The sequence below is a fragment of the Pseudofrankia saprophytica genome (assembly GCF_000235425.2).
In the GTDB taxonomy this organism is placed as follows: domain Bacteria; phylum Actinomycetota; class Actinomycetes; order Frankiales; family Frankiaceae; genus Pseudofrankia; species Pseudofrankia saprophytica.
In genome coordinates, this window is record NZ_KI912266.1 from 6,022,907 (window position 1) to 6,080,577 (window position 57,671).

The following is a 57,671-nucleotide window of genomic DNA, read 5'->3' on the forward strand; positions in this document are numbered from 1 at the left end:
CGGGCCGCCGGCACGGGTCGCCGCCGGCGACGGCGTGGCGAGCTGGGCACGCCGGGCCGCGACCCGCTGCTCGTCGACACCCAGCGCCTTGATCTTCGCGCTGAGCGCCCGCAGGGTGGGGCCGACGTCGCCCTCCAGGTACTGGTCGGCGCCGAGCACCTGGTAGGCCATCACCGGCCGCTGCGGCACGTCGTCGATCACCAGCACCTCGGCGTCCGCGGGCCGGTTGCTCGGCGGGTACCAGGGCGCCCGGCAGCAGGCGAGCACGATCAGGTCCGCGTCGCGGGTGAGCGCCCCGGCCTCGCCGCCGCGGTGCAGCGGGCTGGTGCGCGGGAAGTTCGCGCACACCGCCGACTGCGGCTCCACCACCGGGACCGCGAGCAGCTCGGCGAGCTCGACCAGCGCCCCGAACCCGTCCGGCGCCCGCCCCACCGACTCGGTGATCAGCACCGGCCGTTCGGCGGCCAGCAGCCGGCGGGCGGCCCGCTCCAGCTCATCGTCGGTGCTGACCCGCCGCCCCGCCGGCGCCACCGGCCGCACGTCCGCCCGGGCCGCGTCCCAGGGCGCGAGCAGCACCTCGACGGGCACGTTCAGGTACACCGGCCCGGCGGGCCCGCGCACCGCCAGCTCCGCGGCGCGCACCACCGACCCGTACAGCGTGCCGACGTCGCCGACCTGCGACGACCACTTCACCCACGGTGCCGCGAACGCCTGCGGCCCGCCGACCATCGACAGGTTGCGGTACCACTGCGACCCCGGGTCCACGGCGCCCGCGCCGGCCGACAGACCTTCGCCGTAGGTCAGCGACTCGGCCGAGCAGACGACCATCCCGGCCCCGGCGAGCAGCGCGCCGTGGATGCCGCAGGCACCCTGCAACAGGCCGGGGCCGGCGTGCAGCAGCACCAGCTGCGGGCGGCCGGTGACCAGGCCGTAGCCGGTCGCCATCGCCACGGCGAGCGTCTCGTGCATGAGGTCCAGGTAGCGGGGGCCCTCGGCGCCGTCGCGTGCCTGGCGGGCGAGCGCCTCCCACACCGGGGCCCACTCGGACCCCGGCGAGGAGAAGATCACGTCGACGCCGAGGCTTCGGCAGGCGGCGAGGATCGCCTCGCCGCCGTCGGCCCGGTCGACCCCCGCCCGGCCGCCAGCCGCGCCGCCGGTGCCCGGACCGGTCACGGGGCCGGCTCCGCGACCGAGGCGGCCTCGGCGGCGACCGGCACCGGCCAGTCGAGGCACTCGCAGATCCCTCGGCCCATGACCCATTCGAGCTCCTCGGCGGTGAGGCCGAAGTGCTCGGTGAACTGGGCGATCGTGTCGGCGTAGGTCAGGCCGTGGCCCATGAGTCGGGTGAGGTCGGTACCCCAGAAGCAGCGCTTCGGGCCCATCGCGTCGACCATCTCTCGGACGTACTTGGCGAGGTTCAGATTCGGGAACGGGTGGGTCGAGTAGCCGGGGATCGCCGAGACCTTGACGTAGATGTTCGGGTGGACGTGCAGGTCGGCGGTCTCCTTGACCCAGTAGCCGATCGCGTCGTCGACGCAGCGGGCCATAATCCCCATGTGGTCGATGATGATCCGCAGCTCGGGGTGGCGGGTGGCGATGGCGCCGAGCTCGGCCTTCCAGATCGGGGCGTGCACCATCGTCCGGATGCCGAGCTCCTCGGCCAGCGGCCAGTACCAGTCGTTCGTGCCGTCGATCATCCAGTTCCGGTCGATCGGCCGGTGAAACGTGAGGCGCGTGCCCTTCACATACGGGTTCTGCGCGAAGTCCCGCATCATCGCCGCGCCCTCGGCGGGCTTGTTCTGCGGAATCCGCGCCATCACGCCGAACCGGTCCGGGTACGCCGCGCAGGCCTCGAGCGCGTAGTCGGTCCGGTCGCCCTCCCAGCTTGGCGGCAGGATCAGCGCCCGGTCCACCCCGGCGGCGTCCATCAGGCTCAGCGCCTCCTCGTAGGAGAACGCCTCCTCACGGTGCCCGTTGAGCCGGATCCGTTCCCGGGCGCCCGGGACCCAGGGACGGTCGGGCGTCTCTTCCTTCCAGATGTGGATCTGGGAGTCGACGATGAACATCGGTGCGGTTCCTCGCTTCGCTCGGTGGAGGCGGACTGGACCTTGGAAACCAGCCCGGCGGCGGACGGCCGGGACGGCGCGACGGCGGCGGTTCGGGGACCGGCGGCTCGGCGATGGCGGTTCGTAGCGACGGCGGTTCGGGGCGATGGCGCGCGGATCGCGGCTCAGGCGACGGCGGCCAAGCGGTCGACGACGTGCTCGGCGATCGCGAGCGACGACGTCGCCGCCGGCGACGGGGCGTTGCGGACCGCGGTCACCGGGCCGAGGCGGCTGATCCGGAAGTCGTCGACGAGCGCGCCGTCGGCGTCCACCGCCTGCGCCCGCACGCCGGCGGGAGCGCGCACGACGTCAGGGGCCCGCAGCTCGGGCACATAGGCGCGGGCGGCGGCGACGAACGCCCGTTTGGACAGCGACCCGCGCAGCTCCCGCGCCCCGGCCCGCCAGTGCTGGCGGAACAGCCGGCGGGCCCCCGGCCAGCGCAGCACCGCCGCGAACTCCCGCGGGCTGACGTCACGGCGTCGATATCCCTCGCGGGCCGCGGCGAGGACGGCGTTGGGGCCGATGTCCACGCTGCCGTCCACCCGCGGAGTCAGGTGCACGCCGAGGAACGGATAGGCCGGGTCCGGCACCGGATAGACGAGGCCGCACACCAGGCCCGCCCGCTCGGGGACAAGCCGGTAGTACTCGCCGCGGAACGGTACGATCGCCGGCCCCGCGTCATCACCCGCGAGCCGCGCGACGACGTCGGACTGCAGCCCGGCGCACAGCACCACCCGGTCGAACCGGTACCGCTCCTCGCCGGCCCGCACCGACACACCGTCGACACCGTCCGGGGTCACGGCGGCGACCGGGGAGGCGAACAGCACCCGTCCGCCGGCGGCGCGCACGTCGTCCGCCATCGCGCGCGCCACGGCCCGGTAGTCGACGATCGCGGTCGTCGGCGAGTGCAGCGCCGCGACGCCGGTGACGTTCGGTTCCAGCTCCCGCAGCGCCGCCGGGTCGAGCCAGCGCACGCCCGGCACACCGTTGGCCTTCGCCCGCGCCTCGATACCGGCGAGCCGGCCGCGCTCGACCCCGTCGCGGGCCACGACGACCTTGCCGATCTCCTTGAACACCAGCCCGTGCTCGGCGCAGAACTCGCGCAGCAGCCCCGCGCCGCGCCGGCACAGCGTCGCCTTCAGTGAGCCGGGCTGGTAGTAGAGCCCGGCGTGGACGACCCCCGAGTTGTGCCCGGACTGGTGGGTGGCGACGTCGTCCTCCTTCTCCAGGACCGTCACCTCGGCGCCGAGCTGGGCGAGCCGGCGGGCGACCGCGAGTCCGACCAGCCCCGCCCCGACCACCCCGACCCGCCATCCCGACCCCGCCGGCAAGACCTCCGTCACCGGGCGCTCGGACTGGCCGTTCCGCTCGGCGTCCACGCTCACAGCGCGCCGCCGTGGCGGATCGCGACGGTCTTCACCCGGGTGTAGAAACGCGGACCTTCCAGGCCCTGTTCCTTGAATGGTGACCCGGAGTCGCCGAAGCCGCCGAAGGGCATGTGGACGTCCCATCCCGAGGTCGGCAGGTTCACCGAGACCTGCCCCGTGTTCGCCCGGTCGGCGAACGCGTGCGCCCGCGCCAGGCTGGTGGTGAAGACGGCGGCGGCGAGGCCGAAGGCCGAGTCGTTGGTCGCGGCCACCGCGGCGTCGAACCCGTCGACGACCTGGACGACGACGACCGGGCCGAAAACCTCCTCGCGCCAGATGTCCATGGTCGTCTCGACGTCGGTGAGGACGGTCGGGGTGACGTAGCAGCCGTGCGCGAGCGGCTCGTCGCTCGGCGCCTCGCCCCCGGTGACGACGTGGGCTCCCTGCGCCCGTGCCCGGCCGATGTGCTCCAGCACGTCGGCGCGGTGGCGGGCGGAGACGAGCGGGCCCATGGTGGTCGCCGGCTCCGCGCCCGGGCCGAGGCGCACCTCGGCGGCGGCGCGCGCCAGACCGTCGACGACCTGGCCGGCGACCGCACGATCGACGATGACCCGGCTGGTGGCGGTGCAGCGCTGGCCCGCCTGGCCGAACGCGGCGGCGGCGACCGTCGCCACGGCGAGGTCGACGTCCGCGTCCTCGAGCACCACCGAGGCGTTCTTGCCACCCATCTCGGTCTGCAGGCGCACGTTGCGGTCGGCGAGCCGCCGCTTGATCCGCTGGCCGACCGCGTTGCTGCCGGTGAACGACACGGCGGCCAGCCGCGGGTCGTCCAGCAGCGCGGCCTCGATCTCGCTCACCCGACCGGTCACCGTCGCGAAAACGCCGGACGGCAGGCCCGCCTCCCGCAATGCCTGTTCCAGGCGCAGGGCGACAAGTGGTGTCTCCGTCGCCGGCTTCAGAATCACCGCGTTTCCGGTCGCCAGCGCCGGCGCGATCTTTCTCGCCGGGGTGAGCAGCGGGTCGTTCCACGGGGTGATGAGGCAGACGACGCCGAGCGGCTCTGTGCGCACACTCGTCTGCGTTCCGGGCCGGGAATCGACAAGCAGATAGCCGTAGGGCGCACGTGCCAGGCCCGCGTAGTAGTCAAGAAAGTCCGCGGACTTCTCGACCTCGATGGTCGCCTCGGCACGGGTCTTGCCCATCTCGGCGACCAGGTCCGCGGCGACGTCCTCCCGGCGGCTGCGCAGGTTGGCCGCGCCCGCCGCCAGCACCCGCGCCCGCTCGAGCGGCGACGTGTCCCGCCAGCGCGCCGCTCCCTCGGCCGCCGCGTCGTAGAGGGTGGTGACCTCCGCCGGCGACATGGCCGGTACCCGCCCCACCACCCGCCGCAGGTCGGCTGGGTCCAGCACGTCGATGAAGACGCCCTCGGGCGGTGACATGAGGGCCAAGCCCGGGCCTGTCGGCGCCGTTGGTGCCATGGGCTCCCGACCGTCCTCTCGCTCGCTACCGCGCCAGGGGCTGGTGCCCCGGCCGCTGATCGAGCACGATGGTAGGAGCGGTCCGCCGTCAGCGGACACACACAGAACCGCAAGCTAAGGTGTACGCCGCGGGCCACGACGGACGGCACGGACGGCGGGCGAGACGGTCCATGATGGGTTTCGTACGCCTGTCTATCCGCCGCCGGAGGATTTATGAGCCACGTCGTCATCGTGCATTACCGGGCGCGCCCGGGCGCCGAGCAGAAGGTGGCGGACTCGCTGCGCGAAATGGTCAGGCACACCCGGGCAGAGCCCGGCAACACCGCCTATCACGTCGCTCGGTCGCCGACGGATCCAGTGGTTTTCGCTATCTACGAGGAATACGTCGACGAGGCGGCGATGCGTGCGCACACCGAATCCGCGCATTTCGCCCGCTGGCTGCGCGAGGGCACCCTGCCGTACCTCGCCGAACGGATCCGCCACGACCTGGCCGGCCTCGACCCGGCCGACCACGCCAGCCCAGCGGGCCAGCCCGGCGCGGGCCGGGCGGTGTCACGAGACTGAGGCGGCAACAAAGCCGTCAGGCAGTCAGGCAGCCGGACCCTCAAGGAGGTCAACGATGGTCGACATGCTCGAAGCGGACGCCCGGGTGGCGACCGACGCCGCGCCGCGCTACCTCAAGCAGCTCGCCTCCCACCTCGGCCGGCACTCCGAACCGGTCGAGACTCCCCACGGCACCATGCTGACGATCGCCGGCGGCACCTGCCTGCTCACCGCCACTGGCGACGCACTCGTGCTGCACGCGACCGCGCCCGCGGCCGAGGACCTCGACCGCGTCAAGGACGTCGTCGGCCGCCACCTGGAACGCTTCGGCGCCCGCAACGAACTCACCGTCACCTGGACCTGACCATCCGGGCCTTCCCGCGCCCCGCGCTTCCCGCGGGCTGTGCATGCCGATAATGCCATCCGCCCTGGTCAGGGTGGCCGCAGCCGTTGGGGCCGGTGGCTGCGCGAGGATGCCACCTCATGGTGCTTCGGCTGACCTACCTCGGTGTCACGAACGCGTTCGCGCTGCTGCGCCTGCTGCCCCGCAGCGATCACGACAAGGACATCGAGATCCTCACCCTGCGACACCAGATCGCCGTGCTGCACCGCCAACTCGACGGCCACCGGCTCCAATTCCAACCCGCCGACCGCGCCCTGCTCGCCGCACTCCTGCACACGCTGCCGCGGCCAACCCTGCGCGACCTGCGGCTACTCGTGCGCCCGGAGACGGTGCTGCGCTGGCACCACACAACCTGATCGCCCGCTACCACGCCAGAGCTTCCCGCCCCAGACGGCGTGGCCGGCCCCGCACCGTGGCCTCGATCCGCACCCTGGTGCTGCGGCTGGCCCGGGAGAACAGCAGCTGGGGCTACCGGCGGATCCACGGCGAACTGCTGACCCTCGGCATCAAAGTCGCCCCGTCCACCGTCTGGGAGATCCTGTACCAGGCAGGCATCGACCCCGTGCCCGAGCGGACCGCTACCACCTGGGCCGGCTTCCTGCGGTCCCAGGCCCACGCGATCCTCGCCGCCGACTTCTTCGAAACGGTGACCCTGGCTGGGACCCGCCTGTACATCCTCGCGGTGATCGAACATTCCAGCCGCCGTATCCGGATCCTCGGCGCCACTGCTCATCCCACCACCGCGTGGGTGACCCAGGCCGCCCGTAACCTCGCCATGGACCTCCAGGACGCCGGCTCGACCGCCCGCTACCTCATCCGCGACCGCGACGGCAAGTACCCCGCCCTGTTCGACGCGATCCTGGCTGACGTCGGGATCGCAGTCGTGCGCAGCGGCGTCCGAGTCCCACGGATGAACGCGATCATGGAGCGGTGGGTGCGCAGCTGCCGCCGGGAACTCCTCGACCGAACCCTCATCTACAACCAGCGCCATCTCCTGCACACCCTGCGCACCTATGAGGCGTTCTATAACGCGCACCGTCCCCACCAGGGCATTGCCAACTCCAGACCGCTCCGGCCGCCGCCCGAACCGATCACCGCCCCGGACCGGCTCACCCACCTCGACATCCGCCGGCGCGACCGGCTCGGCGGCATCCTGCACGAGTACGAACATGCGGCCTGACCTGCCCGGACGTACTTTTCGGCAGGTACAAGGTCTGGAACCGCCAACGCAAGGACGAGGTCCTCCTCGACGTCGAGGACGTCGGCCTCGGGCACACCACCAAACTGCGCTGGAACCCCGCCGACGAATGGGTCTGGTCGGAGGAGACCGCCCACCCGGAGATCATCGACACCGAGACGTTCACCCAGGCACAACAACTCCTCGCCGGCCGGGGACGCGGCCCCGGCGACCAGAAGCGACCGCGCACCCGCCAGCCCTACGCGCTCCGGGGAGCGCTCTACTGCGGCGTTTGCGACCGCAAGATGCAAGGCCACACCGCCCGAGGCGTCGCCTACTACCGCTGCCGCTACCCACAGGAATACGCCCTCGCGAACACCGTCAGCCACCCCACCAACGTCTACCTCCGCGAGGACGCCATCCTGCCCGCCCTCGACAGCTGGCTCGCCCGCGCCCTCGCTCCCCCGCAGCTCTCCACGACTCTCGACGCCATGGTCGCGGCCCAGACCAGCACGACAGCCGATGATCTCGCCTGCGAACAGGCCCGACGGGCCATCGAGGACAGCAACGCCAAACTGGCCCGCTACCGAGCCGCGCTGGACGCCGGAGCCGACCCCGCAGTCGTCACCGGCTGGATCGCACAGGCCCAAGCGGAGAAGACCACCGCCGAGCGGGATCTCCGCGAGGCACGGCAAGGACAGGAGCGGCAGCTCACGCGCGAGGAGATCAGCAGCCTGGTCGCGTCCCTGGGCGAGGCAGCCAAGGCGTTCGCCGAGGTGGAACCAGTGGAGAAGACGGACTTGTACCGCCATCTAGGCCTACGCCTGACCTATCAGGTCGAGACCAACACGGTGAAGGCCTACCTGAAGATCGACGATGCCTACCGTGGGGTAATGGATCGTGTCCGAGGGGGGACTTGAACCCCCACGCCCGTTAAAGGGCACTAGCACCTCAAGCTAGCGCGTCTGCCATTCCGCCACCCGGACCGGTGACTCCCGGGCTCACCGCCCGAGTGCAAAGCAGATGCTACACGGTCTCGCAGGGTGCCTGTCGCAACCCCAGACCACGGCTGGATCAAGGCCCGACAGCGGCCAGCACAGGCATCCGACGAGGTGGTGGAGGCGTCCGGCGTGCCATCGGCGACACGTTGCGCGGCTGGGCGATGGGCGATGGGCCTAGCTCTGGCGATGCAGATCGGCGTCGGTAGCGCGCTGGTGATCGACAGCGTCGGACTGCTACGCGAGCTCACTGGCGCACTACGCCCCGTCAGCCCCTGGCTGCGTGGACGTGACGACAAGCGTGTTGTTCTGGTGGCGCTTCGCCAAGGACATGGCCTCATCGGCATGGTGAGCGTGCCCTTGGCGGTGACGGCCTTGGCGACCTTAGCGACGACCACCATGCCGGCTGGCCCCGATCGGGTGCACCCGTCCATCGCCGTGACAGGGCACGGGTACCGGCTCGCCCGCGGCTCGCGTCGCGTTGACGCCGAGAGCGGCCGAGGTCGCGCTGCTCTGGGTTGTCAGTGCTCTTTGCGGCCCCAGGCGGAGATGACCGGGAAGGCCGCGAGGTCAAGCCGGCCGCGTCGAGGTCCGCCAGGTGCTGGTCGATGTCTTCTTCCGTGGCCAACCCCGCGGCGGTCAGGTGGCTACGCGCCCGTTCGATCAAGGTGCGCTGGAGCCGGGCCGGGGCGGGGCCGGCGAGAGAGAAGCAGGCTTGGGCTTGGGCTTCGACGTCGGTGAGGCCGACGCCGCGGAGCCGGTGAGGAAGCGTGCGCGCATAGCCGAGGTCGGTGCGGCGGGCCTGGAGTGTCCAGCAGGCGTTGCGGAGCCGGTTCGCGCGGGCTTGGGCGGGGCTATCGCGTCGGGGCAGGCGAGAGGCTGGAGTGGGGGTCGGCGGACTCGATCAGTGGCCAGCCTCCTGGCCGCAGGGTCTGAGCCATTGTGCGCAGGGCCGGGTCGCGGCTGGGGGCGTGTTCCAGCACCAGGCGGGCATGCGCGAGGTCGAAGGCGCCCGGCGGGGCGGGGTCGGCTCCGATGTCGTGTAGGGCGACCTCGAAGGACAGGTCGCCGGCCTCCCGCAGAAAGGTCACGTCGACGACGGTGGCCAGCACACAGCCGGCTAGCCCGACGCGTCGGGCTAGCCATGCCGGCACGGTCGCCGCTCCCGCGCCGATCTCCCAGCAGCGACGCCCGGCAGCGACGCCCGGCAGCGACGCCGAGCCTGTCCAGGTGGCGGAAGGTGTTCGCGTCGAGCAGGGCGGCGAGCGTCTCGTAGTGCTCGCGCAGAAGCCTGTTGGCCGCCGGTCGCGGGGCGGCGCCGGCCACGTGATCGGTCACGGCGTGGCCTTTCCATCGCCGAAGTTTCTGCGCAGCGTCTCGCCGTTCGGGCTTCCCCCGAGGGCGGCTGAGATCTTGTCCCAGGACCAGCCCTGGGCGCGGGCCTCACGGACCGCCAGCGCCATCGCCGTCTGGGCGACACGGCGCGCGTCGACGGCGTTCTTCATCAGCTCCCCAGTCGTTACCACGCCAACAAGTGTGGCACATAATGTGGCACCAAACGAGGGATCGCGGATTCGTTGACCGCATACCTCCCATTCCGGAGAAGCACACGCCTCCGCAGCCCGCGCCTCATCGCCACCGGCAGGTCGCCGAGTCGTTCGGCCAGGGCGCCGCACGCTACGACCGCGTCCGGCCGCCCTATCCCGCCGATCTGGTGAACGCGATCCTTGCCGCCAGCCCCGGCCGCGATGTCCTCGATGTCGACTGCGGAACCGGCATCGAAGCCCGACAGTTCCAGGCGGCTGGATGCCGGGTACTCGGCGTCGAGCCCGACGCACGAATGGCCGCGTTCGCGCGGCGCGCTGGGATCGAGGTCGAGGAGGCGACGTTCGAGGTGTGGGATCCGGCCGGCCGGAACTTCGACGCGGTCATCGCCGGCACGGCCTGGCACTGGGTCGACCCGGTCGCCGGAGCGGCCAAGGCCGCACAGGTGCTACGGCCCCGCGGCCTACTCGCGCCCTTCATCACGTGTTCCAGTACCAACCCGCGGTGCTGGACGCCCTTGCCACCGCCTACCAGCAGGCCGCACCGGACACGCCGGTCAACCTCGAGTCCCTGAGGCATGCCCTCGACGCCTACCAGACGCTGTTCACCACGATCGCCGACGGGATCCGCCAGGCAGACAGGCTCAGCGAACCGAAACAGCGACAGTTCGCGCGGGAACGCACCTACACCCGCGACGAATGGTTCGACCAACTGCCCACACACGGCCGCCTCAACCTGCTTCCACCCTGCGACTGGGACGCGATCCGCCGCACCGGGCGTGGTGACGGCCGGACTCAGCCTGCTAGAGGGTCGCGATGACGCTGGTGACGCGATAACGCGATGACGCTGGTGAAACGAACGACGGCCCACCGGCGGTCAGGCCTTGGCGTCCGACCAGCGGTCAACGACCGCGATGTCGACGACGAAGCGGACCGGGCTGCCGGCGGCCCAGTAGGCGGCGGTGGCGGCGAGCGCGTGCCGGGTCGCGGCGACGGCCTGGTCCGCGTGCTGCGCGGGGACGTGCAGGAGCAGCTCGTCGTGCAGGCAGAGCACGATCTCGCCGCCGAGCGGCCCGAGGGCCTGACGGACCGTCACCGCCCAGGCCTTGAACAGCTCGGCGGCGGCGCCCTGGACGACGGCGTTGCGCGCGAACCGGCCCCACGCCGCGCTCGCCCGGCCCAGGTCCAGGTCCGTGTCCAGGTCCGCGTTCGTGGCCCCCGCTCCAGCTCGGGCTCCCGCCCCGGCCCCGGCCCCGGCCCCGGCCCCGGCTCCGGCTCCGGCTCCGGCCATGTTCGTCGCCCCGGTCGTGGCGGCCGCGAGGGCGCGCAGCGGAATCCGACGGCCGCCGAACGTCCGCAGCGCAGCCTCGGCCTCCCCATCCGGTCGGGTCGGGGCCGGCCGGTTCTGGCCCACAACGGCGACGGACGACGGGCGCTGGAGCGCGGCGCCGGGCGGCGGCGATGTCGGCTCGAGCGGGCGGCCGAGGGCGGCGGCGCGGCCGGCGGCGTCAGCCGCGTCCAGATAGGCCAGCGCCACCGGGTAGGTCTCGCGCATCTGGCGTAGTGCCTGGCCGGCGGCGCCCGTCGTCTGGCCGTACATCGCGGCGAGGACCGCGACCTTCGCCGTCGGGCGGTCGACCCCGAGCCGGGCCGCGACCGGGGCGTACAGATCGTCCTGCGCGGTCGCTTTCGCGAGCTCCGGGTCGCCGGAGACGACGGCCAGCACCCGCGGCTCGATCTGGCCGAGGTCGGCGCGCACGAACCTGTACCCAGGCTCCGCGACCACCAGGACCCGCAGGTCGGCGGGCAGGTTGTGCAGCCCGGCCGCGGCGGTCATCCGCCCGGCGGCGCCGTCGCTGCCATGCCACTCGCCGCGCAGCCGGCCGTCGGCGCCGACGTGGGTGTCCAGCCAGCGGAAACCGTAGGTCGTCGCGATCCGCTCGGCCTTGCGCCAGGTCAGCAGCTCGTCGACCACCGGGTGTGTCCCGCGCAGCGGCGTCAGCCGCCCCGCCCTGGTATCGGGCACATCGATCCCCAGCGCGGCCAGGCCCGCCCGGATCGACGCCGGGTTGCGCAGGTCGACCGACGAGCCGAGATGCCGCAGCACCGGGGCGTCCCGCTCCCGCCGCGCCGCCGCCTCCCCGACGGCGTCGCGGGACCGCGGCCCGACGATCTCGCCGATCGTCACCTCGGCCGTCGCCCGGTCGACGGGCAGCCCGACGCGCCACAGCTCGTGGGCGAGCAGCTCGGCGGCCGACTCGGCCCGCGCCGTCAGCACCGCGAGCGGGAGCCGGCCCGGCCGCGTCCGTGGGTCGGGCAATGCCCGCAACGCCTCCTCCTGCGCGGCCATCACGACCAGCGCGAGCCGAGCGAACCGCCCCGCCCTGGCCAGCCGCTCACCCAACCCGCCCGCGGCGGTGCCGCGCAGCGTCTCCTCGACCCAGCCCGTCCGCAGCTGCCCGTCCGGCCCGACCGGGTCGTCCGCCTCCGGGTCGTCGGCGTCCTCGTCGTCGACGATCGCGAGCAGGTCGAGCTGCCCGTCCCGCCGCGGCCGGTGCGGCGCGGGCGGGACCGGCAGGCCGCGCACAGCCGCCCACACCGCCCCCGGATCGTCCCGGTGCCCGCCGCGCAGCACCCGGTGCACCGCCGCCAGGTCCCAGCACAGCGCCGGCCCGCCACCGCCGACCCGCACCGCGCCACCGACGCCGGCCGTCAAGGTCAGCGGCGACCCCGAGCCTCGCGTCGACCACCACACCCAGCGGGGCCCGACCGCGGCCTCCACCTCCGCCAGCAGCCCACCGGCCTCGGCCGCCTCGGCCCATCCCCCGCCGTCCCACGCCAGCGCCGTCCCGACCCCGGCGACCGTGACCACGGCCACCGCGTCCCCACGCCCTACCCCGGCCGCGCGCAGCACCTCGACCGCGCGGACGGCGTCACCACCCGATGCCGCCGCACCGGGGAGACGCGCTACCGAGGCCACACCCGCATGCTGCCGCACGCCACCGACAAACCGGCGCCGCACCTGCGCCGTCGGCGTCCGCCCGACGGCACGTGACCGATTGATCACCATCTCCGTGTCGCCGCGGTCGCGAACTCGGCCGAATCACGCCCGCGACGACACACCCGCGACGATCATGAGTGGAGGCGGGTGACCGCGGGTGCGGCGAGAGGTGTCAGCCGAGGTCGGCGAGGCGGCGAGCGGCGCCGGCGCCCTCGTGCTCGATCCAGGCGGCTGGCTCGGGGCCTGGCGGGGTGACGATCACGGTGTCGATGCCGAGCTTCGCGTAGTCGACCATGCCGTGAGCGAAGGCGTCGAGGTCACCCTCGCGCGGCGGCCCCCCGACGTGGATGATCGTCTTGCGGATCTCGGCATGGTCGCGACCGGCCTCGTCGCAGTGCCGGCGCAGCACGTCCAGCTTGTGCGCGATCTCCTCGACGGACGCAGCCGCCAGGTTGCAGGCGTCGGCGTACCGCGCCACGAGCCGCAGCGTCTTGCGCTCGCCACCCCCGCCGATCATGATCTCCGGATGGGGCGTGCGGACCGGACCGGGTACGCACCATGTCTCGGCGAGCTGGTAGTGCCTGCCCTCGAACGGCCCGTTGTCATCCGGGTCCCACATCTGCAGGCAGATCCGTAGCGCCTCCTCCAGGCGTTCGAACCGCTCGGCCGTCGGCGGGAACGGAACCCCGAGCCCCAGATGCTCGCGCTCGTACCAGGCCGCGCCGATCCCGAGCGTCGCCCGGCCGCCGGACAGGTTGTCGAGCGTCGTGGCGATCTTGGCCATCAGCCCCGGGTGACGGTAGGTGACCCCGCCGACGAGGGCCCCGATCTGGACCGTGGACGTGTGCGCGGCGAGGAAGCCCAGCGTCGTGTAGCACTCGAGCATCGCGTGCTCGGGCCCACCAAGCGGCTCCATCTGGAAGTAGTGATCCATCACCGACAGCCAGCCCACCCCGGCCGCCTCGGCGGCCGCGCCGACGTCGGCGAGCCGCGGTCCCAGCCCCGCCGGCCCGTCCGGATGATCGAACCCGACGATATGGATCCCCAACCGCATGTCAGCCTCCCGCCCGGAGCATAGGCACGCCCTCCCCCACCCACACCAGGGCCGAGAGCCGAGCAGCCAGGGCTCCGACGTGGGTCCGACCGAGCTGGGACTCGGCCGCCGGCGTCCCCTGGAGGGACCTCGGACATCGACTACAGAAGGTGCTCGGACGCACACGGCTGAACCGGCCGCAGGCAGCCGATCGCGGCCAGGGCGGGGTCATTCCACCCGAGGCCGGCACGCCCAGGCGGGGTGGCCGTCCACCACGACCCCTGGGCGAACGCGGATCGTGGCAGACCGCCGCGCCCATAGCCCCACCCAACCAACACACATCGATAGCACTGCCGCGAAGCGTGTCAGCTCAGGCTGTCCATGTGCTTGACCATCTGCCACGATCCGTCAGCGGTGGTGGGCCTGTCATCGACCGCGGTGTTCACGGGTGCCCATATGCCGTGCCTCACGGTCAGCTCCCGGGGCATGACGGTGAAGGGGCGATGGAAAAGGTCACACCACCGACAAACCGGCGCCCCGAGCCCCACCCGGCGAAACTCAGGCAAGCGGCGAGTCGTCCGGCAGGCGGCGGACGGCGGGCAGGTATCCATCCAGGTCGCCGGGCTCGAACCGGCGTTCCCGCACCGACCACCAGAGCCGGCCGCCGGGGTCCCCCCGCAGCTTGTAGGACCCGTCCGGGCGTAGGACGGCCCAGCCGTCCGGCGGCAGGTGGACCAGCGTCGCGGCGGGGGTGAACGGCAGCTGCCAGAGCCGGATCGTGCCGTCGCTGCCGCCGCTGTACAGGCCGGTGCCGTCTGGTGTGAACGCGACCGACCAGACCCACTCGGCGTGGCCGGACAGGACCGCGGGCTCCCGGTCACCGTCGAGATCCCAGACCCGGACCGTCCCGTCCTGCCCACCGCTGGCCAGCCGGGTGCCGTCCGGCGAGAAGGCGAGGCAGGCGACCGCCGGTGGATGGACGAGCAGGCGGGCGCGTTCCTGGCCGGTTGTCACGTCCCACAGGCGGACCCTGCCGCCGTCGCCGCCGCTGGCGAACTGCGTTCCGTCCGGTGAGAAGGCGACGGCTCGCACCCAGTAGGCATAGCTGCGCAGCCGGGTCAGCTGACGTCCGGAGGCGACGTCCCACATCCGGACCCAGCCGTCGCTGCCGCCGGTCGCCAGCCGCCGGCCGTCCGGCGCGTAGGCGACCGCCAGCGCCCAGGGAGTGGTGAGGGCCGGGCCCACCTCCTCGCCGGTGGCGGTGTCCCAGCGGCGGACGGTCCCGTCGCGGCCCGCGGTCGCGAGGTGGGCACCGTCGGGCGAGAAGGCGACGGCGTGGATCGGCGCGCCGTGGCCCTCCAGGCGGACCTCGGGGGCGGCGGGCAGGCCCTCCTCGCCGGGCTGTCCGCCGGGCTGTCCGCCGAGCGGGCGCGGAACCTGGCGGATGGCGGCCACACCGTCGTCGCCGCCGTGAGCGAGGAACCGGCCATCGGGTGAGTAGGCGACCGAGCGCACCCACGGAGTGCCGTCCGCCATCCGCTCCAGCTGGCCTTCGACCCCGGTCGACCAGACCTGGACCGACACGCCGCCCGCGACAACCTGCGAGCCGTCGGGGTGACAGGCCAGCGAGAGGACGGCCCCGCCGCCAGCCGCGACCATCTTCCGCCGTTCACGCGAACGGACGGTCCACACCCGGACGGTGCCGTCGTCACCAGCCGAGGCCAGCAGCTCGGTGTCGGGCGAGAACGTCACCGCCGACACCCGGCCGGCATGGCCGACGAGGCGGGCCCGCGGCGATCCGTCGGCGAGGTCCCAGACCAGCAGGCCCTGCGCGCCACCGGCGGCGAGGAGGGTGCCGTCGGGGCTGACACACAGGCCGCCCGCCGGACCCACCGAGCCGATCAGCGACGCCTCCGCCCGGCCGTCGAGAACGTTCACCAGGCCGACCCGGCCGTCCTCGTGTAGATACGCGAGCCGACCGTCGGGCGCGAAGGCCAGCGCCACCACAGCCGCTTCCGGTGTGGTGAGGCGGGCTCGCTCCAGGCCTGTGACCGCCTCCCAGACCACCAGCTCTCCCGCCGCGCCCGCCGCCGCGAGCAGCGCCCCGCCGGGCTGGAAGCCGACGGCCGTCGCGCCGCCGCGGGGCGCGGCGAGGCGAACGATGACATCGCCGGTGCCGGCCGCCCACACCGTGACCACGTCCTGCCCACCGCCGGCCAGCAGGCTCGTGTCCGAGCTGAACGAGAAGATCCGCGCGGTCTGGTCGGCGCCGCTCATCGCCCGGCAGGCCCCGGTGGTCAGGTCGACGACCTGCGGCCTGCCGTCGACGTGTCCCGCCGCCCGCTGGCCGTCCGGCGCCAGCACCGCTCGCGGCGCCGGCGCGAGGCCGACCGTCGGCGGTCCCGCGGGTGTCGACGGCGCCACGGCCGCCGCCAGTGGCACGGCCGCCGCCAGTGGCACGGCAGCGATTGTCGGCACGGCGCTCGGCGTCGACGCGGCCCCGGTGCCGCGGTCCCAGGTCACGGTCGTGCCGTCGGCGGTGAGGGCGCGCAGCCGGCCACCGTCCGCGGTGAACGCGAGATCCAGCGCACCCGGCTGGGGGGCGACACCCACCGTGGCCGCGTCGCGGCCGACGACGGCGGCGGCGGCGAGCTCCGGGCTGCCGGCGACCCGCTCGTCGAGGTCGGTTCCGACGAGGGCCGCGCCGTCCCAGCGAGAACCCGTCACCACCGCGCCGACCAACGAACAGCCGACGAACGTGGCGCCGGTCAGGTCGGCGCCGCTGAGGTCGGCGCCGACGAGCCGTGAGTACTCGAACCGGGCACCGGCGAGCCGCGCACCGGCGAGACAGGCCCCCGTGAAATCGGAGCCGAGCGCCGTGAGGCCGGCCATGTCCGACCCGGTGAGGTCGGCGTTGCTGACGACGCAGTCGGCGAGCGTCGACCCGGTCAGCTCGACGCCGCGCAGCTCGCGGCGGGACAGGTCCAGGCCCTCGTGCCGGCCCCGGGCCAGCCCGGTGGCCGCCGGGACCGGCGCGCCGAGGTGGCGCGCCACCGCCAACGCGTTCGTCCGCTCGGGTCCCGACGTCCCGGGCGCGTCCAGCACGGACCGCGCCCAGGCCAGCGCCGCGTCGCCACCGGCCTCGGCGGCGAGGAACTCGACCATCAGGGGGGACATCTCGCGCAGGGCCAGCAGGCGGGGCCGGCCGCCGCCGGCCAGCTCGGTCGCCAGCTCGGCGGCGACCAGGTAGTCGGCCACCGAGTCGTGCACGAACCCGAAACGTCCGTCCTCTCCGCGGGTCAGCAGCGTCCCCGAGCCGACGAGGTGGGCGGCATGGTCGGGTTCCAGCACCGCGTCGGACAGCGCGGCCAGGGTCTCGGCGGCGGTGCCGGTGAGCTCGGAGAGGCTGACGGTGCCAACGCCGTCCCGCCACATCCGCACGGCGAGCACCGTCACCATCCGCCGACGTTGGACGGCGCCGAGCGTCTCGGCCGCGCCGGGTGGCCGAGCGCGGGCCACCTCGACGTCGATCCAGGCCGACACCAGCTCCCGGTAGAGCCCGGCCGCGTCGGATCCGTCCCCGGGCGTGGCGACCCGCAGCAGCCGGTCGGGGTCGAGGGTGGCGACGAAACCAAGCATCCGGGGGTTGCGGGCGAGGGCCACCAGATCGTGCGCGGACCGGATCGCCGCGAGGCATTCCCGCGCGCGCCGCTCGGCCAGGCGACCGGGGCCGGGGGAAGGGCCGAGGGAAGGGTCGGGGGCGGTGCCGGGGGCCGCGTCGGAACCGGCGTCGCCGGATTCGAGGTCATCGGCGGTGTCGGGATCGCTGAACAGGTTGGTGAGGAAGGCCAGGATCTGTTCCTCGGTGAACTCCTCCAGCCGGGCCAGGCGGCTTCCCGGCTCCAGTTCGACCCGGCGCGCGAGCGCGGTCCGCACCTGGTCGGTCGAGCGGAAGTGCTCGAGCCGACTGGTGATGACGATCTTCGCTTCCCCCGTCGCGCCGGCCAGCAGGCGGTCGAGGTGCTCCGCGGCCTTCTCGTACGTGACGCGGAAGGAAAGCTCGTCGAATCCGTCGAACAGCAGCACGAGCCGTCCGGTCCGCAGCAGGTACTGGAACCGCCGACGGTCGAATTGCTCCTCCCCCGCGGCGATGAAGTGCGCGGCGACCAGCTCGTCGAGCGAGTGGGCCTTCTCATGGCCACGCAGGTCGATGAGCACGGGCGTCAGGTGCGGGTAGCGATGAGGAAGCGCTCGGGCGACCTGGCGAAGCAGGAACGTCTTTCCCTGGCCCGCTCCACCGAGCAGGACGACCACTCTGGCGCCGTCGCCGACCAGCCAGCCGATGACCTGGTCGACCGCGTCGTTCGCGATCCGATCGCCGCCGGGCTCGAGGCGACGCAGCCGCTGGGCGACGTACAACGACGGCGGGTATCGCGCGTCGGCGGCCAGGCGGGCGGCCTGCCGCGCCTGATAGGGCCTCAGGTCGTACAGCCCCTGATATTCCGGAAAGCTGGTCAGTCGGACACCCCGCCGGCTGGCCGCGGCGACCAGGTCGTCGGCCGCGCGCGGGCCGCCGTAGACCAGCTCGGAGACGACGTTCGGATCGGCGGCGGAGTACGCGCGGTGAACGCCGTCCACGAAGTCCCACAGCCCGGCCTCGTCGATGCCGTGCTCGTAGACGCCGACCGCGATCTGCGCGATGACCCCGTCCCGTTCCCGCGCGACGCGAAGGTACGGTGCGTCTCCGGGCGAGGTGCGCAGGATCGTCACCTTCGCGGCGGAGTGCCGTAGTCGGGTGGCCTCGACGACGCGGGCGAGAAATCCATCGGCCTCTGCCGTCTCGACGGCCAGAGCCGGCAGGTCGGCCGGGGCGGATGGGGCGTCCGGACCGGGGAGGGATGCCGGGGTCGGCCGGGTGGAGGTCGTGCCGGCACGCCGGGGCAGTGCCGTCCCGACGTCGCGCCATGCCCGCCGCACGCTCGCCGGCCCGGCCCGTTCGTCCTCGCCCGTCGGGGCCCACCCCGCCGGCCCCGGCTGGTACGTCCGGCCGATCCGCCGCAGGCCGTCCGCGTCGACGCGGACGAGTTGGTAATGGCCGGCGCCCGCGGGCAGCGGCCGGTCCGGGACAGCGCCCAGCGCGAGCGGGCCGGCCGGTGTCGTCGGCGACGGCGGCGACGTGAACGCCCGGGTGTCGGCACTCTCCGGCTCGCCGTGTAGCAGCAGGTTGAGCCGCCCGCCCTCGGGCGTCGAGTCCGCCCCGGCCGCGGGCCCGGGACGACCGTCACCGCCGCGCGGCGGTTCGGGCGCGTGATGGCGGATGCCGATCCGCAGCCATCCGCGCTGCTCGTACGGGGCCAGCGCGGCGTCGAACCAGCGCTCCTGCCGGGGTCCCAGCGTCGCCGGTGGCGACGTCAGATGGGTGGTCGCGAAGGTCGTGTTGAGCCCGGCGACGGCCACCCAGAGCCGCGGCATCTCGAACAGGGACCACTGCTGGTCGACCAGGAATCCGCAGTCGGTCGTGTCCGGGTAGAACGCGGTCAGCAGGGCTCGGTAGTGCTTCCACTTCGGCCAGAACGGAGGCTCGGGTTCCTCGTCGTCGCCGGCGCAGCTCGCGAAGTAGCCACGGCACAGGTCGTGGTTCACGTCCCGGGGGCCCGGCACGATCGCGACGTGCTCGCGCGGGATGTCCAGCGCCTCCGCGAGGTCGGCGAGCACCGTCGCGGCCTGGGTGAACTCCGGCCTGCGCGCACTCGCCGTCAGGTCGCCGGTGACCACGACGAGGTCCGGCCCGTGCCCCGCCTCGTCGGCCATCCGGCGGACGTCGTCGACGAGGTCGCGGCCGAGGGCCCGCAGCGGCGCGCCGGTCTGCCCCGGGCCGGCGACGAAGGCCTCGCCGTCGCCGATCCGTAGGTTCGGCAGGTGCAGCACGGTCACGGCCGACCGGACGGCGGACTCGGCCGGATCGACGGGCTCGGCCGGGCCTTCCGGTCCAGTCAGGGCCCGTCCAGCGGCATCGGCGGCCGCGGCGGGATCCGCCCCATCGGAGCCCGAGGGAGGCACGGCCACGGCGACGGGACCCGCCAGGGCGCGAGGCGTGCCATCCAGGCCGGGCCTGGGACCGGCTCCCCCACCGCGCGCGCCGCCCCCGGCGGGCGGCCGGTCGCCGTCCTCCGCGACGGCGGCGAGGATCCGCCGGGCCAGCGCGGCGACATGCTCGCGTTGCCGCGCCACGTCGAAGCGGCGATCCCGCCAGTCCTCGTACTGCCGGCCGGCGAGTACCGCGACCACGTCGTGGACGGCCCCATGGTCCGCGGGCTCCAACGAGCCGATGTCGATCCAGTAGATCGGCAGAACCAGACCGGCGCGATGAAGCCGCCGTTCCCGGCTCAGGAACCGCCGAAGCTCCGCGACACACTGCGCACTCGCCAGGTAGCTCGGCGAGATGATGGGCACCAGCACGCTGGCGGTGTCGAGAGCACCGCTGATCCGTTCCTCCCAGGCCTGACCCCACACGAGATGGTCACGGTCCCGGAACACGGGCATGTCGCGTCCGGCGTGGACGCGCAGCTCCTGGGAGAGCATCCTGTGCAGCAGCCCAAGCTGGGCTCCGCCCTGATCCTCGTCAGCGTGCGCGTAGCTGAAGAAACAGGCTGGCTCGGCCAACAGCACCCCCGTGGCGTGGCGAGTCCGTCAGGCGTGTGGACGGTCCGCACACCATCATTGTGCCTACGGTAATGGGGCTGATGGCCTTAGTGACACGGCCGTCGCCATCGTGACTACGCCGGCGCCGATGCCGCCCTACCTCAACCCCGCGACGGGGCCGCCGTCAGCTGGCTCTCGGCTCACCGATGCTGGCCGGACGTCTCCCGCGCATGGCCCAGCCCGGCGAGCGCGGCCTCGCGCGCGGTGCGCACGGTCGGCCGGGTTCCGATGCCCGGACGCAACCGCAGCGCATTGTCCAGGTCGTCGAGCGCGTCGGCGTAGTCCCGCAGCGCGGCGTGTATCTCGCCACGGCCGGCGAGCGCCTCGACCGCGTCCGGCGCGATGGTGAGTACCGAGCCGAAGCAGGCCACCGCCGCCCGCAGGTTGCCCGCCAACCGCAGCGCCCGGGCCAGCTCGATCTTCACCACGAGCTCGGAGGGCAGCCGCCCCACCGCGGCGCCGAGCTGCGCGGTCGCGCCCGCGTACTGCCCCGTCTCGAGCAGCAGGCGCCCCTGCGCCACGAGCAGCCAGCCGACCGCCGCGTGGTCCTGCGCCATCTCGTAGTAGTTCGCGGCGAGCCGGTACTTGTCACCGGCCTCGTCGAGGCGCCCGCCGCGGAAGTACACGTCCCCGAGCAGTGACGCGGCGCGGCCCAGGTCCCGGGTCGTGACCGCCTGCGGATCGGCGACCACGCGTAGAGCCTGGCGTTCGGCCAGCATCAGGTCGTCGTCGGCGAGCGCCGCCTCGGCTGTCTCCAGGAGGGCCGAGACCGTCGCGGTCGCCGGGCGGCCCGCTCCAGACCCGCCGGGGACGACGAGGTCACGCGACGGCCCGCGGAACCGCCCGCTCAACAGCGTCGGGTCACGCCGCCCGCCGGGGGGCTCCGGAGCGTCCGACGTCGGCGGCGCGACACGAATCACATGCCGGTCCACCAGTGCGCGGATCACCGACGCGGAGGGACGTTCCTCCTCCGGACGCCACCCCGGCGATTCACCCGGTTGTCCCGGGGCCACCACGCGCAGCCAGTCACCCAGTCGGGGCGCCGACACGCCGCACAGGTCGGCGACCTCGGTCACCGCCGCGGCCAGGAACGCGCCGATGGCCCCGTCGACGTCGACGTGCCGGCGCACGTCGTCGGCATCGATCATGGTCAGGTCGACGGGCAGCGCCGCCCAGAGCGCCTGGCAGGCGATCTGTACCAACACCGGCTCGACCGCCTCGGCGAGCACCGGGCGCCGGGTGGCGAAGGCCCCCGTCGCCGTCTCGCTGCGTATCGCGCGCAGCAGCTCCTCGGCCGCGTCGACGGACATGGAGCGCCCCGTCCCGGCGGTCGGCGCGAGAATCGCCTGGAAGGCTTCGTGCGGAGCCAGGCGGGACACGCCGAACGTCATCGCCGCGTGCCCACCCAGGGTCGCGACGAATGGCTCCAGGGCGGGCAGCGACTCATCCCTAACACAGAGGACGAGGCGGAAGTCCGAAAAAACGTCGATCAATTCGGCGAGTTGGTCGAAAAACGTCAGCCGATTGACGCCCACACGACCGTTGCCACTGACGACGCTGTCCAGGCGGTCGATGACCGCCACCATCGGCCGGGAACCATCCACATACCGTGATACCCGCAGGCGTCGGACGAACTCGGCGATCGAAAACTCGACCAGCTGTCCCGGCGACTCGGCCGGCGACCAGGATGACAGCAGGGCAAAGATGTAGGGGTTGTGTTCGGGCATGGCCGCCAACGGCACCGACAGCCGGCCCGTCACCTGCCCTACGGGAAGTACGTCGACGCCACGCGCCTGCAACAACGGCATGGCACCGGCCTGTACCAGCGACGTCTTGCCGACACCCGACGGGCCATGTACCACGACGACCCTGTTGTCCGCGCACAGGTCGACCAGTTCCTGCGACGCGGCCGCCCGACCGTGAAAAATCCGGTGCTCATGCGTCTGATATGGGCGGGCGCCGACATAGGGACCAACCACGGACGCCGGGAGGGTCGTCACGTTCCGCTCCGCCGCCACGAACCCTTCGCGTCAGGTTCCCGGCCGGTCGGCGCCGCGCGGCGGTCGGCGCGCCGACCGGCCGTCGCGGGGGGCGCGGATGCGGCGCGAAGTGGGCCGCCCGCAACAGGTCCGCGCATCCCCCTCACCGCTATACCCGCCCTACCATGTCTCGACGTGCCAACCGGCACCTGATCGGACACAAGCTCATCATCGACCGCGACCCCGCCTCGCGGCTGTTGACTCTGGGTGTCCGCAGCAGTCTTATCAGGTCTGCTGCATGCCGTGTCAACTGGGCTCGGACGCGCTTCGAGCCACCGCTCGCACGAGGTACGCGGTCGTGCGCCTTGCGCCCTTGACGACAGCTCTCCCGCCCATTTCTCGGGCCGCGACATTACCGACATGTTGCCCAGGCCGTCGCTCGTCCGGCCGTTCCAGGATCGTGCGGCGGAATCACCCGTCGACGGTGCCTCCCGCGCCGCGGCGGTACCTGGATCGCGGGCTTGGGGCACGTCCGTTTGACAGGTCATGCAGCGGGCCTGATAAGACTGCTGCGGACCCCCCTGGTCAACAGTCGCCGCGCGGAGAGGCACCTGCGGCCATGCACGAGGAGCCGTTTCTCATCCACATGGCAACCTTCGCCCCTAGCCGCGGTGACTGGCTATCCTCCGTCAGGACCGGTCCATGTCAGGCACGGCGGCTCTCCTCGGCCGGTACTGAAAAGCAGGTGGCGAAACTCGCGCGGCCGCGCCTGCCTAGCCGTTGCTAGGGGGACGCGCCAGCGTATCATCATGCATCATCTGGATCTGAACGAGCAGCCGGGGGCCCCCGTGACGGAGATGGTGGATACGACCGCGCCGGTGACCCGCGGCGTGCCGTCCGTCTGGGGAAGCGTCCCCCAACGAAACAAGAACTTCACCGGCCGGGAGACGCTTCTCGCCGATCTTCGGGAGCGGCTCACCGGGAAGGTCACCGCTGTTCTCCCGCATGCCCTCCACGGGCTCGGGGGTGTCGGAAAGACGCAGCTCGCCATTGAATACGCCTACCGGTACGCCGAGGACTACGACCTGGTGTGGTGGGTGTCGGCCGACCAGCAGCCGCTGGCCCGCTCCGCGCTCGCCGGCTTGGCGCCCCGGCTGGGTCTCACCGGTGTCGCGGCCGGCCGGCTCGAGGACGTGGTGCCCGCGGTGCTGGACGCGCTGCGCACCGGCCGGCCCTACGCGCGCTGGCTGCTCATCTTCGACAACGCCGACCAGCCGGAGACGATTCGGGAGCTGATCCCGCAGCTCATCGAGGGCACGACCCACTCGCCGGGGCACGTGCTGGTGACCTCCCGTAACCATCGTTGGGAGAGCCAGGCGGACGTCGTCGAGGTGGACGTGTTCGACCGTGACGAGAGCCTGGCCTTCCTGAAGCGCCGCGTACCAGGCATCGGCACGGACGACGCGGACCGCCTGGCCGTGGAGCTCGGCGACCTCCCGCTGGCGCTGGAGCAGGCCGGCGCTCTGCAGGCCGAGACCGGCATGCGAGTGGAGGACTACCTGCGGCTGCTCGCGAAGGAGGCGAGCAAGCTGCTGGCGGAGAACCCGCCCTCCGACTACCCGGTTCCGGTCGCCGCCGCCTGGGCGCTGTCGGTGAGCCGTCTCAGCGAGCAGCTGCCGTTCGCCATGGACCTTCTGCGCCGATGTGCCTTCTTCGGTCCGGAGCCGATCCCGCGTGACGTGTTCGACCGCGGCCGGTCCGTGATCGACTCACCGCTACGGGCGTCCCTCGAGGATCCGATCCTGGTCAGTCGCGCCATGCGCGAGCTGGGACGTTACGCCCTCGCCCGCATCGACAACCGGAACAAGTCGGTGCAGGTCCATCGCCTCATCCAAAGACTCATCCGCGAAGAACTCGACGAGGAGCAGTCCGCCGGCATGCAGCGTGAGGTTCACGAACTGTTGGCCGCCGCGGACCCACTGGACGCCAGCGACCCGGCCAACTGGCCGAGGTACGAGGAACTGCTGGCGCACGTGATCCCAGCCGAGGTCGTGTCCAGCGCCCACCCCAGGGTCCGGCGGCTGTTCTCCAACATGGTGCAGTACCTCTACGAGACCGGTGACTACACCACCTGCCGGCAACTGGTGGAGCTGGCGATCGACCAGTGGACCGCCGACCCCGGTCAGGACGAGCGGGACGTACTGCGGATGCGTGCCCTCAAAACGGACGTCCTCTGGCAGCTTGGCCACTATTCGGAGGCCTACAACCTGCGTCGGCCCACCCTCGACCGAATGCGGGACACCCTCGGGTACGAGGACGAGGACACTCTCATCGTCACCAGCGGACATGGTGCCGACCTGCGGGTCCGCGGCGAGTTCGCGGCGGCGCGCGACCTCGATGAGGACTCGCTCGCGCGCCATCTGCGGATCTTCACCGCCGAACATCCCAGAACGTTCAACATCGCCAACAACCTGGCCGTCGACTGTGGCCTCAACAGCGAGTACCGACGCGCACGCGAGCTGGACGAGAAGACCTACCAGGATCGGCTCGACTTCTACGGCGCCGACGATCACCCGTCCGTCATCTTCTCGCTCAGCGCCTGGGCGCGGGACATGCGGCAGGCCGGCGACTACGTCGCCGGTCGGAAGACCGCCGAGCAGGCCTACCAGCGATACCAGGTCCTGCTGAAATCCGGTGGGCGGCGGTTCACCGAGACCCACCCGTGGGTGCTGCTGGCGGCCAAGGACCTCTCGGTCGCGCGGCGCAAGGCCGGTGAGTTCGAGTCCGCGCTCGACCTGGGCAAGGAGGTGCACGAGAAGTACGAGCGCACCTACGACAAGCGGCACCTCGACCGCCTCGCGGCGGGCATGAACCTCGGCAACGCCCTGCGGGCCAGGGACGAGCTCGAGGAGGCGGCCAACGTGATCATGGAGACGGTGGCGCGCTACAAGGAGTCACTCGCCCCCAGCCATCCGTACGTGCACGGGTGCGCGCTGAACCTCGCCCTGGTGCAGCGCCAGCTCGGTGAGGTGGCCGCGGCCCGAGAGCTGTTGGAGACCTCACGCGCGGGCCTGGAGACGAGCCTGGGCCAGACGCACCACTACTCCCTGACCTGCGTGTTCAACCTCGCCAACGTCCACGCGGAGCTGGGCGACTGGGAGCGGGCACGGCAGCTCGACGAGGAGGCCCTCGCGGGGCTGGAGAAGCGGCTCGGTCAGCAGCATCCGCACACGATCGCCTGCGCGGCCAACCTGTCGCTCGACCTGAGTGCGCTGGGCAAGACCGAGGAGGCCGAGCAGCGCCAGGCGGAGGCGCTCCAGCAGTACACGGCGGTACTCGGCCCGGATCATCCGGACGTTCAGGCGGCCGCGGCGGGCCGCCGGGTCGACTTCGACTTCGAGCCGCCGCCGCTCTAGGCACGAGGGGCCGATCGCCCGGTTGAGGTTATCGGGCCGCTGCCGCCGGTCTGGCGTATACGCGCGCGGCGGGCGTCAGCGCCTGTTTCGGCGTGGAGGTCCCGGAGGCCGCAGGTCCCGAATCGGTCACCACGCGATCCAATGCGCCAGCGTGACCGGGTTCGGTGCAGCTGGGTTCGGCGCGTCTGGGTTCGGCGCGACCAGGTTCGGGCGGCTCGGCGTCCGCCGGATCTCCGCGTGCAGCGCGGCGAGCTGCGCTGGGCAGCGATGCAACGGCGCGGCCTCGTCCAGTCGCCCGCTCACCACCGCCAGTCCCTCCCAGGCGCCCGCCGAACCGTCTTCGCGGATCTCCGCGGCATAGCGGACGGCCGCCTCGGCATGGCGCCCGGCGATGAGAAGCACGTCGCCGGAACTGGCCACCGCCGCCGCGGCCGCGGCCAGCCGAGCGGGCTCCGATGCCTGCTTCTCGAACCCGTCGGGATCGCGGATGCGCTGATACGCGAGTTCGAGGCGGACGTCGTCGACCTCCCGTTCGGCGGTGGGGGTCACCCGCCCGCGCGGCATGTCCCGAGGACACGGCGCGCCGGCCCGCCACGCCCGGGCGGCCAGTTCGATCGCCGCCTCGTCCGGTCGGACGTTGCGTAGCTGCCACCCCGCCCGATGGCTCGCGGCGACGTCGTCGGCGAGGCACTCGACCCACGGCCGGACCGGTTCGTCGAGCATCGGCCTGAGACGGGCCCGCATGCCCGCGACGAACCGTTCGCCGAGCGCGGTAAGCCGTCCGGACCCGGCCACCGTGTCCATCGCCGTCCACACGGCCCGTCGCCAGCGGGCGAACTCGAAGTCGGCATGTCGGCACAGCGCGCGATCAGCATCGATGTCACGCAGAGTTATTCGTCGCATCCTCCAGTAATCGACAATGCCTAGGTAGGCATAGCAGCCCTGTAGGAGGTTCCCCACTGGCCGTGGGTCGGGCCGCCACGGCGCATAGCAGGTGGCGGGCGACGGCCCATCCACCAGGTTGACCAGATGGGACAGTGCCGCCAACTTGCCGTGCTGCGCCTCGTGTACCAGCGCCAGCGCCAGCGCCGGCCCGCTCACCGGGGTGGTGGACGCCATGGCACCGAACGCGTGCCCCGACGTCCCGCTCGTCTCCTGCCCCGTCGGGCCGAAACGCAGGGGGACCACGGAGGTGACCAACTCGCGGATCACCTCGGCGCGCGGCCGATGGTGACAGACCAGCTGCCGCCACGCCTGCGCCAGGAAGTGCTCCCACCGTGCCGCCGTGGCCTCGTCGAGACGGGGATGCGACGGCAGGCCGCCGAAGCCGCGATAGGGGTCGAGGTCGTCCAGAGCGAGGTCGATCTCCAGGCCATCCGCCGCTGTCCGCAGTCGCCGGACGGGCAACCAGCGGGCGTCAGCCGAACCCGCCTGGATCGGCCGCTCGCCGTCGAGACCAGGCCCATCCACCGTGGCCCCGGCCGGTCCGCCGCGGATGACGTACCAGCCGTCGCGGCCCACGGCCGCGGCTCCCAGGCCCGGAAGGTGCACCAGCCCGGCGCGGGCCGGCACCCGCACCTCGAAGCACGCGCCGACCCGCACCGCGGCCGAGGCGGCCATGCCGCCGAGGTAGCCGAGGTCGACCGCGAGCGATGGCGCGCCTCGGCCGGTGCCGGTGCCGGTGCCAGCGGCGTCGTCCCCGTCGCCGGCGCCGGCAGCGCCCAGGCGGCGGAGGCAGAGCATGCCCCACGTACCAAGCGGAGGATGCAGCAGCAGAGTCGTGATCGTCGCCAGATGCGCCCGATGTAGCTCGGCGATCAGATCGAAGGCGGTCTCGGCACCGCTCTCGGTGAGGTCCAGCGGACGGAGCCGGCGGGCGGTGTCCACGACTGTGCGCAACAGCACCAGGCGCAGGCTGCCCTCGGCCGCCCGCAGCGCGCCCGTCGCACCGCCGTCCCCCGAGGCCAGAGCGTCGAACTCGGCGATGGAGATGCGGTGTGTGCCGCCGGTCACCGGCCCACCGCCGGAGGTGCCGCTCTGAGATCCTGAGCGACCCGCCCGCGAACATGCTCGATCAGCGCCAGGAGATCGGCGCAGTACACCGAAGGGTTACGGAATCCGCTGCCCGCCCGGTAACGGTGTGGGTAATAGCCACCACCGCAGACATCACGCACCCGGCAGTCCTGGCAGACCGGCGCGAGCGCCGCCACACCGAGCTGACGTGCCGCGATCCCAGGATGGGCGAGGACGTCGTCGAAGGAGTGCCCAGTGACCGTCAGACCGGTCGCGGCGGCACCCGGATATGACGACTTCAGAGTGTCAACCTGTTCAAGAGCGCCGTTGGTCTCCACGACGACGAGATCGACCGGCGTCAGTCCTAGCGATTCGGACCGGCTCTGACCGCCGAGCAGCAGGTTGATGATTTCGGAGAACAGACGGACGTCGGTCGGGCACGGCCGGGCGTCATACCAGCGGTCGAAGGCGCGAGCCAGCCATGAGCCATAGGGCACCACCCGGCCGTCGCCGCCATGACCGGGTGGTGGCGTGGTCCAGTTCCCATGCGGAAGCAGGAAGTCGATCCGCGGTGCGCCGAACGCCGCGAGCTCGTCGAATGTGGCCGCCGGATCGGTGTCGAGGCTGATGGTGCTAAGAATTCCACGGAATATCCGTCGGAAGCGGAATTCGCCGAGCAACCGCAGGGCACGGACGACCGCGGGTCCGCTGGGGGCGCCGCCGGCGAAGCGCCGGTGGTCGCTGCCGGCCGTGCCGTCGAAGCTCACGCTGACGCCGATGTCGTGCGACACGAGAGCGCGCAGGAAGGACTCGTCCAGCTGGACGGCATTGGTCTGGATGGTCACGACGACCTGCGTCGGAGGCGCGACGGCCCGACGCAGCGCCGCCGCGAAGGAGCACAGCGTCTCCTTGCCCGCGAGCAGCGGCTCACCGCCGTGCAGCACGACGTGGACGCGCGCCAGCCGGTGCGTGGCGGCGTGCTCGGCGATCCGCCGCACCACCGCGTCGATGACCGCCGGTGGCATCACCCGCGGCTGGTCCCGCCAGGTCTGGTCGCCCATCTCATAGACGTAGCAGTAGTCGCAGGCCAGGTTGCACCGACTGTGTATCTTGACGACGAACTGCCGGATCGGGACCGGCCGCCAGCCGCCGGCCTGTAGCTCGGCGACATCGAGAAGATCACGCGGCCATTCGACAGATGCGGCCCGCCGACCAGGCATGGGCGCTGACCCGGCGAGAGGCAGCACGGTGACGCTGATCTCAGAGCGAGCTTTGAAATCCGGACGTGTCCTCGTCCAGATTCGCGGCAATGGCGAGAACCCGTGCCACCGAGCGGCCGAGCGCCGAATCCGGCGAACATTGCTCGTCAAGCAGCTGAACGAGGTCGACGGCGCGCAGGTCGATGAGACCTGAGTCGACATAGCCGATGCCGGTGGGATCGGGGTCGACGACGCCCGGGACCACCGCACAGGGATCGGATCGCATCGCAGGTCCCTCCTCGGGCATTCCTAGCGCCATAAATTTACCGCGCTGGCACACGAAACGCGCCATGATCGGAGGACGTGGGATCCGCGCGGACCTTCCGCATGCCCGGCGGACACTCACCGCGGGCGACCCGAGGCGCGGCCGTGGCCCGCGCGGTGGGAGGGTCGCGGTATGGCGACGGTGCCGACGCGGGTGATGAACGACGGCCATGAGCTGCCGGTGGTGGGACTCGGGACGTACAAGATGGCGGATCCGGCGGCCGAGGTCCGGGCCGCGCTGCAGGCGGGCTACCGGCTCGTCGACACCGCCGCCGCGTATGGAAACGAGGACGCCGTCGGCGAGGGCATCGCGACCAGCGGTGTCGGGCGGCAGCAGATCGTGGTGACGACCAAGCTGCGCGGCGCCGACCAGGGCTACGAACCGGCCCTGCGCGCGTTCGAGGAGTCGCGCGGGCGGCTCGGGCTCGAGTACGTGGACCTTTTCCTCATCCACTGGCCACTACCTCGACTGGACCGCTACGTCGACTCCTGGCGCGCCATGATCAGGCTTCGCGACGACGGGTTGGTGCGCTCTGTCGGCGTCTCGAACTTCACCCCCGCGCACCTCGGCCGGCTCGTCGCCGAGACCGGTGTCGTTCCCGCCGTCAACCAGGTCGAGCTGCACCCGTACTTCACCCAGGACGCCCAGCTCGCCCACGACACCGGGCTCGGCATCGTCACCCAGGCCTGGCAGCCGCTGGCCCGCAAGACGGCCCTGCTGTCCGACCCGGCCCTCGCCGTGATCGCCGAACGTCACCGGGTCACGCCCGCCCAGGTCGTCCTGCGCTGGCACCTTCAGCGCGGAGTCGTCCCCATCCCGAAGTCGTCCTCGCCCACCCGCCAGCGGGCCAACCTCGACGTCTTCGGCTTCGAGTTGACCGCCGACGAGATGGTGACGGTCGCCGATCGCCCTCAGTCCCGCGGCGGCGGCGACCCCGACATCGACGAGATCCGCTGACCCGCGCCAGACCCGACCCGCGCCAGACCCGACCCGCGCCAGACCCGACCCGCGCCAGACCCGACCCGCGCCAGACCCGACCCGCGCCAGACCCGACCCGCGCCGGACCCGACCCGCGCCAGCGCCACGGCGGGCGCGGCCTGTGCGCCGGTCAGTCCTGGATGCCGCCCGCGGCCGTGGCGCGAGCCCGCAACTCGGCAAGGCGGTCACGGCTGACGTCGTCGATCGGCGTGTAGACCACCATGCGGACGCCGGGCAGCGTGCCGACGTCGAGATGGGTCGCCCGCGTCGTGACCTCGCCGACCTCCGGGAAGCGGAAGCGCTTGTTGCAGGGACGCGGCGGGGCGACGTTGTGCGTCGCCCAGAGGCGGGCGAACAGGGGGCTCGCGGCGCAGAGCCGGTGGACGAAGTCCTGCCACTCCGGGTCACCCAGGTGCTGGCTGTAGCGGTAACGGAACACGGCCACGCCCTCGGGGGCCTGCTCGTCGAGGTTCAGGACCGGGTTGATCTCCGCCGGCGCGGTGAACATGAACCACATCGAGTTCCGCTCGGCGGCCGGGGCGTTCACGATGTGCGGGAACATCGCCGCGTAGGCGTCGTTCCAGGCGAGCACGTCGGAGCGGGCGTTCACGAGCGAGGCCGGCAGCGGGTCGAGGCCGTCCAGGATGACGCGCAGGTCCCGCGTCGCCTCCTGCGGCTCGTCCGGGGCGGCCGCCGTCTGTGGCACGTCGGCCAGCCGGAACAGGTGCTCGCGCTCGGCGACGTCGAGCCGCAGCGTCCGCGCCACCGCGCCGAGCACCTGGACGCTGGCGTTGATCGGCCGCCCCTGCTCGAGCCAGGTGTACCAGGTGACGCCGACGCCGGAGAGCTGGGCGACCTCCTCGCGGCGAAGCCCGGGAGTGCGCCGGCGGGGGCCGGGCGGCATGCCGACGTCCTCGGGGGTGACGCGCTCACGCCGGCTGCGCAGGAACGACCCCAGCTCCGCGCGGCGCTCGTTCGCCAGCGTCCCGGGCCGCCGTGCCTCGCCAAGGGGCCGCTCCCCCGGCCGCCGCTGCCGGGGCGCCGTGGGCGGGTGCTCGATCTCCATCGGCTGCGCCATGCTCACGCCCTCCAGGTTGCCTGACGACGGTCCGCCGTGCCTGGTGCTGTCAGTACCAGTATGAGCAGGCTCTCGTTACTGGTATCCATCGGGGCGCAGGCTGACAACCATGACAGAGACGACCGAGATGGCCGGGCATCAGGTGCCCAACCCGGCCCCGGGCGGGCCAGTCGAGGCCCGCACCCCCGCGGACCTGCAGCTCGTCCCCCCCCGCGCACCTCAGCAACCCACGGCCCAGCCTCGTTCCCAACCGCCGGAACTCCGCCTCGCCCCGAACCTCCAGCTCCCGGCCCAGAGCACCCGGACCGGCGAGGCCGCGGCCCCGGTCTCAGCCCCGGCCCCGACACCGGCCCGACGCGGCGGCGGGCTCGCGCTCGCGGTACTTCTCCTGGGCCAGTTCATGGCGATCCTGGACGTCAGCATCGTCAACGTCGCCCTGCCGACGCTGCGCACCGACCTGAGCACCTCCGACGCCGGTCTGCAGCTCATCGTCGCCGGTTACGTGCTCTCCTACGCGGTGCTGCTGATCACCGGCGCGCGCCTCGGCGCGATGCTCGGGCATCGGTCGACGTTCCTCGTCGGGCTCGCCGTGTTCACCGTCACCTCCGGCGCCTGCGGCCTCGCGCCCGGCTCCGGTGCGCTGATCGGATTCCGGTTCGTCCAGGGCGCCGGTGCCGCGCTGATGACCCCGCAGGTCATGAGCATGATCCAGCGGACGTTCACCGGCCCGGCCCGAGCCAGGGCGCTGGGCCTCTTCACCGCCGTCGTCGCCGGTGGCGTCGTGGTCGGTCAGGCGGCCGGCGGCCTGCTGGTCAGCGCCGACCTGTTCGGCTCCGGCTGGCGTCCGGTGTTCCTGCTCAACGTCCCGATCGGCGCGGTGCTGCTCGCGATCGGCCCCCGCGTCCTGCCCAGGGACGGCGGGCGGCACGGCGTCAGCCTCGACCTGCCAGGCCTGCTCGTGATCAGCCCCGCCGTACTGCTCGTCGTGCTGCCCCTGATCCTCGGCCACGACGAGGGCTGGCCGGCGTGGTGCATCGCGTCGATGGCCGCCGGTGTGGTGCTGTTCGGCCTGTTCGCCGTGGTGGAACGCCGCGTCGCCGCCCGCGGCGGCCAGCCGCTGATCTCCGGCCCGGTAGTGCGCGCGCCCGGACTGCTGCCAGCCATGGGCGTGCTGACGCTCGCGCCGGCAACCTGGGGCGCGTTCCTGTTCACCACGACGCTGCACCTGCAGGGCGACCTGGGCATGGGCCCGCTCGGCTCGGGGCTTGCCTTCATACCGTGCGTCGCCGCGTTCGCCCTGGTCAGCCTCAACTGGCAGCGGCTCCCGGGCCACTGGCACAGCCGCCTGGTTCCGGCCGGGTTCGCCCTGGCCGCGGTCTCCTACCTGTGGGTTGGCCCGCTCGCCGGCGGCGGCGTCGGCTACGAGGTGCTCACCGCCGTGATCGGCCTGGGCCTCGGCGTGATGCCGATCGTCATGACCGTCGCCCTGCAGCACGTCCCGTTCGAGAACGCGCCCGACGCCAGCGGCCTGCTGCTGACCGTCATGCAGCTCGGCCAGGTCATCGGGATCGCCACCGTCGGCACCATCTTCCTGACGGCTGCCGAGAACAGCCACTCCACCCGCCACGCCGAGTACGCCACCGGCTGGGCCCTCGCCGTCACCGCCGTCGCCGCGGCCGCGACCGCCCTCATCCTCGCCCGCAAGCGAGCCTCCCTCGCGGGTTAGAGCATGGAGCGCAGGCCCCGGGTGGCCGGCCATCGAGGCCGGCCACCCGGGGCTTTCCCGTCACCGGGCCTTACCCCGCTCTTGGGGCTTCGCGGCCTCGCGGCCTCAGGGCTTCGCGGCTCTGGGGCCTCGCGGCTTCAGGGGCTCGGGCGTTGCCGCCCCCGAGCTTCCAGCGCCCGCTTCTGGTGCTCGCGCTTCTGGCGCTCGATGTCGCGTTCAGCCGGCTCGGTCCGGGTCGGGGAGGGGCGGAGAGCGGATGGTAAGGACGGCCTCGACGGCAGCGGGGCCGAGCGCCTGGTAGCCATGCTCGGCGCTGCTCTCCCACACGGCGGTCTCGCCGGGGCCGACCTCGGTCTCCTGGCCGGGCAGGCCGGCGCGGGCACGGCCGTGGGTGACGAGGAAGTGCTCGACGACGCCGGGGCCGTGCGCGGTCGAGACATGCCGGGCGCCCGGGTCGAGGTGCAGCAGGTAGACCTCGACGGTGGTGCCGTCGGGATGGCGGGTCGCGTCGAGCAGGCGCGCGCCGATGCCCGGGGAGGCGATCTCGGCACCGCCACGCTCGGCGAGCAGCGTCGAGAGCGGAACGCCGAGCGCCCCGGCGAGCGCGTAGAGCGTCGACAGGGTCGGGTTGCGGGCGCCGTTCTCGATCTCCGACAGCGACCCCTTGCCGACCCGGGCCCGCGCCGCGAGCGCGCCCAGCGACAGGCCACTGGCCTGGCGGGTCGCGCGCAGCCGGGCGCCGACGGCGGCCGCGGCGTCGGGTTCCATGGCCGGCAGCCTATCGATCGTTCTGTTTTCAGAACGATCGATAGGTACTGTTCTGTATATGGAACAGCACTACCTCGACGCGCCCAGCGGCCCAACCGACACGGTCGATGCCGTCGACACAGCGAGCCCGGGCAGAACGACCGGCGTGTCGGGCGAGCTGCCCGACCGGGCCGGGCTGGGCGACCACGCAGCTCCGGGAGTGCCGGTCGTCGACGGAGTACCGGTCGTCCACCTGGTCAGCGCGGGCGTCGTCGTGGCTCTGGTCGGGTTCGCGAGCGCGTCCGTCGTCGTGCTGGCCGGGCTGCGCGCGGTCGGGGCCAGCCCGACGCAGGCAGCCTCGGGCCTGCTCGCCGTCACCGTCACCCAGGCGCTTGGGACCCTGTGGCTAAGCCGCCGGCACCGGATGCCGGTGCTGCTCGCCTGGTCGACCCCGGGCGCGGCGCTGCTCGCCTCGACCGGCGCGGTCGACGGCGGCTGGCCGGCCGCCGTCGGGGCCTTCCTCGTCGTCGGCGGACTGATCCTGCTCACGGCGCTGTGGCCACGTCTCGGCGGGCTCATCGCGTCGATCCCGGCGCCGATCGCGCAGGCCATGCTCGCTGGCATCCTGCTCACGCTGTGCCTGGCGCCGGTCCACGGGCTGGTCGACCATCCGGCGCTCGTCGCGCCGGCGGTCGTGGCGTGGCTGGTGCTGCTGCGGCTCGCGCCGCGTTGGGCGGTGCCGGTGGCATTCGCCGCCGCCGTGGTGGCCATGGGGATCTGGCTCGGCCGCCACGGGGGTCTCGACGGGCCGCTCCTGCCACGCGTCGAGCTGACCGCGCCGACGCTGACCTGGGCCTCGGTGCTGTCGCTCGCCATCCCGCTCTACGTCGTCACGATGGCCTCGCAGAACGTCCCCGGCGTCGCGGTGCTGTCCTCCTACGGCTACGCCGTTCCTTGGCGCGAGTCGATGACGGTGACCGGGGTCGCCACCGTCGTCGGCGCGTTCGCCGGCGGCCACGCGATCAACCTGGCCGCGATCACCGCGGCGCTCGCCGCGAGCCCCGACGCGCACCCGGACCCAAAGCGGCGCTGGCTCGTCGCGCACCTCGCCGGCTGGACCTTCCTCGTCCTCGCCCTGGGCTCGACGGTCCTGGTGACCGTCGTGACCGCCGCCCCCGCCGGTGTCACCACCGCCGTCGCCGGCCTCGCCCTCGTCGGCACGCTCGCCTCGTCCCTGACCTCGGCCCTCGCCGACCCGGACGACCGCCAGGCCGCGATCGTCACCTTCGTCGTCGCGGCCAGCGGCATCACCCTCGCCAGCGTCGGCGCCGCCTTCTGGGCACTCGCCGCCGGCCTCCTGGTCCGCTCAACCCTGCGCCGCCGCAGGCCCGCCGTCCCGACGGCCGCCGCCACCGGGGCGGGCGCGGCCGCTCCGCCGGGCGCGGCCGCTCCGCCGCGAGACTGACCGACCGGTACTACAACCGGCAGTCCACGGCCGGCAGTCGACCGACCCCGCACCCCCGCTACGGTGCGCCACGAATCGGACACGGCTGTACGGGCTCCTGAGGCCTTTTCGCGGAGCGGCCGGGCTGCCGGGGGGCCTGCCCACCAGCCAAGCGACAGCAATGCCCCCGCGCCGAGACCCAACCGTGTCATCTCAACAAGCCCATGGGCTTGCCCATCTCACACAGTCCGACCGCATGCCTCGCCACTGTGTCGGATGAACGAGCGTAGAGACACGCTCATCCGCCACGATCGGGTCTCGCGCGCCGCCCGCGGCGGGGCTTGGGGGGTCAGGGGAGGGTGTAGGCGGCGCGCTGGCGGGCCAGGACATGGTCGCGGGCGCCTACGCCCGGGCCTTCAGTGGCGGAGCGGCCTTCGACAGCGCAGTCGGAGTCCTCGGTGGGTGAGCCGGCCGCGGTCCGCTCGGGGGACGCGGGAAGCGCGGGGGCGACCCAGGTATCGAGGTCGGGGTGGTGGAAGAACACGACCGAGTAGCGGTCGGTCTGCGCGGCGCCGGGAGTGCGCGGCGGGTTGACGACCCGGTGCAGGTTTTTCGGGATCTGGCCGCGGGTCCACAGGTGCAGCAGGTCGCCGGCCTGCAGCAGGATCGCGCCGGGCGGGAAGTCGACCGGCACCCAGGCGCCGTCCGCGCCGAGCGCAGCCTCCAGCCCGGACCGGCCGTCGGCCCAGAGCAGGGTCAGCCCGCCGATGTCGGCGTGCGGGCGCTGCCGCGTCTGGCCGGGAGCCGGGGCCTCCGGCTGGGCGAGGTAGTGGTTGACGCACAGGTTCGAGTGCTGCCGCGTCGTCCAGGCGGGCAGGTCCGCGACGGGCAGTCCAAGCGCCTCGCCGATCATCTCGACGAGCCGGTTCGTCAGCGCCCGCGCCGTCCGGTAGTACGCCGTCCAGCTCGCCGTCAGCCGCGCCGGCCGCTTCGGCCACAGGGGGAACGACGCCGCCCACCCGGCATCGTCGGCATAGGCCGCCGGATCGGGAAGCGCCAGCTCGTAGCGCTCCAGCAGCAGCGCGTCCGGGCCGCCCTCGTAGAGCGGCTGCCAGCCGGCCCACTCCCCCGTGCCCGGCCAGCGCACCGGCGTCTTCTGCTCCGGTTCGAGGGCGAAGAACTCCTGGGACGCCTCGAGCATCGCGGTCAGGTCAGCGCCGAACGAGCCGCCGGTGGAGAACTCGTCGAGGCCGGTGAGGAACACGCACGAGTTCCGTCGCAGCGCGTCCACCAGGGTGTCGGCGGTGGTCGCCGGAAGGTCGAGCACGGGTACCCGCGCGGCAGGAATGGCGGGAACGGCGGTGGAGTCCATCGCGTCTCCAGGTCGGTGCTGGGTGACCAGGGCTGGGAGGCCAGGGCTGGCGACCGGGGCTGGGTAACCGGGCCGCCGTTCCGACGCTGGAGGTAGATACCCGAGGACGCCTCCGACGCTAGCCGCGCCCGCGGGCCCAGGTCAACGACGGGCACGATCATGCGGGCGCGCCGAGCGAACAGCCGGCGTGGCCACGGGCGCCACCGGCGCTCTCGCGGCCTGGTCCCTCGGTCCACGGCCCAAAACCGCTGGCGAGCCGCCCCGTAGGTAACCGTCAGACAGTCGCTGACCACCGGACGCCACGGAGAGCCGCCGGATCGAACGTCATCGAGCGGGACTTGGCGGCACCGGGCTGGCGAGCGTCACCGGCCTCGCCTCGCCTTGTTTCGTCCGGCCGCGCCGTCGCCGGGCGTTTACGGCGCCGTCAGGGTACGGCCCGCTGGGAGGGCTAGCCTGATACGCATGGTCCCGGGTGTGCACGACGGTGCGGCGGCGGTGCTGGAGCAGTGCTGGCGCGATGGCTACTGCGTGCCGAACCCGGACGTGTACCCGCACCTGTGGCTGTGGGACTCGTGCTTCCACTCGATCTCGTGGGCCGCGCTCGGTGACCCGCGCGGGGCGATGGAGCTCGCCTCGTGCCTGGACGCGCAGCTGCCCGGCGGCTTCGTCCCGCACATGCGCTACGCCGAGCCGTCGGAGGGCAGCGGCCCGCTGGCCGACCGCTCCTCCTACACCCAGCCGCCGATCTACGCCCATGCCGCCCGAGTGCTCACCGCGCGCGGGCTGACGCTCGTGCCCGGCACGCTCGAGCGGATCGAGCGCGCTTTGGACTATCTGTGGAACCAGCGGATGACGGCGGACGGGCTGCTGTTCATCGTTCATCCGTGGGAGTCCGGGTCGGACGACTCGCCACGGTTCGACGACTGGATCGGACGGTCGTCCTGGTCGCGGCTGCCGTACACGATCTTCGACCACCAGCTGGCGGAGGCGACGAAGTTCGACGAGGAGGGCGCGGCCGTCTGGTCACGGGAGTTCGTCGTCGCCCCGGCCGCCATCAACGCGTTCGCCGCGCACGCGGCCGGCGAGCTCGCCGCGCTCACCGGCAAGCAGGAATGGCGCCGCCGTGCCGATGGGCTGGCTGCGGCCATCGACGGCATCCTGTGGGACGCCGAGCAGCACCACTGGGTGGACAAGCCGATCGTCGGCGGTGGCCCGAGCGCCGCCCTGCCGACGCTCGACGGGCTCATGCCGGCCCTCGTCACCGCCGACCCGGAGCGGGCCCGGCTCGCGCTTGCCCAGGCGGAGGACACCGGTCGCTACGCGGCCCCCTTCGGCTCGCGATTCGTGCCCGCCGACCATCCCCGCTACCAGCCCGAGCAGTACTGGCGCGGCCCCGCCTGGCCACAGCTGAACTACATGCTCCACCAGGCCGCCCGCCGCTGGGAGGCGAACACGCTCGCCGACGCGATCGCCGACGCCAGCCACCGCGCCGCGCTCGTCTCCGGCTTCGCCGAGTACTGGAACCCGGAGACGGGCGCCGGCCTGGGCGCCGTCCCGCAGGGCTGGGCCGCGCTCGCCGCGACCTACCCCGTCACCCCGGCGCAGGCCAACCCCCCAACCGCGGGCTGACCTGCGCGGACGATCGCCGCGACTGGCTCGTGACCACGAAAGGATCACCACTCCGGTCCGGTACCGCCGTGGCCGTGGCCATGGCGACGGTGATCGGGCCAGGCCGCGCCGTCGGGCGCGTCGGCGGCGCCGTCGGGCCCGCGGGAGCCGGCGGCGGGCTCGCGGGAGTTGCCAGCGAACCGACCGCACCGACCGGCGCTACCGGCCCGACTGGAGTGACCGGAGTGACCGGCGCGACGGGAGCGGGGCGGGGGGCGGGCCTGGAGCGCGGGCCGGGCTGGGGAACGAGCAGGTAACGCTGAACGATCGTGGCGACGTCCCACAGGTACGGGTTGGCGAACATCGTGATGTGGTCGCCCGGGATGACGGCGGTCGTCAGGTCGGCGATGTCCGCGTTCTCCCAACCGAGACCTGGTGACGCGGACAGGCGCAGCTGGGACGGCAGGCCCCACGGGTTCGCCGTGTTGGCCGGGCGGACGAGGACCACGGGCAGGTCCGACGGCGGCGGCCGGTAGGCCGCGTAGGCGCGCACGGCGGCCGAGTAGGTGTCGACGGCGGCGAGCAGATGGTCCTCGTAGCCGTCGGGGTCGGTGCCGCCGAGCGCGCGGGCGATCGCGGCGCCCTGCAGGCTGAGCGGCACCGCGTGGTCGACGCCGCAGCGGCAGGCACCCTGCCAGACGCAGGCCACGTGGCGCATCCGGGCGAGCTCGCGGACCGCCAACGTCGGGTTGTCGGCCGGCGGGTCCTGGCCGGGCAGCGGCAGCGCGGCGTCGAACAGGAAGACCCGGGCCACCTGCTGGCCGAGGCCGCGCAGCAGCCGGCCCAGCTCGTAGGCCACGACTCCGCCGAACCCGTACCCGCCCAGCTGGTAGGGGCCGCCTCCCGGCTGGTCGAGCAGCACCGCCGGCAGCAGGTGCACCGCCATCGCGCGCACGTCGTCGAGCGGCGGGCGGGCGCCGTCCCGGCCGGGCAGGTCGAGCCCGCGGCACACGGTGCTGATGCTGAGCGCTCCGGCGAGCGGGAGGCCCGGATGCGGTGGGCCCTCCAGACCGCCGACGAGGAACAGCGGAGCGCGGCGGGTGCGTCGCGGCGCCAGCGGTGGCGGGCCGGCGGGCGCGAGCGGTGGCCGCCCGGCGGCCGGACGCGGTGGTGCGCTGGCCGGCGCGCGCGGCGTCGAGGCCCGTTTGGCCATGGGCACGTCGGTGGGTTTCAATCCGGGCCTGCCCAGGCGACGGTGACCCGGCCGGCGGCGACCCGGCCGGCGCTGACGGCCGACAGGACCGCGAACGTGGCCGCCGGCGACGTCGCCGAGGCGACGCGCGGCCTGGCGGGCCGCCGGGCCGGGACGGTCGAGGGACCGCCCGGCGAGGATGGGGACGGCGGGGTTGGTGACGGCGGGCGGGGCGCGGGCAGGTACGGGGCGCGCACGGCGGTGGACAGGCCCATTCGGCCGACGAGCAGGGTCACCTGGTTCCCGGCGGCCCGCACTGCGGCACGCCATTCCGCCGGGATCGTGTGGCGCAGGCGCTCGATCCCCTGCCGCCCGTCGGCCCTCGGGTGGATCAGGTCGAGCAGGGTCGGGCCGATCCGGACGGTCCAGCCGGCCACGAACGGCGGGTCGACCCGCAGCGACGTGTGCAGCGCGAGCCCGGTCGCGAGCGCGTGGGACACCGCCGGGTCGATGAGCTCCCCTGGCCGCAGCCGGCCCGGATCGCCGGAGGCGCGTGGGTCGGTCGTCATCAGGTCGTCGTCATCGTCGACGGACAGGAGCGGCTGCGGTCGGCAGCCGGTGAGCGCCGCGGTGCCGATGCCCAGCAGGTCCGCGTAGACGATGCTCGACCCGCTGGCGGCGAGCTCCGCGTCCGCGAGGACCGGCGGCGCGACGGTGACCGTGGACTGCGCGCAGTCGGCGTGGACGAGCTGGATGCGCCGCACGAAACGGTGCGGGTAGCGGCGCAGCACTACCGACGTCGCGTCACCCATCGCGAGATCGCCCTCGCCCTCACAGACCGGGCACCGATAGGTGCTGGGATGCGGCCCGCGGCGCAGGGCCGCGAGCAGATCGGTTGGCAGCAGCGCGGCGACCGTGGGGTCGACACGCAGGTCACGCGCACTCGTCACCGGAACGACGCCCGTCTACGAGCGTGCCGGCGACGGGGCTTCTCGCGGCGTCGCCGCCGCCGTGCGGGCCGGTGAGCCCACTGACGCGGCGACCGTCGACGGCGCTGGCGGCCGGGCGCGGCTCGTTGACCGTGGCCGTCCCGCGCCCGCCCTCGGGGACCCTGGCGACTTCGGCGGCCGTCGCCGCGCCGGCCGGCGGCCGGCGGCTCGACAGCCGCAGGGGCGCGCTGACCGAGGGGCCGGCCGGTGACGCGGTGGTCGTCCGCGCGGCCGACCGAGGCCGCCGGCTCGGCGGGCATCCCGGCGGCCGACGGCGGCGACGGGATGGCCGGGACGGGCGGAACCGGCGGGACCGGCAGAACCGGCGGAAGCAGCGGGGCGACGGGAGCGGCGACGGCGCCGTCGGCGGGGTACCCGGCGAGGGTGTCCGGGATGGCATGGCGCAGGTCGGACAGCTCGGGGTACGGGATGCCGTCGGCGGCCTCTCGGCCGGCGAGCAGGAGGGCGTGGGCGGCGCTCACCCATTCGGTCGTGTCGTCGGAGCCGGCCGCCTGGCACACGATCGCCCAGGTGTCGAGCACCTTGGCGAGCGCGCCCGCGACGTAGGCCGGCATCCGCACGACGACGGCGGGCAGCGCGTCGCCGCCCGGCTCGTCGGCGTCGATCAACCGGGCCCGGTCGACGTCGACCTCCATCTCGATGACGGTCAGCGTCAGCGGTAGCGCGGGGTACTCGGGCATCACCGGCGGTGCCATGGGCATCGACCGTGTCGGCGGCTTCATCGTTACTCGCCCTCCCTCGAGGGTTAGAGCCAGACGGTGCGCGGCGACGACGAGGCCTCGCGCGCCCGGGGGCCCACTCCTGGTGTCACGTTCTCTGCGGGGTTGGCTGGGACTGGGCGGCGCGGGCCTCTTCGGCGAGGGTCGCCTCCAGCGCGTGGCGGACGAGGGCGATGAGCGCCGACCGGGTGGACGGTTGGTGGCGGGCATCGCAGATGAGCACCGGGTGGTCGATGTCGAGTGCCTTCCGCACGTCGGTGACGGGGTGGACGAGGGCGCCGTCGAACTGGTTGACGGCGACGACGAAGGGCAGCTTCCGGTCCTCGAAGAAGTCGATCGCGGCGAAGCAGTCGGTCAGGCGGCGGGTGTCGGCGAGCACGACCGCGCCGACGGCGCCGAGCGTCAACTCGTCCCACATGAACCAGAAGCGGTCCTGGCCGGGGGTGCCGAACAGGTAGAGGACGACGTCCTGCTCGGGCAGCGTGATCCGACCGAAGTCCATCGCGACGGTCGTCGTGGTCTTCCCCGCGATCCTGCTGGTGTCGTCGACGCCGACGCTCGCCGCGGTCATGTGCGCCTCGGTCGTCAGCGGCGGGATCTCGCTGACGGAGCCGACGAACGTTGTCTTACCGACCCCGAAGCCACCAGCGATGATGATCTTCAACGGGGTGGTGGTGACGTCCGGGTCGGCCTCCCCTCCGGCCGGGCCGATCGGGGGGCCACCCGGGCGGGTCGGGCCGTTAGAGCCGCTGAAGGCCATCGAGCACCTTTCGGAGCAGTTCGGAATCGGGCCGCCAGTCGGGGCGCTCGGGCCGGTGCACGACCACGAGACCGTCGCGGGCCATGTCGGCGACGAGCACCTGGGCGACACCCAGCGGCAGGTCAAGGCGCGCCGAGATCTCGGCGACGGACTGGAGCTGACGGCACAGGAAGGCGATCTCACGCTGCTCGGGGGGCATGCCGGCAGGTGGGCGCCGCGCGACGGCCACCCCACGGGTGGTGGTCGCCACCAGCGCGACCAGTTCCAACGCGCTATGAGGCCGGGTACGCCCGCCGGTCACGGCGTACGGGCGGACGACCGGTCCGGCTGCCTCGTCGGGCAGCTCCTCGTCGTCCCGTGGCACGGCGCACCCCCCGTCGTCAGACCTGGACGCGCATCGGCGGGGTCAGGACCTGGCCGGCGCGCGTCACGAGTCTGGCCATCTCGAAGGCGATCATCCCCGGGTCCGCGGCGGCCGAGGCGGCGACCGCCAGGCAGGACCCCTCGCCGATCGCGGCGACGAACAGGTAGCCGTCGTCCATTTCCACAATCGTCTGGCGGACGTCCCCGCCACTCATGTACCGGGACGCGCCGAGCGCGAGCGAGCGGAATCCGGACGCGACCGCCGCGATGTGGTCGCCGCCTTCCCGAGAAAGCCCGGAGGAACGGGCGAGCTGCAGGCCGTCCGAGGACAGTGCTACCGCCCATTGAACGTCGGAGATACGTCTCTCCAGATCGTTCAGCAGGAATCCGAGATTACCGGTGGGAGGCATCGCCCATCCTTTCGTCGTCGCCAGGAAGGCCCTGACGGAAGCCGGCCCGGAATGAGGTCACCAGGTTGCGGGCCTTCTCGGGGTCCGGCCCGGCGTTCTTGGCGTTCTTGGCGCTCGCCGTCGCCGGGGCGGCCGAGCGCCGGCCGCCGCGCAGCTCCGCGGACAGGTGCTCGCCGCGGCGGCGGTGCGGCAGGTGGCCGAGCGGTGGCTCGACCAGGCCGGCCGCTCCGGCAAGACTGGTCACTCCCGCCATGGCCGGGGGCCCCGCCGGGCCGGCCGCGCCCACCGGGGTGGGCGGAGCCTGCGGGCGCGGCGCGAACGGCGGTGGGGCCGGCCTTGACGCGCCCGGTCCCGCCGGCGGCGGCATCTTCGGCGCGGACAGTCCGGCCGGCGCCGCCGGGCGCACCGGCGGCCTCGTTCCCGCCGGCGCGGCCGGCCTGGCGGGCAGGGGCGGCGCGGTCGACGCCGGTGGGGCCGACGCGGCCGACGGGACTGGCGACGGTGGCGGGGTGCGCGGCGGGGCTGGCGGGTTGTTGGGCGGGGCCGGTGGGCGCTGGGTGGATGGGCCCGGCGAGCCGACCGTGATCGGTGGCAGCTCGAGCGTGTTGCCCCAGTCCGCCCGGACCGCGTCGAACAGCGTCGGACCCGTCGTGCCGGCGCCCACCTCGTCCGCCTCGTCGGAGCCCGCCCCGTCCGGGCCAGGGCCGCCGGCGCCGTTCGGGATGCCCTCGCCGGATCCGAGGTGGTCGCCGCGGCGCGGCGGTGGGTGGAAGAAGCTCTCGCGCACGCTGAGGACCTGTGACGGGTCCGCGTCGTAGCCGACGTCGAGACCGTCGAGGTACGCCCCGTCGTCCGCGAGGTCGTCGCCGTTCGCCGCGGCCCCCGTGGTGGCCAGACCGCCGGTGTTCACCGCGAACGGGTTCTCGTAGCCCACCCCGACGGCGTCGAGGCGCTCCAGGGCGGAGATCCGGTCGAGCGCCGCGCGCAGCGGGTCGTCGACGACGGGTGGCACCGCGGTGCTGTCGTCGACGAGCACCTCGGAGGGCAGCAGCACTACCGCGGTGACGCCGCCGTAGGCGCTGCGGGTCAGCTGCACGTCGATCGCGTGCCGGGCCGCCAGGTTCGCGACGACCCACAGGCCGAGCTTGTCGCCCTGCTGCTCCGGGTTGAACGGCGGCGGGTCGGCGAGGCGGGCGTTGAGCTCGGTCATCGTGTTCGTCGGGATCCCGATGCCACGGTCGGAGATCTCGACCGCGATGCCGGTGCCGACCGGGCTCCCGGACACCGTGACCACGGTGTTCTCCGGCGACATCTGGGTGGCGTTCTCCACCAGCTCGGCGAGCAGGTGGATGACGTCGCCGACGACCGGGCCGACGATCCGGATGTCGATCGTGGTACTGACCTCGACCCGGGTGTACGCCTCCACCTCGGCGACCGCCGCGCGCAGCGCGTCGACCAGCTTCACCGGGGAGCGGAACACCCGGCTCGGCCGGCCGCCCGACAGGGCGATCTGGCCCTCGACCTCCCGGCGCATGCGGGTCGCCAGGTGGTCGAGCCGGAACAGCCGATCGAGCATGTCCGGGTCCTGCTGGTCGCGTTCCAGGTCCGTGATCAGCTTGAGCTGGCGGTGGATCAGCGTCTGGCTGCGCCGCGCCAGGTTGCGCATCGAGGCCGACAGCGAGTGCTGCGCCGCGACCTCCGTCGCCGACTGGACGGCCGCCGAGTACACCTCGCGCAGCGACCGGGCGACGTCGCCAATCTCGTCGGCGGGACCGCGCGTCCCGTCGTCGCGGCCGATGTCAGCGTCCACCGGCCTGCGGTCGCGGATCGCGGCGGCGACCGCGGGCAGCCGCTGCTCGGCCATGTCGATGGCGTCCTCCCGCAGCGCCCGCAGCTGCCGGGCCAACCGGCGCGCGATCATGACCGACACCGCGAGCGTCAGGATCATCACGACCCCGGCGAGCAGACCGGCCAGCCAGGCTCGGGTCCGCGCCGTCGAGACGAGCGCGCTGCTGCGGTCCGACAGGTCCTGGGTGATCTGGGCCTCGACGTTGCGCAGCTGGTCGATCTTGGCGTTGGCGGCGGCGAGCCAGTCGGTCGGCGTGACGTCGACCGGCTGCTCGCTCTGCGCCTCGCGCAGCGCGCGGTCCTGCAGGGAGGTCACCGGGCCGAGCGTCGGACCGACGGCCTGGTCGTAGAGCTGGCGCTGGCCGGCGTCGGCGTAGACGTCGAACTGGCCGACCCAGGCGGCCTCGGCGCCGCTCGCGGCGCGGATGAGACCGAAGTTGTTGGAGTCGAGATGCTTGAGGATCACCAGGATGCTGACGTAGCCGCGCTGCTGGGCGGACTGCTCGGTGACGTTGCTGATCGCCGTCAGGGCCGCGACGGTGCGGACCACCTCGGGGTCGGTGGTGCCGACGCCGGACTGGGCAGGCGTGACGGCAAGCCAGGCGCGGACGATGCCGTTGTAGAGGTTCTGGCCGGCGTCCACGGCGTACTGGTGCGCGTCGATCTTGCGGCGTTCGGCGACCAGCTTGTCGGTCTGGGTCTCAGCGGTCGTCACGGCGGCACGCAGGCGCTCGTCGTCCGGCAGCGAGGCCGCGAACGTCTTCACGTCGCCGTACGCCCGGTCCACCTGGGGCCGGGCGGCCACCGTCTCCGCCTGCAGGACCCGGTAGCCCGAGCCGATGTAGGACAGCGACGCGTAACGCTCCTGGGACAACGCCCGGACCAGGGCGTTCACCTTGATAGTCAGCTGAGCGGCTGACTCGCTGCGGCTCGCCGCGTGCGCCGCGCCCACCTGCCCGGTCACGAGCAGCGTGGCGAGCCCAGCGAGCGCCAGCAGCGGCACGACCAGCGCGACCGCCAGCCGGTACCGAACCGGCCAGTTCTCCATCTCGCTCCCATCGGCGGATGCGGCACGACGACATTGGGGACCCGGGTCAGTGGGTGAAGAACAGGGTCAGGATGTGAGACGTGATCGGAGTAGCGGGGCCCAGAGGGGTGGGATCGGAATTCGACGGGGTGGGCATTGCGGGCGGGTGGGTCAGGGCCGCCGGAGCCGCGCCGGCACAGGAGGGGGGTGCACCGACGGCACCGACAGGAACGGAGGGGGTCGTGGCTGCGGCGAGGCGGCACCCCTTTGTCGCCATTGATTGCGGGTGCCGTCCCGAGCTCCGGCGGCGTTGCAAAAGCTAGCCCGCCCCGGACGGCGCCGATAGGTGAGCCAACGGTCCTATGTGGGACATGCGTCCTATAGGGGTCAGCTGGCACGGTCCTATGTGGGACACGCGTCCTATAGGGGTCAGCGAGGACCGTCCTATGTGGGACACGCGTCCTATTGGGGTCATTGAAGCCCCCTCACCTGGATAGTCCGTACTCGTGTCTTGGTGTAGCCTGCCCCGCACAGCCCTTCGACCAGGCGTAGCGGGGCAGCCACGCCGGTCGTGGACCGGCCGAAACAGTCCTCCCGCGTCCCGCCCCGCCCCACCTCGAACCCGTGCCGTGCCACCTACGGAGGGAGACGCCTGGTGCTGCTGGAGAAGCTGTTCGGTCTCGACGAGTTCGGCGTCGCCGTCTACCGGGCGGCCGCCGGGCACCGCTACTCCGACATCGAGTCGCTGGCCGAATGGGTCGGCCGGCCGGTGGCACAGGTCCAGGCCGAGGTGCACCGGCAGACGCAGCGCGGCCTGCTGCGCCTCGTCGGCGACACGTGGGAGGCCCAGGACCCGGCGCTGGTGCTCGAGGCGGAGCACGCGGCCGAACGCGTCGAGCTGGAGGCCACCCGCTCGGTCATGGTCGAACAGCGCGCGGCGCTATACCGAAGCGGGCTGTTCGCGGACTACCTGGCCGGCCGGCGCCGCCCAGGCCCCCACGACCGGGTCGTCACGATCCTCGATCACCACCAGATCCTGCTGAAGATCGCCGAGCTGGTCGAGAACGCCGAGTCCCAGGTGCACTTCCTGCTCGGCGGGCCAAGCCCGGCCGGCCCGGGGCAGGTCCAGTACATCCAGGACCTGGTGTGGGGGATGGCGCGCGCGGTGGAGCGTGGGGTACGGGTCGCCTCCGTGTGGGCGCCCGAGTACGTCGCGGCCGCCCGCGCGGCCAGCGGGACGCGGCGGCTGCCTCCGCTGGGCTGGGTCCGACAGAGCACCCAGGTGCCGATGCGGGCCGTCGTGGCCGACGCCCGCGCGGCCATCCTGCCGGTCGACCCGGACAACCTGGACCGGGGGGCGCTCGTCGTCGAGGCCCCCAGCCTGCTCGCCATCCTCGCCGACATGATCGAACGCATTCACCGCGACGCGCAGCCGTTGGCGGCGCCCCCGCCCGCCGCGGACCCCGCCGTGCAGCGCCGCCAGAACGCGGTGCTCGCGCTGCTGGCGCAGGGCCACACCGACCACGTGATCGCCACCCAGCTGGGCGTCACCATCCGGACCGTCCGCCGGGACGTCGCCGACCTCTACGAGGCGCACAACGTGACCAGCCGCTTCGAGCTCGGCGCCGTTACGGCCAGCCTCGGCCTCCTCCCGCCCATCGAGGTTTGAGCGCTCCCGCGGCCGGGAGCTCCGCGCCCCAGACCTCCCAGCAGACCTCCAGATCGCTTCGCGATCCGGCAGGAACCCCGGCTTCGTGATCCGGCAGGACCCTGCTCCCCACGTGGTTCCGGGCACTGGCATATGACGGTGGTTCGGCTGAGTCCGGGCTGACGAGGTGGCTAGGTTGGCACAGCGCTGATGCGCCGTCACTGGTGGTCGCTGAGTTGCATGAAGGGATTGCCGGTGTGCGTCTACGCCCTTGTCGCCGGCCGCCTGTCGGTGGCGGGACCGTTAGGTAGGGCGGCCGGCGACGGTGGCGGCGTGGCGGCGGAAGCTGGCGAGGGCGCGGCGGACGACGAGACGTTCCGCGCGGTCGGGGCGTAGCAGCGCGATCAGGTAGCGGGCGGTCTCGATGCCGGCGATCTCGCGCAAGGTGATCGCGCCGCCGGTCGGTGTGGTGTAGCGCGGCAGGACGGCGACCCGGTCGCCGCGGGCGACAAGGGCCTCGACCAGCCGGTTGTCGCGCAGCCGCTGGACGACGGACACGCCTCGCCCGGTCACCTCCTCGACGGCCAGCCGGACGGTGTCGAACGGGTAGCCGACCGGAACGCCGTACCACTCGACCTCGACGAGGTCGTCGGCCGCCACCTGCTCCAGGCGGGCCAACGGATGACCGACGCGCATCGCGATGTCGAGCGGTTCACGGGCAAGCGGCACGGTGACGAGGCCGTCGGCGCCCGGCGGCGGCCCCTTCCCGAGGCTGTGACCGATGACGATGTCGTAGTCGGTCACCAGCGCGGCGTACTCGTGCTCGGCGAGGTCCACGTCGTCGCATTCCAGCCGGACCGCCGTCGTCTCAAGCTCGGCCAGCACGTCCGGGAGCAGGAACGTCGCGGCGCTCGGAAGGGCGGCCACCCGTACGACGCCGGCGGGCTCACCGCGAAACTCGTCGAACCGCGCCTGCACCTCGGCCAGTACCCGGGCGACGTCGCGGCCGGCGTCGGCCAGCAGCCGGCCGGCCTCGGTGAGCCGGATCCCCCGGCCGTGCGGCTCGACGAGCCGGACGCCGAACTCGCGCTGAGCGGTGCGCAACTGCTGGGAGACGGCGGACGGGGTGCGATGGGTGGCCGCGGCGACCGCGGTGACGCTGCCGCGCGCGGCGAGCTCGCACAGCAGGTCCAGATGGCGGACGTCCACGCCGCCAGACTACCGACCTTGTAGGAGACCTACAGGTATATACGTATTAGTTTCACTTGTTCTTACAGCTCGTTGTCCGCGACAGTCGCGGTATGCCGCCCCGTCACCGCCTCCTCGCCCTGATCGTCGCGGTCGCCTGGGGCCTGAACTTCCTCGCCATCGACGCGTCGCTCGAACACTTCCCGCCGTTCCTGCTGGCCGCGGCGCGGTTCGCCATCATCGCGGTACCGACGCTGCTACTGGTGCCCCGTCCGCGGGTGCCGGCGCGGTGGCTGTTCGGCTATGGCCTCGGCTTCGGGACGTTGCAGTTCCTGTTCCTGTACTGGGCGATGCACGCGGGGATCCAGCCAGGGCTTGCCTCCCTGGTGCTTCAGTCATCGGCGCCGTTCACGGTGCTGCTGGGGGTGTCGCTGTTCGGCGACAGGGTTACGCCGCGGCGGCTCGCGGGCCTGGCGGTCGCGGTGCTCGGGCTCGCGGTCGTCGGCTGGGAACGGTCACACACGGCGGCGATCGGGCCGTTCCTGCTGGTGCTGGCCGGCGGATTCGGCTGGGCGATCGGAAACATCTGCAACGCCCGGGCGAAGGCATCCAACCCGTTCCACCTGACCCTCTGGATGTCGGTGGTGCCGCCGATCCCGATGTTCGGCCTCTCGCTGCTGGTGGAGGGCCCGCACCGGATCGGCGCCGCGTTCTCCACGACGGGGCACCTGCTCGGAGCGCTGGTCGGGCTCGCCTACACCGTGCTGATCGGCACCCTGCTTGGTTCGGGTCTCTGGAGCTGGCTGATGGCGCGGCATCCCGCCGGGCTCGTCGCACCGTTCTCCATGCTCGTCCCCGTCGTCGGCCTGTCGACCTCGGCCCTTGTTCTCGGCGAGCACGTCACCGCGCTCGAGATCGCCGGCGCCGCACTGGTCGTCGGCGGCGTCCTGTCTGGCTCGACGACCCGAACCGTGCCGATCCCCCTCCGCTGGCGTCGGCGACGCCAGGAACGACGTCAGGAACACCGCGGCCCGACCACGCCGACCGCCCCGACCGCTTCGACTGGCCCGACCTCGCCGGCTGGCCCGACCGTCTCGGCTGGCCCGGCCATGGCCGCGACGGTCGCCACGGGCCGGCAAAACAGGCTGTGACCACCGAGGCGACCGGGACCTACGCCCGTAGCCGCCTCTTCGGACCGCCCACCCGCAGGGAAATGCTGGTCAGCCCGCGCCCGAGGAGCTCGCCAAAGACCGAACCGTGGTGCGTCGCCACGCCTATCGGCACGCTGAACCAACACGCTTCACAGCAACGCCATCTATGTGTGTTGGATCAGCGGGTGTATAGGCACGCCTGCCTGCCACACATCGCCGTCCGGGCAGAGGCCGAGCTGGCGGACACCCGCCGCGGGCTCGGCGATCCACACCGGCCCGCCCCCGATCACCCGCCAGCGGCCACCTCAGCCGTATGCACACAACTACTTGGCGTATCAGTCCAGCGAGCCACCGGAAGGCGGACGCGTCGCGGCGCGCGCCCCTGATCGTGGCGTCCGGCAGGGCGAAGCCCGCCGGGGCGAAGGCGTCAAAGGAGGCCCGCGAGGCGGTAGAGGACGAGCGAGCCGGCAACGGCGACGTTCAGCGAATGTCCGGTGCCCACCATGGGGATCTCGACGACCGTGTCCAGCAGGGGCATGGCGCCGTCGGGAATTCCGGTGCCCTCGTGGCCGAGCACCATCACGGTGCGGCCGCCCGCCGCCGGCAGGTCGCCGAGGCGGATCGAGCCCTCCGCGAGCTCCACTCCGACGATCGCCGCTCCGGCGGCGCGCTGGGCGGCGAGCCAGTCGAGCGGATCAGCCACGCGGTGCACGCATGACCGGTGGCGCAGGGTGTTTCCCTTGGCGAGCGCCTCGGAGATCCAGGACGGCCGGCGCGGCACGGCGAGACAGGCCCCGACAGCGTCGCAGGTGCGCAGCAGCGTGCCCAGATTGACGCCATGCTTTGGCCACAACGGCGCGGCCACCAGGTGGTTCCAGCAGTGATGCGGCCGCTGGCGGCGAAGCCGGCGCAGCTCGGCCGGCGTACGCACGGATGCGCCGCTCATGGGGCGATGCGGAGCACAGCCCCCTTGTCTACGGGTGACGTCATGCGATCAACGGTATCGCGCGGGCGGTCCACCAGCACCGCCAGACCGCCGTCGGACCCGCCCTCGAACGACTCGGCTGGGCCACATCTCGACACCGTCTGAGGCGGGGCATTTCAGCCTTACCGCCCACACGGGGCCCCGCCGTCCAGGAGAATGGAATAACAACAGATGATCAATTGCCATGGGGCGGTCGGGGGGACGCCGCACCGGGGAGCTCACCGATGCATGACATGTTCAATGACCCTGCCCGCCGTCTGCTCATTGTCGCCCAGGAGGAGGCCCTCGGCTTTGGCCACGACCAGATCGGCACCGAGCACCTGCTGCTCGCCCTGCTCAACCGGCGCGCCGGCGCCGGAACCCAGGTGCTGGCTTCCCTCGGCGTCACCCTGGAACGCGCCCGCTCCGAGGTCGAGGCCATCGTCGGCCGCGGCCTGACGAGGCCGGCCGCCGTGCGCGGGAAGGCTCGCCGCGACCGCCGCCTGTCCTTCACCCAGCGGGCCGAATGGATCCTGGAACGCGCGCGGCTCGAGGCGAAGGCGGCCGAGCATTCCTACGTCGGCCCGGAGCACATCCTGCTCAGCCTGCTGCGCGAGGACGGCGGCGAGGGCGCCAAGATCCTCGACCGGCTGCGGCTCAACCGGGACGAGGCACGCCGGCGGACGCTGGTCGCGCTGCGCGTCCTGCCCTATCCGGGCCCAACTCTGCTGGACTCGGTCTCTGGCGACCTCGACGCCCAGATAGCGGCCCTGCGTGAGGCGAAGGACGAGGCCCTGGACAACCGCGACTTCGCCCTGGCGGTCGAGGTCCGCCAGAACGAGCGGACCCTCCTGGCCCAGCGCGCGAGCGTCGCCGCCCCGTCCTAGAGGTGCCGCCCCGTCCTGGAAGACAGCCCGTCCAGGACGGGCCTGACCACCAGCGGCGGGGCCCGGCGCCGTGCACACGCAGCGCCGCTGACGCCCGGTGCCACCGGAGGCTCTGTGGGTGCCGCCGAGGCTCGGAGTCCCGGCCACAACGGTCGGTCAGCGGCGCCGGTCAACCTCCTCGATGGTTCTGGTGTAGTTTGGCCGCCAGCCGGCCCGGGTGTGCATGGTTCCCCCCGTACCGCGCATACCCGGGCCGCGTCCGTTCGACGATTTCCTAGACACCCGCACGGTCATAGACGGTGAGCGCCTCGCGGACGACGAGCTCCACGTCGTCCGCGACCAGGAAACGTGACTCGACCAGCCGCCTGGCGGCGGCACGGACCGCCGACTCGTAGGCATCGCGCGTCGGGAGCACCGGGCGGGTGAGCAGGGGCAGTCTGCTGCCGAGGAACTCGTACAACGGGTTCGGCAGTCCGTCGACGGGGCGGCGCGGGTTCCAACCGGTGTAGGCCGCGACCGGAACCGCGACGACGGGTAGCGCGACGCCCGCGGTCTCGTTGCCGTCCGCGTCGACCGCGGCGACCACCGCCGGCTTCGCCGCGCCGAACACCGGCGGCCAGCGGCCGACACCGCGTCCCGCGTCAGGGCCGAGATCCATGTCCCTGGTGACGTTCAGCGCGCCGAGATCCGGGATCCGCACACCGTCGCCGACGGCGGCAGCGCCGCTGGCGACGGCAGCGCCGTCGGCCGCGGCCGCGAACCGTTTCAGGACGGCGTCGCGCGTCGACGCCGTTCCGTCCCGCCAGCGGGGAACCTCGCTGGCCGGCGGGTCGACGCCCACGCGGACCCATTCCACCAGCGCGACGAACAGGGCGCGCAGAATCGGTCCGACGTCGTGTGTGTGCGTCGGGTTCGCCGCCGGCATGAACTCCTTGAGCGGTATCGCGCCGAAGTGGTCCGTGCCTCGCAGCAGGTATACGCGCGTGTCCGGGTCGTCCGGCAGGTCCTCGCCGGTCTCCGGGTCGATGTGCACCAGCGCGCCGTCGCCGCGCCAGTACTCCCAGGAACTGTTGGTGAGAAACAGTTTCGGCACCGCGCCGGGGACGCCCGCCCCTCTGCTCGACGCCTCGCCTCTGCTCGACGCCTCACCGCTCCTCGTCCCGTCGCCCGCCCCTCCCCTGCCCGCCGCGTCGTCGTTCGCCGCATCGCTGCCGGCCGCGACTGCGGCCGCGCGGGCGGGGGCGAGGAGGCTGGTCGTGTCATACGGGGGAAGGTTCGAGAAGCCGGACGGGTGGGTGAGCGAGGGCTGGGCGTATCGGTGGTTGAACTCGCCCCGCCGGGCACCCGCGATATGTGCGAAGACGCCGTCGAAGACAACCGAGCCTGCCTCGTCGACGTTGCGGCCCTCGTGCAGGAACTGCCGCAGGAACCGGCCGGACTGGGAGACGCCGAACGCGAACGCGTGCGCCAGGCCGCCCGTGCGGCGCAGCCACGAGGCCGTGTCCCGGACCGCGAGCAGTCCGGTTCCCGTGACCGGGCACAGCGACGTGCGGTAGGTCAGCGTGTACCAGTGAAAGGCGCGGAACCCGCCGTCGAGCGCCACCGTCGTCGGGTCGACGAACCGCCACCGGTCACGGGGAACCGGCCGGGGAGCCCCGTCGGGGGCCAGCCGCTCGGCGAGGAACGCGTCCGGGTCGTCGACGTCGACGGTCGGGAGGTCTGCGAAGGTGAAGAACTGCGACGAGTCGGAAAGCGGATGGTCTGGCTGGTCCGTGTCCGGACGGAACTCGACCCGCAGCCATCCCGGCCCGACGTCGACCGTCGGTGCGGTGAGCCCGATGCTCGCGCGGCCGCGCGTCACGTCCCATTGCCAGCCGCACCAGACGATCGTCCAGCCCCGGGCGAGCAGAAATCCGTCGCCCGGATTGAGCCTGTCCAGGTCGACGAGCTGGGTGGGCGCGCCCGCGGAGAACGGGACCCCGCCGAGCAGGCCCCGGTTCGCGATGACGAGGACCAGACCGCCGTTGCCGCCGGCGCGCGGGCGCAGTACTCGCAGGTCGGCGTCGAAACGGGCCAGCCCATCCGGGCCGGCGGCGCGCTCGAGGTCGACGATCCCTCGGTTGGCCCCGGCGCCCGGGTCGACGGCGAACTCGGCCACCGCCGACACCGCCTCGTAGGCGCCGACCGTGCCCCACTCTCGCCCGTCCGCGAACGCCGACACGTTCTCGTCCCGCAGGCCGACCAACGCCACGCCCCGGATAGTCACACACCGCCGGACCGGCCGCCACGCATCCGATCACGACGCGCCAGGCGCCACGTACCAGGCGCCACGTACCAGGCGCCGTGAAAGGCCAGAGTCGTCTCAGGCAGCACCGACCCGAATGCGTCAGCATCAGCATCAGCCAGCTTGATCACCAGACGTGTATTCGGATCCGAACCAGCGCGGGCTTGGAGTTCGGATCAGATTTCAGCTCTGGCGATCTTCCGCGGCGGGCGCCGGACGGACGTTGCCGAGGATCGCGCTAGGCGTGCTCTGCGTTGGCGGGCGCCCGGGTCGCGGCCGCCGTCGTGGAACGCGTGGCGGGTGCGGGTGCGGCGCCACCGAGACCAGTGAGGCAGAAGGACCAGACGTGTTCGGCGATGACCGCGGTGGCCTCGCCCGCGGGGGCGAAGGCGTAGTGGTGGTAGACGGTCATGATCAGCTTCGTGATGAGGGCGGCGTCGCGGTCCGGGTCGATCGGGTGCAGCAGGCCGGCCGCCTGCGCCTCACGCAGCTCGCGGGCGATTAAATCGGTGATCGGCTGGATGGCGTGTGCCATGTCCTCCGGGAAACGCTGGTGCAGCCGCCAGTGCTGGGCGGTGATGAAACGCGGTCCGGTGCCGAGACGTCCGGCGGCGTCCGCCGCGTCGCCGTCGGCGCCAGTGGCGCCGACGACCCTGGCGGCGAGATCGCCCACGCCACCGTCACCCGCACCGCTCGCACCCGCACCGTTCACACCCACGCCGCCGGCATCCGCGCCGCCGTTGTCGGTCAGGCCCGAGAGGATCTCGGTCACGTAGAAGCGCAGGCGGGCCACCGGATCGGACAGGTGGCTGGCGGCGGCGGCGTAGCGCTCCGCGTTTTCGGCGATCATGTCCTCGATGACAGCGACCAGCAGCTGGTCCTTGCCGGGAAAATGCCGATAGAACGTCTGCAACGCGACGCCGGCCTCACGGGCCAGTTCCTGGGTGGTGAACTGGTCGCCTTTCTCGTCGACCAGCCGCCGGGCCGCCTCGACGATCACTTTTGCCTGCTGGATCGTGCGCAGGCGTGAGCGACGGACCGACGGCGAACGGTCGGCGGCGCGTTCTGCCCAGGACACAGGCTCGACGCTACCTTTCGTCGGGGCCGCCGCGGCCCGCGGTCCGGGCGGGTCGCCCGGACTGTGGCCGCGGTTACCCGGTTCAGCCGCCACGAGCGGAGACGAGGGCGCCGCGGTTGACCTTTGTCGCCTCGCTGCGAGGAATCGCGGCGACGAACTCGACGGTCTTGGGTGCCTTGTAGTGCGCGAGGCGGTTCTTGGCGTAGGCGATGACGTCGTCCGCGGACGGAGGGCTCGCGGGGTCGGCCGGTTCGACGATGGCGTGCACCCGGCGGCCCCACTCGGGGTCACGCAGGCCGACGACGACCACGTCGGCGATGGCGGGATGGTCGATGAGCGCGGACTCGACCTCGGCGGGGAACACGTTGGCGCCGCCGGTGACGATCAGGTCGACCCTGCGGTCGACGAGGTACAGGAAGCCCTCGGCATCCAGGTAGCCCATGTCCCCGGCGGTGTGGAAGCCGTCGTCGGTGCCGCGCAGGCGCGGGGCGTCGCCCAGGTACCGGTATCCGCCGTAGGACGGGGAGCGCAGGTAGATCTCGCCTATCTCGCCGAGTGGTGACTCGGCGCCGTCGGCGTCCAGGACGCGCAGCTCCGTGCCGCCAATGCCGCGCCCGACGCTGCCCTGATGGGTGAGCCACTCGTCGCCGCGGATCGCGGCGAGCCCGAGCCCCTCGGTCATGCCGTAGGCCATGACGATGCGTTCGGGGCCGACGAGCCCGGCCCATCGGTGGACGAGCGACGGCGGCATGGGAGCCGCGCCCTGAATGAACCAGTCGATGCTCGACAGGTCGCGGCCGTCGATGCCGGGAAGGTCAGCGATCCGCTGCAGCATCGTCGGGGTCGCGGTGAACGTCGTGATCCGGTGTCGTTCGATGACGTCGACGACCCGGGCGGCGTCGAACTTCTCCATCACCACCAGCCGGTCGCCCATCAGCAGGCTGAACAGCGTGGAGAAGCCGTTCGTGTGGTACATCGGCGCGAGCACCAGGATCGTCTGCGGCTCGCGCACCGGGCGCCAGTTCTCGAGCAGCCGACCGGCATAGCGCGGGTCGTGGACGCCGCGCCGCTCGGAAAGGATGATCTTCGGGGTCCCGGTCGAACCACTGCTGCAGATGCCGTTGACGTGCGGCGAGACGAGGTCGGGCAGATCGGGGACCGCGCGCCCTTCCGATTCGTCGATCCAGGTGAGGTCCGGCGGGCCCAGGTAGATCCGCGGGTCGATCACCTGACGCAGCCGCTCGAGCTCCCAGTCAGGCACATCCCAACGGACCGGCACCGGCACCGCGCCCAGCTTCCAGGCCGCGAGCGCGGACAACAGGAACTGCGGCGAGTTGCGCAGCCCGAGCCCGAGCCGGTCGCCACGGCGCAGACCACGGTCCGCGAGCGCGCCGGCCAGCTGGCTGGCGCGTCGGTCGAGCATCGGCCAGGTGAAGGCCGGCTCGGAGCCGTCCAGCCCGATGTGGCGGAACACCACCTCGCTCGGGTTCTCCTCGACGAGCTGCCGGATCCGTCGGGCGATGCTGACCTCGCCCTCGCCGGCCTCACCCTCGGCGGCCTCGGCTTTGCCGGTTTCGGTCTCGAAGGCGGCTTCCACGACCCGTCCCTTCCACGTCCCGTCCAGAGTTTCACTTCGGAGTCTCACGTTCGGAGCTGTCGCGCGGAGCCACTGTCACGCGGAGCCACTGTCACGCGGAGCCGCTGTCGCGCGGAGCCGCTGTCGCGCAGGGCTGCCCACCGTGGGCCGGGCTCGTTCCGCGGAAGGTGCCGGCTTCGCCGGCACCTGGTGGGAACCTCGCCGATCGGCACACGTGGGCGGCGCGGGCCCGGGGCCGGGACGGAATCCCGGCCCCGGGTCGCGAGCCGGCTCAGCCGGCGGAGGCGCCAACCACCTCGTAGGCGCTCGGCTGACCCTTGGCGTCGAGGGTCGCGGCCAGCGAGCCGCGGGTGCACACGGCGCTCGACAGCTCGGTGGCCGTCCCGTCGCACTTGAACTTCAGCCCACCGGCGCCGGGAAGCTCCGACTCCGGCATCGCCCGGATCGTGCTGATGATGCTCGCGGGCGTGATCTCGCCGCTGAGCTTGGAGGTCGCGAGCTGGAAGCCGGCGAGCGCGCTGAACATGCTCATCCCGCCGATCTGGCTGGTGTCCACGCCCTTGGCGTACTGGCTGACCACGGCCTTGTAGAGCTGGGTGGACGGGTTGTCGGTCCCGATTGGCGCCGACGCCGTGATCTCGATGCCGTTGAGCAGGTCACCCGGCACCGCCTTGCGGGTGGCGTCGGTGATGCACTGGGCGATGCTGGTGATCTGACCCTTGTACCCGACCGCGCGCAGGCCGTTGAAGGCGCTGATGCAGAACGAGTCGTTACCGAGCACGAACACCAGGCCGGGGTCGCCCGCGACGACCGGTCCCAGCTGCGGCGTCATGTCGGCGGTGCCCAGCGCGATCCGGACGAGGTCGTGCTCCAGGCCCGCCGCCTTGTACTTCCCGGGCGCGATCGTCTGCTCCAGGCCAAGGGCGGCCGGAACGTCGATCACGATCGACGTCACCTTCTTGAAGCCCTTCTCCTTGGCCACCGTGATCGGCAGGCCGATAGGCCCGGCTGACGGGTCGGACAGGATGAAGGTCGAGGCCTTGTCGGCCAGCAGCTCGGTCTCGCTGGTGGCGTAGAGCATCACCGGGATGCCGGCGTCGTGCAACGGCTTCCAGGCATCCTGCATGACGGCCGACTCGCCGAACACGGCGGCGACGACCCCGGCCTCGATCAGGTGGTTCCCGCAGTCGGTCGCCTTGCCGGGATCACCCAGGGCGTCGCACACGACCAGCTCGATCGGCCGGCCGGCGATGCCGCCCCGGTGCTCGTTGAGCCACTTCGCGGTGCCATTGGCGACCGTGTCCTGGGC

Annotated in this window: 44 protein-coding genes and 1 tRNA gene (1 of these 45 cut by a window edge); 15 read left to right on the plus strand and 30 right to left on the minus strand. The window is 72.8% G+C overall.

Going from position 1 to position 57,671, the window contains the following annotated elements; all coding sequences use genetic code 11:
• The 4 genes from FRCN3DRAFT_RS50735 to FRCN3DRAFT_RS0225555 all read right to left on the minus strand — a co-directional run.
• The coding region (locus FRCN3DRAFT_RS50735; protein ID WP_007517355.1) for a thiamine pyrophosphate-binding protein at positions 1–1,173 on the minus strand (1,173 nt) is incomplete at its 3' end.
• A complete protein-coding gene (locus FRCN3DRAFT_RS0225545; protein ID WP_007517356.1) occupies positions 1,170–2,066 on the minus strand; it encodes an amidohydrolase family protein in 897 nt (298 codons plus the stop codon). The genes FRCN3DRAFT_RS0225545 and FRCN3DRAFT_RS50735, both read right to left, overlap by 4 nt.
• 164 nt (positions 2,067–2,230) lie before the next feature.
• Positions 2,231–3,436: an L-2-hydroxyglutarate oxidase gene (lhgO, locus tag FRCN3DRAFT_RS0225550; protein ID WP_035929466.1), complete on the minus strand. Its 1,206-nt coding sequence runs from the start codon at positions 3,434–3,436 to the stop codon at positions 2,231–2,233.
• A 50-nt stretch (positions 3,437–3,486) separates the two neighbouring features.
• Positions 3,487–4,911: an aldehyde dehydrogenase family protein gene (locus tag FRCN3DRAFT_RS0225555; RefSeq protein WP_106410265.1), complete on the minus strand. Its 1,425-nt coding sequence runs from the start codon at positions 4,909–4,911 to the stop codon at positions 3,487–3,489.
• A gap of 252 nt (positions 4,912–5,163) precedes the next feature.
• Here FRCN3DRAFT_RS0225555 and FRCN3DRAFT_RS46245 point away from each other — a divergent pair, with 252 nt between their 5' ends.
• The 5 genes from FRCN3DRAFT_RS46245 to FRCN3DRAFT_RS51890 all read left to right on the plus strand — a co-directional run bounded on the left by FRCN3DRAFT_RS46245 (position 5,164) and on the right by FRCN3DRAFT_RS51890 (position 7,993).
• On the plus strand, positions 5,164–5,514 hold the full coding sequence (locus FRCN3DRAFT_RS46245) for a putative quinol monooxygenase (protein ID WP_007517362.1): 351 nt from the start codon (positions 5,164–5,166) through the stop codon (positions 5,512–5,514).
• A gap of 55 nt (positions 5,515–5,569) precedes the next feature.
• Entirely contained in the window at positions 5,570–5,857 is a 288-nt protein-coding gene (locus tag FRCN3DRAFT_RS0225565; protein ID WP_007517364.1) for a DUF2218 domain-containing protein, read from the plus strand.
• Positions 5,858–5,976: 119 nt separating this feature from the next.
• Positions 5,977–6,252: a hypothetical protein gene (locus tag FRCN3DRAFT_RS58300; protein ID WP_007517365.1), complete on the plus strand. Its 276-nt coding sequence runs from the start codon at positions 5,977–5,979 to the stop codon at positions 6,250–6,252.
• A gap of 56 nt (positions 6,253–6,308) precedes the next feature.
• On the plus strand, positions 6,309–7,076 hold the full coding sequence (locus FRCN3DRAFT_RS55335; RefSeq protein WP_007517366.1) for an integrase core domain-containing protein: 768 nt from the start codon (positions 6,309–6,311) through the stop codon (positions 7,074–7,076).
• 164 nt (positions 7,077–7,240) lie between these two features.
• The gene (locus FRCN3DRAFT_RS51890) at positions 7,241–7,993 is read left to right on the plus strand and encodes a recombinase zinc ribbon domain-containing protein (RefSeq protein ID WP_269799866.1); all 753 of its coding nucleotides are present in this window, start codon (positions 7,241–7,243) and stop codon (positions 7,991–7,993) included.
• Here FRCN3DRAFT_RS51890 and FRCN3DRAFT_RS0225585 read toward each other — a convergent pair.
• The 3 genes from FRCN3DRAFT_RS0225585 to FRCN3DRAFT_RS54310 form a co-directional block, all read right to left on the minus strand.
• Positions 7,975–8,059, minus strand: a tRNA-Leu gene (locus FRCN3DRAFT_RS0225585). The genes FRCN3DRAFT_RS51890 and FRCN3DRAFT_RS0225585 overlap by 19 nt on opposite strands.
• Positions 8,060–8,925: 866 nt before the next feature.
• Positions 8,926–9,225: a methyltransferase domain-containing protein gene (locus FRCN3DRAFT_RS57910; protein ID WP_007517368.1), complete on the minus strand. Its 300-nt coding sequence runs from the start codon at positions 9,223–9,225 to the stop codon at positions 8,926–8,928.
• Positions 9,226–9,405: 180 nt separating this feature from the next.
• The gene (locus tag FRCN3DRAFT_RS54310) at positions 9,406–9,597 is read right to left on the minus strand and encodes a hypothetical protein (protein ID WP_131803359.1); all 192 of its coding nucleotides are present in this window, start codon (positions 9,595–9,597) and stop codon (positions 9,406–9,408) included.
• A 20-nt stretch (positions 9,598–9,617) separates the two neighbouring features.
• On the opposite strand from FRCN3DRAFT_RS54310, the gene FRCN3DRAFT_RS46255 reads away from it, so the two are divergent.
• Entirely contained in the window at positions 9,618–10,190 is a 573-nt protein-coding gene (locus FRCN3DRAFT_RS46255; RefSeq protein ID WP_232794145.1) for a class I SAM-dependent methyltransferase, read from the plus strand.
• Complete coding sequence (locus FRCN3DRAFT_RS58305) at positions 10,100–10,435, plus strand: hypothetical protein (protein ID WP_007517370.1); 336 nt, start codon at positions 10,100–10,102, stop codon at positions 10,433–10,435. Before FRCN3DRAFT_RS46255 ends, FRCN3DRAFT_RS58305 begins: the two co-directional genes overlap by 91 nt.
• 57 nt (positions 10,436–10,492) lie before the next feature.
• On the opposite strand, the gene FRCN3DRAFT_RS0225610 is transcribed toward FRCN3DRAFT_RS58305, so the two are convergent.
• The 4 genes from FRCN3DRAFT_RS0225610 to FRCN3DRAFT_RS0225630 all read right to left on the minus strand — a co-directional run bounded on the left by FRCN3DRAFT_RS0225610 (position 10,493) and on the right by FRCN3DRAFT_RS0225630 (position 22,351).
• Positions 10,493–12,685 (minus strand): DNA polymerase, encoded by a 2,193-nt coding sequence (locus tag FRCN3DRAFT_RS0225610; RefSeq protein ID WP_007517373.1) that lies wholly within the window; start codon positions 12,683–12,685, stop codon positions 10,493–10,495.
• 103 nt (positions 12,686–12,788) lie between these two features.
• Positions 12,789–13,670, minus strand: a complete 882-nt coding sequence (locus FRCN3DRAFT_RS0225615) for an LLM class F420-dependent oxidoreductase (RefSeq protein WP_007517374.1) — start codon at positions 13,668–13,670, stop codon at positions 12,789–12,791.
• A 537-nt stretch (positions 13,671–14,207) separates the two neighbouring features.
• On the minus strand, positions 14,208–20,318 hold the full coding sequence (locus FRCN3DRAFT_RS0225625) for a pentapeptide repeat-containing protein (RefSeq protein ID WP_007517378.1): 6,111 nt from the start codon (positions 20,316–20,318) through the stop codon (positions 14,208–14,210).
• 173 nt (positions 20,319–20,491) lie between these two features.
• Positions 20,492–22,351, minus strand: coding sequence for a tetratricopeptide repeat protein (locus FRCN3DRAFT_RS0225630; RefSeq protein WP_007517379.1), 1,860 nt, complete (start codon positions 22,349–22,351; stop codon positions 20,492–20,494).
• Between the two features lie 788 nt (positions 22,352–23,139).
• Here FRCN3DRAFT_RS0225630 and fxsT point away from each other — a divergent pair.
• Entirely contained in the window at positions 23,140–25,746 is a 2,607-nt protein-coding gene (gene fxsT / locus FRCN3DRAFT_RS0225635; RefSeq protein ID WP_007517381.1) for an FxSxx-COOH system tetratricopeptide repeat protein, read from the plus strand.
• 126 nt (positions 25,747–25,872) lie between these two features.
• Here fxsT and FRCN3DRAFT_RS0225640 read toward each other — a convergent pair whose 3' ends face one another.
• From FRCN3DRAFT_RS0225640 to fxsA, 3 genes are read right to left on the minus strand one after another with little or no spacing between them, the layout of a single operon-like run.
• Complete coding sequence (locus FRCN3DRAFT_RS0225640; protein ID WP_007517382.1) at positions 25,873–27,759, minus strand: HEXXH motif domain-containing protein; 1,887 nt, start codon at positions 27,757–27,759, stop codon at positions 25,873–25,875.
• Positions 27,756–28,979 (minus strand): FxsB family cyclophane-forming radical SAM/SPASM peptide maturase, encoded by a 1,224-nt coding sequence (locus FRCN3DRAFT_RS0225645; RefSeq protein WP_007517383.1) that lies wholly within the window; start codon positions 28,977–28,979, stop codon positions 27,756–27,758. Before FRCN3DRAFT_RS0225645 ends, FRCN3DRAFT_RS0225640 begins: the two co-directional genes overlap by 4 nt.
• A gap of 40 nt (positions 28,980–29,019) precedes the next feature.
• Entirely contained in the window at positions 29,020–29,265 is a 246-nt protein-coding gene (fxsA, locus tag FRCN3DRAFT_RS54315; protein ID WP_157845260.1) for an FxSxx-COOH cyclophane-containing RiPP peptide, read from the minus strand.
• 150 nt (positions 29,266–29,415) lie between these two features.
• On the opposite strand from fxsA, the gene FRCN3DRAFT_RS0225655 reads away from it, so the two are divergent.
• Positions 29,416–30,240: an aldo/keto reductase gene (locus FRCN3DRAFT_RS0225655; protein WP_007517385.1), complete on the plus strand. Its 825-nt coding sequence runs from the start codon at positions 29,416–29,418 to the stop codon at positions 30,238–30,240.
• Positions 30,241–30,391: 151 nt separating this feature from the next.
• Here FRCN3DRAFT_RS0225655 and FRCN3DRAFT_RS0225660 read toward each other — a convergent pair whose 3' ends face one another.
• Positions 30,392–31,339 carry a helix-turn-helix transcriptional regulator gene (locus tag FRCN3DRAFT_RS0225660; protein WP_007517386.1) on the minus strand — a complete coding sequence of 316 codons (948 nt, stop codon included), beginning with the start codon at positions 31,337–31,339 and terminating at the stop codon, positions 30,392–30,394.
• Positions 31,340–31,448: 109 nt separating this feature from the next.
• On the opposite strand from FRCN3DRAFT_RS0225660, the gene FRCN3DRAFT_RS0225665 reads away from it, so the two are divergent.
• Complete coding sequence (locus tag FRCN3DRAFT_RS0225665; protein ID WP_007517387.1) at positions 31,449–33,065, plus strand: MFS transporter; 1,617 nt, start codon at positions 31,449–31,451, stop codon at positions 33,063–33,065.
• Between the two features lie 216 nt (positions 33,066–33,281).
• Here the strand turns inward: FRCN3DRAFT_RS0225665 and FRCN3DRAFT_RS0225670 are convergent, their stop codons facing one another.
• Positions 33,282–33,833, minus strand: a complete 552-nt coding sequence (locus FRCN3DRAFT_RS0225670; protein ID WP_007517390.1) for an XRE family transcriptional regulator — start codon at positions 33,831–33,833, stop codon at positions 33,282–33,284.
• Positions 33,834–33,891: 58 nt separating this feature from the next.
• On the opposite strand from FRCN3DRAFT_RS0225670, the gene FRCN3DRAFT_RS46260 reads away from it, so the two are divergent.
• Positions 33,892–35,277 (plus strand): benzoate/H(+) symporter BenE family transporter, encoded by a 1,386-nt coding sequence (locus FRCN3DRAFT_RS46260; protein WP_007517392.1) that lies wholly within the window; start codon positions 33,892–33,894, stop codon positions 35,275–35,277.
• Between the two features lie 328 nt (positions 35,278–35,605).
• Here the strand turns inward: FRCN3DRAFT_RS46260 and FRCN3DRAFT_RS0225680 are convergent, their stop codons facing one another.
• Positions 35,606–36,628 (minus strand): 2OG-Fe(II) oxygenase family protein, encoded by a 1,023-nt coding sequence (locus FRCN3DRAFT_RS0225680; RefSeq protein ID WP_007517398.1) that lies wholly within the window; start codon positions 36,626–36,628, stop codon positions 35,606–35,608.
• Positions 36,629–37,090: 462 nt separating this feature from the next.
• Between FRCN3DRAFT_RS0225680 and FRCN3DRAFT_RS0225685 the strand changes: the two genes are divergently transcribed.
• Positions 37,091–38,257 carry an MGH1-like glycoside hydrolase domain-containing protein gene (locus tag FRCN3DRAFT_RS0225685; RefSeq protein WP_007517400.1) on the plus strand — a complete coding sequence of 389 codons (1,167 nt, stop codon included), beginning with the start codon at positions 37,091–37,093 and terminating at the stop codon, positions 38,255–38,257.
• Here FRCN3DRAFT_RS0225685 and FRCN3DRAFT_RS46265 read toward each other — a convergent pair.
• The 7 genes from FRCN3DRAFT_RS46265 to FRCN3DRAFT_RS57210 all read right to left on the minus strand — a co-directional run bounded on the left by FRCN3DRAFT_RS46265 (position 38,220) and on the right by FRCN3DRAFT_RS57210 (position 45,586).
• The gene (locus tag FRCN3DRAFT_RS46265; protein ID WP_007517402.1) at positions 38,220–39,449 is read right to left on the minus strand and encodes a thioesterase domain-containing protein; all 1,230 of its coding nucleotides are present in this window, start codon (positions 39,447–39,449) and stop codon (positions 38,220–38,222) included. The two genes, FRCN3DRAFT_RS0225685 and FRCN3DRAFT_RS46265, sit on opposite strands and share 38 nt — an antisense overlap.
• 17 nt (positions 39,450–39,466) lie before the next feature.
• Positions 39,467–40,378 (minus strand): hypothetical protein, encoded by a 912-nt coding sequence (locus tag FRCN3DRAFT_RS0225695; protein ID WP_007517404.1) that lies wholly within the window; start codon positions 40,376–40,378, stop codon positions 39,467–39,469.
• Positions 40,375–41,133 (minus strand): hypothetical protein, encoded by a 759-nt coding sequence (locus FRCN3DRAFT_RS49830; protein WP_051466370.1) that lies wholly within the window; start codon positions 41,131–41,133, stop codon positions 40,375–40,377. Before FRCN3DRAFT_RS49830 ends, FRCN3DRAFT_RS0225695 begins: the two co-directional genes overlap by 4 nt.
• Positions 41,134–41,245: 112 nt before the next feature.
• Positions 41,246–41,917: a GTP-binding protein gene (locus tag FRCN3DRAFT_RS0225705; protein WP_007520782.1), complete on the minus strand. Its 672-nt coding sequence runs from the start codon at positions 41,915–41,917 to the stop codon at positions 41,246–41,248.
• Positions 41,898–42,281 (minus strand): DUF742 domain-containing protein, encoded by a 384-nt coding sequence (locus FRCN3DRAFT_RS0225710; RefSeq protein WP_007520783.1) that lies wholly within the window; start codon positions 42,279–42,281, stop codon positions 41,898–41,900. Before FRCN3DRAFT_RS0225710 ends, FRCN3DRAFT_RS0225705 begins: the two co-directional genes overlap by 20 nt.
• A gap of 16 nt (positions 42,282–42,297) precedes the next feature.
• The gene (locus tag FRCN3DRAFT_RS0225715; protein WP_007520785.1) at positions 42,298–42,690 is read right to left on the minus strand and encodes a roadblock/LC7 domain-containing protein; all 393 of its coding nucleotides are present in this window, start codon (positions 42,688–42,690) and stop codon (positions 42,298–42,300) included.
• A complete protein-coding gene (locus FRCN3DRAFT_RS57210; RefSeq protein WP_051466371.1) occupies positions 42,674–45,586 on the minus strand; it encodes a sensor histidine kinase in 2,913 nt (970 codons plus the stop codon). Before FRCN3DRAFT_RS57210 ends, FRCN3DRAFT_RS0225715 begins: the two co-directional genes overlap by 17 nt.
• 634 nt (positions 45,587–46,220) lie before the next feature.
• On the opposite strand from FRCN3DRAFT_RS57210, the gene FRCN3DRAFT_RS46280 reads away from it, so the two are divergent.
• Positions 46,221–47,234: a helix-turn-helix transcriptional regulator gene (locus FRCN3DRAFT_RS46280; RefSeq protein WP_007517594.1), complete on the plus strand. Its 1,014-nt coding sequence runs from the start codon at positions 46,221–46,223 to the stop codon at positions 47,232–47,234.
• Between the two features lie 282 nt (positions 47,235–47,516).
• Here the strand turns inward: FRCN3DRAFT_RS46280 and FRCN3DRAFT_RS0225730 are convergent, their stop codons facing one another.
• Positions 47,517–48,422 (minus strand): LysR family transcriptional regulator, encoded by a 906-nt coding sequence (locus FRCN3DRAFT_RS0225730; RefSeq protein ID WP_007517590.1) that lies wholly within the window; start codon positions 48,420–48,422, stop codon positions 47,517–47,519.
• 92 nt (positions 48,423–48,514) lie between these two features.
• Between FRCN3DRAFT_RS0225730 and FRCN3DRAFT_RS0225735 the strand changes: the two genes are divergently transcribed.
• Entirely contained in the window at positions 48,515–49,552 is a 1,038-nt protein-coding gene (locus FRCN3DRAFT_RS0225735; RefSeq protein WP_007517589.1) for an EamA family transporter, read from the plus strand.
• 427 nt (positions 49,553–49,979) lie between these two features.
• On the opposite strand, the gene FRCN3DRAFT_RS0225740 is transcribed toward FRCN3DRAFT_RS0225735, so the two are convergent.
• Complete coding sequence (locus FRCN3DRAFT_RS0225740) at positions 49,980–50,498, minus strand: TrmH family RNA methyltransferase (protein WP_027140935.1); 519 nt, start codon at positions 50,496–50,498, stop codon at positions 49,980–49,982.
• 263 nt (positions 50,499–50,761) lie between these two features.
• On the opposite strand from FRCN3DRAFT_RS0225740, the gene FRCN3DRAFT_RS0225745 reads away from it, so the two are divergent.
• Entirely contained in the window at positions 50,762–51,403 is a 642-nt protein-coding gene (locus tag FRCN3DRAFT_RS0225745) for a Clp protease N-terminal domain-containing protein (RefSeq protein WP_007517582.1), read from the plus strand.
• A 274-nt stretch (positions 51,404–51,677) separates the two neighbouring features.
• Here the strand turns inward: FRCN3DRAFT_RS0225745 and FRCN3DRAFT_RS55345 are convergent, their stop codons facing one another.
• From FRCN3DRAFT_RS55345 to FRCN3DRAFT_RS0225765, 4 genes are all read right to left on the minus strand, one after another.
• The gene (locus tag FRCN3DRAFT_RS55345) at positions 51,678–53,654 is read right to left on the minus strand and encodes an alpha/beta hydrolase domain-containing protein (RefSeq protein WP_007517580.1); all 1,977 of its coding nucleotides are present in this window, start codon (positions 53,652–53,654) and stop codon (positions 51,678–51,680) included.
• A gap of 271 nt (positions 53,655–53,925) precedes the next feature.
• The gene (locus FRCN3DRAFT_RS51905) at positions 53,926–54,765 is read right to left on the minus strand and encodes a TetR/AcrR family transcriptional regulator (protein ID WP_106410266.1); all 840 of its coding nucleotides are present in this window, start codon (positions 54,763–54,765) and stop codon (positions 53,926–53,928) included.
• An 82-nt stretch (positions 54,766–54,847) separates the two neighbouring features.
• Complete coding sequence (locus FRCN3DRAFT_RS0225760) at positions 54,848–56,362, minus strand: class I adenylate-forming enzyme family protein (protein ID WP_007517576.1); 1,515 nt, start codon at positions 56,360–56,362, stop codon at positions 54,848–54,850.
• A gap of 271 nt (positions 56,363–56,633) precedes the next feature.
• On the minus strand, positions 56,634–57,671 hold the 3' portion of the coding sequence (locus FRCN3DRAFT_RS0225765) for an ABC transporter substrate-binding protein (protein WP_007517574.1). Its footprint extends 300 nt past the window's final position; the window shows 1,038 of its 1,338 coding nt (coding positions 301–1,338); the start codon falls outside the window, past its right edge — the gene reads right to left on this strand; its stop codon occupies positions 56,634–56,636.

What these genes read in the sequence shown, in the direction of transcription:
- FRCN3DRAFT_RS0225615 (WP_007517374.1), bottom strand. Translation starts at nt 13,670, where the DNA reads ATGCGGTTGGGGATCCATATCGTCGGGTTCGATCATCCGGACGGGCCG.
- FRCN3DRAFT_RS0225655 (WP_007517385.1), top strand. Translation starts at nt 29,416, where the DNA reads ATGGCGACGGTGCCGACGCGGGTGATGAACGACGGCCATGAGCTGCCG.
- FRCN3DRAFT_RS0225705 (WP_007520782.1), bottom strand. Translation starts at nt 41,917, where the DNA reads ATGGCCTTCAGCGGCTCTAACGGCCCGACCCGCCCGGGTGGCCCCCCG.
- FRCN3DRAFT_RS0225565 (WP_007517364.1), top strand. Translation starts at nt 5,570, where the DNA reads ATGGTCGACATGCTCGAAGCGGACGCCCGGGTGGCGACCGACGCCGCG.
- FRCN3DRAFT_RS46255 (WP_232794145.1), top strand. Translation starts at nt 9,618, where the DNA reads ATGTGGCACCAAACGAGGGATCGCGGATTCGTTGACCGCATACCTCCC.
- FRCN3DRAFT_RS0225740 (WP_027140935.1), bottom strand. Translation starts at nt 50,498, where the DNA reads ATGAGCGGCGCATCCGTGCGTACGCCGGCCGAGCTGCGCCGGCTTCGC.
- FRCN3DRAFT_RS0225610 (WP_007517373.1), bottom strand. Translation starts at nt 12,685, where the DNA reads ATGGTGATCAATCGGTCACGTGCCGTCGGGCGGACGCCGACGGCGCAG.
- fxsA (WP_157845260.1), bottom strand. Translation starts at nt 29,265, where the DNA reads ATGCCCGAGGAGGGACCTGCGATGCGATCCGATCCCTGTGCGGTGGTC.
- FRCN3DRAFT_RS0225645 (WP_007517383.1), bottom strand. Translation starts at nt 28,979, where the DNA reads ATGCCTGGTCGGCGGGCCGCATCTGTCGAATGGCCGCGTGATCTTCTC.
- FRCN3DRAFT_RS46265 (WP_007517402.1), bottom strand. Translation starts at nt 39,449, where the DNA reads ATGGCCAAACGGGCCTCGACGCCGCGCGCGCCGGCCAGCGCACCACCG.
- FRCN3DRAFT_RS57210 (WP_051466371.1), bottom strand. Translation starts at nt 45,586, where the DNA reads ATGGAGAACTGGCCGGTTCGGTACCGGCTGGCGGTCGCGCTGGTCGTG.
- FRCN3DRAFT_RS58300 (WP_007517365.1), top strand. Translation starts at nt 5,977, where the DNA reads ATGGTGCTTCGGCTGACCTACCTCGGTGTCACGAACGCGTTCGCGCTG.
- FRCN3DRAFT_RS0225715 (WP_007520785.1), bottom strand. Translation starts at nt 42,690, where the DNA reads ATGCCTCCCACCGGTAATCTCGGATTCCTGCTGAACGATCTGGAGAGA.
- FRCN3DRAFT_RS0225745 (WP_007517582.1), top strand. Translation starts at nt 50,762, where the DNA reads ATGCATGACATGTTCAATGACCCTGCCCGCCGTCTGCTCATTGTCGCC.
- FRCN3DRAFT_RS46260 (WP_007517392.1), top strand. Translation starts at nt 33,892, where the DNA reads ATGGAACAGCACTACCTCGACGCGCCCAGCGGCCCAACCGACACGGTC.
- FRCN3DRAFT_RS0225555 (WP_106410265.1), bottom strand. Translation starts at nt 4,911, where the DNA reads ATGTCACCGCCCGAGGGCGTCTTCATCGACGTGCTGGACCCAGCCGAC.
- FRCN3DRAFT_RS0225660 (WP_007517386.1), bottom strand. Translation starts at nt 31,339, where the DNA reads ATGGCGCAGCCGATGGAGATCGAGCACCCGCCCACGGCGCCCCGGCAG.
- FRCN3DRAFT_RS0225680 (WP_007517398.1), bottom strand. Translation starts at nt 36,628, where the DNA reads ATGGACTCCACCGCCGTTCCCGCCATTCCTGCCGCGCGGGTACCCGTG.
- FRCN3DRAFT_RS49830 (WP_051466370.1), bottom strand. Translation starts at nt 41,133, where the DNA reads ATGGCACCGCCGGTGATGCCCGAGTACCCCGCGCTACCGCTGACGCTG.
- FRCN3DRAFT_RS0225665 (WP_007517387.1), top strand. Translation starts at nt 31,449, where the DNA reads ATGACAGAGACGACCGAGATGGCCGGGCATCAGGTGCCCAACCCGGCC.
- FRCN3DRAFT_RS0225545 (WP_007517356.1), bottom strand. Translation starts at nt 2,066, where the DNA reads ATGTTCATCGTCGACTCCCAGATCCACATCTGGAAGGAAGAGACGCCC.
- FRCN3DRAFT_RS0225685 (WP_007517400.1), top strand. Translation starts at nt 37,091, where the DNA reads ATGGTCCCGGGTGTGCACGACGGTGCGGCGGCGGTGCTGGAGCAGTGC.
- fxsT (WP_007517381.1), top strand. Translation starts at nt 23,140, where the DNA reads ATGCATCATCTGGATCTGAACGAGCAGCCGGGGGCCCCCGTGACGGAG.
- FRCN3DRAFT_RS46245 (WP_007517362.1), top strand. Translation starts at nt 5,164, where the DNA reads ATGAGCCACGTCGTCATCGTGCATTACCGGGCGCGCCCGGGCGCCGAG.
- FRCN3DRAFT_RS0225670 (WP_007517390.1), bottom strand. Translation starts at nt 33,833, where the DNA reads ATGGAACCCGACGCCGCGGCCGCCGTCGGCGCCCGGCTGCGCGCGACC.
- FRCN3DRAFT_RS0225735 (WP_007517589.1), top strand. Translation starts at nt 48,515, where the DNA reads ATGCCGCCCCGTCACCGCCTCCTCGCCCTGATCGTCGCGGTCGCCTGG.